The organism is Rhodoligotrophos appendicifer (genome assembly GCF_007474605.1).
Taxonomy (GTDB): domain Bacteria; phylum Pseudomonadota; class Alphaproteobacteria; order Rhizobiales; family Im1; genus Rhodoligotrophos; species Rhodoligotrophos appendicifer.
In genome coordinates this window covers 1-49,308 of the sequence record NZ_VHKL01000019.1, presented here as the reverse complement: position 1 = coordinate 49,308, position 49,308 = coordinate 1, and the positions used below count along the sequence as shown (strand labels likewise).

The window sequence follows — 49,308 nt, the reverse complement described above, 5'->3', positions numbered from 1 at the left end:
CAGCCTAGCCAATGGACGGCTTTTACTCCGCCCGCACCGCCATCACGTCGGCGCTCCATGGCCTAATTTGTCACCGCCCTGCACAATCGGCCTTCTATCGGCCTTCTATCGGCCTTCTATCGGCCTTCTATCGGCCTTCTATCGGCCTTCTATCGGCCTTCTATCGGCCTTCTATTGGCAATCCTTGACAGCCGCTGTTTTCCATCTGCTTCCTCGCTGGGGACTGGAGCCTTCAGTTCTACGATCGAGCGGTTGAACCGCTCCAGCGCTTAACGTAACCGTAGCACACCCGCATCGCCAGAAATCGGCCGTTTCGATCGCCGTAGCCAGATCCCGAAAGCCGCAAACCAAGCGATCAATGTTGACAGCCCGCGCTCAAAAGAAAGTGCAACCGCATTCAAGCAACCGCAATCTGATTTCGGCCCGCGGCCTTCGCTTCATAGAGAGCGCCGTCAGCCGCTTTGATCAGATCGCTAACTTGGGTAGTGGCAAACGGCACCCGAACAGCCAAGCCCAAGCTCGCAGTAACCACTCCAAACGGGCTCTTCGGGTGGTCAATGTTCAGCGCTTGGATACCCAGTCGAAACTTCTCTGCAATGACAAGTGCTCCTGTCGTATCGGTATCAGGAAGCAGGATAGAGAATTCCTCACCGCCGACCCGCGCGGGAAAATCAGTGGATCTCCGCGCTTCTCCGACAACCGCGCTGACCTGCCGCAAACACAAGTCGCCCGCTGGGTGCCCGAAGTGGTCATTGTATTGTTTGAAGAAGTCGAGATCGAGGGTGATGAGCGATAGAGATGTGGAGTGGCGCTGTGCCCGAGCCCATTCGTAGTCGAGACGGGCATCAAACGCTCGTCGATTGGCAATTCCGGTCAAGCTATCCGTCGCGGCCAGGTTTGCCAGCTGCTCGTTGGCGCGTTGCAGCAGAGTATTGAGTTCCCGGATCCGCTGCTGCTGCAGCACGAATGCGAGACGACGTCCAAAGCTCCTCAGCATTTCGACTTCTGCTGCGCGCCATGGCCTCGAGCGCCCTCGTACTGTTTTGCGCCAGGTCTCGAATGATTTTCGGGGGTTCAGCGTGCCGAGCCGTGCGTTGAGCTCCAATGGCTCACTAGGGTTTCCTGCCCAGCGGATCTCCTCGACCTGCTCGGCCTTGAACCACATCAGCACTGGGGCGTCGTCGCCTGTCAACAGGATCGACAGAAGACCGCTTCCCTCGCGCTCGAACTCAGCCGCTCCGGGATACTGCTCTTGCATGCTGTCGCTGACAAATATCTCGCCGGCTGCAAGTCGATCTCGCAGCCATTTGGCAAGGGCGCCTCGCGCGGAATGGGACGGAACACGGCCGGCCGTAGCCACGCTCCCCTTCCAGTCAATTGCGACCCCGCTCGCATCAAAGAGCTCTTGCAGGGCGGAGCAGCTGTTTATCAGGGTCTTATTAGGCTCATTGCTGTTGTGAAGCTCACGTAGCAGTCGTTCCGCAGCGGAGCCGAGATCGCGAGAAAGTAAATGATCGTCCGCTTCCGATAGTGCCCGGATCTTCTGTGATAGGTTCTGTGCGACGTGCTTGCACAACTCCCTGGCCACATAAGGTACCTGCATTGGTTGTCGATTATGGCAGGCGATCAACCCCCAGAGTTCTCCCCGAATAATCAGGGAGACCGACATCGACGCGCCCACACCCATGTTCTTCAAGTACTTGATGTGAACCGGGGACACGCTGCGGAGCGCGCAATGGCTCATGTCCAGGGGGGAATTGGTAGCCGGCAGAAGCAACGGCTCGAGAGGGGCGGCAACATATTCGACGTCTGGAATCACTCGGATCGGACTTCGTAGATAGAGCGAGCGTGCCTGCGCCGGTATGTCCGAGGCCGGGAACCTGTGGTTTAGGAATGACGACCGACCTTCGGCCCGGGACTCGGCCACCACCGACCCCGAACTGTCCGGCAGGAACTGGTAGACCATGATGTGATCATATCCACTTATCCGGCGCACTTCCGCGGCAGCGACCCTGACCGCTTCGAGTAGGCTGCAAGCCTCGCTGATCTGCTCGCTGATCGAGCTTATGCTTGCAAGCACGAAGGCTGCTGCCATGGGCTCAACGGCGGGTTCCAATTCGAGAACGGCAGCCCCGTCGACCAGATGGGCAGTCAGTGTTAGCGAGCCAATCCCACCATTGCACTCGGCAGTGCCCAGATAAGTTGGCTCGCGCTGCATCACCACCCCGGATTCGGCCCTTTGTGTGCTCAGAGATCGTCCCAGCACCTGTTTTACCGATTTGCCTAGCGGTGAACCTCGAATTCCGAGAAGACCCGCTACGTCGCCGGCGCTTTGGACAATTTCTTCGGAATTGGGATCGAGGACCAGTAGCACTCCGTGCGGCTGTATCGAACCAGGCACATGGATGGGCTCGCGTTCGCACCCCTCTTTCAGATCAAGCGTTTCGTCACCTTTCGTGGATGCGGCTTTCACAGCATTGCACACTGTCGCCCTGAGCCCCGCCACCTATCGTCAATGAAAACGCATGCGGCCGCTTCGACTGAAAATTCGGGCTTGATTGTCATAAAACAGCTCACAATGGTCGAGGACTCTTGGAACGTTCACCGCTCGGCATCAGCCTTTATGTATCGCAGAAGCTCTGGCGACCCAAATACTGAAACATCGTTGTATCGGAGTGGTTCCAGGGGTGTTGGATTGATAAAAGGCAGCTTACTGCTGATTGTTAACTTAAATCGGCAGACGCTACTGACCCGCCCAAGCCGAAAGCCGTATGCCATTTCGAATGGAGGGTCTCGGATCGCGGGGAAACCGCGCTGAAAGGCATTTGCCGGATGGCGTTATCGCGAGATTCGACTAACCGCAATCCGCCTCCATAGGCCGAAGTTCGAAATGGCATCGTCTGCTAGTCCTTCACCTTCACCGATGTGACCTCGATGCAAGGAATTCATGGCAATCGATAACTCACTTGTTCGCCCACCTAGCTCGGCGCTGTCCGAACCATCGGCCATGTGCACCATAACGCGCAGTATTGCATCGGTCGCGGTGATTGGGTCGCCTTGCAACGTGACCTCTACGGAGATGCTGATATTCTTGATTCTTAAACCTCTCTCGGCAGCAACGTAGCGCATCATTGGCGAAGCATCCGCCGATCGTAAGGCCCAACAGTTGGGCTGTATTGAAACCGAGCCCGAAGCCGCCTGCTCTGGCCAAGGCTCGATCGATTACGATCGTCTGCTACCCGCCCACCCTAAAGCGGCTTCCGTGCCCTCCAACTTCCTGATCTCGATCGTGTAGAATGCATCATGTGCCCCGTGACCCGAGCCCGAAAATGGCGGAGCTTCTCATCAAGGCTGGTTGAACTGCAATCCGTCATCTGTTCTTGCCGAAGCGCTAAGCGGCGATCGCCGAGGCACCGAGTGCCGCTGGCAGCAATCTGCTCCATGCCGATCGAGGATATGTCGCGGGTGCTGCAGGGCATCGTGCAGGGTATCGGGTTCCTGGGCGCAGGTGCCATTATTATCCGAACCGCGCAAAAACCCGTAGAGGGCTTACCACGGCTGCTAATATTTGGGCCACCGCCGGGATTGGAGTAATTGCTGGCCTGGGACTGGAAGCAACTGCTGTTTTGTCGGCAGCAATTATCCTTATAATCCTCGCAGTAGTTCCGCTCTTAATTCCAAACAAAGAGCAGTGACGAACTGGACCTTGCCCATCAACAACCGGTGAACACCTCACCTTTCTTTCAACGCGTCGGGAACGGGTGCCATGACTTCAGTGAGATGGCGGCCGATTGCCTCCGACGCACGGCGGACCGGGTCATCGGCGAGATGAGCATAGCGCTGAGTGGTGAGGGGTGAAGAGTGTCCCAGCAACTTACCCACGATCTGCAGCCCGAAGCCGGCGCTTGCTCCTATGCTGGCGTGTGTATGACGAAGATCGTGAAGCCGAACATCGTTCAGGTTGGCAGCCTCGCGGATGTGATCCCAGGGACGCTTGAGATCGCGCCTCGGCTTTCTCGGATCCTGACCGGCAACGACATAATCGCCAACTCGATCCAGGCCCTTCAATATCTCAATGGCAGCACCGTTCAGGATCACAGGCTTTCGCCCCGTCTTAGAATCTGCCAGGAACAGCAGCCCACGCCCGAAATCCACCTCATCCCAGCGCAGGTTTAGGATCTCGCGAAGGCGGCAACCCGTAACGATGAGCAGCCGGATGGCGGCAATTGTGTGGGCGGGGTAGACGATGTTCCGGTTATCCACCTTGGCGAGATGTTTACTTTTTGGACCCGTCACGTTGATGGACCACGGCAGGCCCTCTGTTTCGGCTTGTCGCAGTACGGCGCCAAGGCGTCCGAGTTCTTCTGAAGTGAGGAACCGCTCCCGTCCTTGCTCCCGGAAGCGCTCAATGTCAGCAACAGGATTGAAGTTCTTAGGAACGAATCCATGCTTTGCACCCCAGCCATACACACTGCCGAGGTAGGCGAGGACGCGGTTTGCCCGATATGGTCGATCACTTAGCTTGAGATGAAGCTTGTTGAGTTCCATGGCGGTAACTCCCTCGGCCTTCAGGCTGCCTAGCGTCGGGAGGACATGCTTCGTCAGGCCGCTCTCATAATCCGTGCGGGTTGAGGGCTTGAGCTTCGGTCCATGGCCTAGGAGATACGCACCAATCAGATCCGCGACGGTTGGAGAACCTCTTGCCTCGTGACGGACCTTGCCTGGATCCTTTCCGAGGACGGCCGATCCGAGAACACGCCTTGCTTCTTCTCTCGCCTGCTCAGGCGTAAGAGTACCATAGCGGCCTAGCGTGTACTGGCGCCGAACGGTGCCGGCTTGATACCGACAGATGAACGTTACTCGGCCCGAGGCTTCGACCCTTACGCCGAAGCCAACCAACGACTTATCCCAAACGAAATATCGAGTTGCACGGGGTGCCAACCCGTCAATGCTTCTCTTGCTCAGCTTCATGACAGACCACCGACTTCACCGAAATGGCGTCAACATGGCGTCAGGACAGCAGGCAATGTCAAGGGGCGTGATACGACAACAGAGGATATAACTATCTAGTATATAACGAAAAATGACATATCGTATAATCTTATCCAAAAGCATGAAACTCGAACATTCAGACTACGAATCTGGGGGTCAGGAGTTCGAATCTTCCCCGGCGCGCCACTTTAAAATCAGTGACTTAGCTCCTTTTTGGGATGCTCCTGGGCCGCATCACTTCGACCGGAGGTCACAAATAGGTCACAGCCGCAGCAAAAGCTCCTCCACATAAGTTTTAGAGTTTATGCGTGGGCACGTAGTTGGGAATGGTGTGTGTCAACGAAGTGAGCGCTTTCGCTCGCTCAAATACCTCCGCGACGCGGGAGGCGGTCCCCAGAAACTTTTCACAAATATCCTCTAATCGCTGGCCGTTCTGCCGAGGACATATATCGACAACTATTCGGACAACCGATAGCCTGCCGAAAATTTAGGGGGCAGAAATGTTGGGAGAAACAGTCAAGCTCGGGTGGACTGTTTCAGATTACCTCAGCATCGCATTCTATCAGAACTCGATTCCAGTTATCTACGAATTGACAGTCGAGAACCTGTCGGATCGTAGCCTAGACGATTTGGTTCTGAACCTCCGCAGCGAGCCTGCGTTTGCGGCCTCTCTGTCGATCAACATCGATCAGGTCGCCGCAGGCTCGACGCGGCACATCGCGCCTGTGGATCTCACGCTCGAAGCGGGATACCTCCGCCGTTTAAATGAAGGGATGAGAGGCACGCTCTCTCTTGTCCTTGAGCAGCGAGGAACCGTCCTGCTCGAGAACACGATCGAGCTCCAGCTTCATCCGCCATCTCACTGGGGCGGGTCGGGTGCGGCACCCGAGCTTCTCGCGGCCTTCGTGAGGCCGAACGAGCCGGTGATCGATACGATTCTGCACAATGCGTCGATCAAGCTAGCGTCTGCCGGAAAAAACTCTGCAATCGATGGTTATCAGGCGAGGAAGCGAGAGCGGACCTGGGAGCTGGCGAACGCCATCTGGGCGGCGATCGCCGATTGTGGCCTAACTTATGTGCTGCCGCCGGCAAGCTTTGAACGTTCGGGGCAGAAGGTCAGATCCCCGGGTGTAATTATTGAACGCAAGACAGGCACTTGCCTCGACCTCACGCTGCTCTATGCCGCCTGTCTAGAACAGGCCGGATTGAACGGATTGCTGGTTCTGACAAAGGGCCACGCATTCGTCGGCCTTTGGTTGAACGCTGAAGATTTTTCCACGGTCGCCGTGGATGACATGCAAGTCCTTCGCAAGCGCCGCGATGCGCAGGACCTGATTTTCGTCGAGACGACGCTTCTGACGCGTAGGCCTGCTGCCACATTCAGTGCCGCCATCAAAGCAGGATCCGCTCACGTTGATGAGAATGGCGAGACGCTCGAGATCGCGGTCGATGTCAAACGTTCCCGCTGCCGAGGGATAAAGCCTCTCGAGCTTGCGGAGCAACCCGCTGGCGGATCGATATTGACGCAATCTCAGTCGGCACCGCCACAGGAAATAGAGGAACCGCCACAGTTTGCAGAGAACATGTCAGTCGCCGAAGCCACCGATTTGCCGATCGACCGGTTGGAGCGATGGAAGCGAAAGCTGCTCGATCTCTCCCTTCGCAACAAGCTTCTGAACTTCAAGGATGCCAAGAAGTGCATTCCGATCGAGTGCCCGGATCCCGGCGCCCTCGAGGACCACTTGGCGAGGGGGATGGAATTCAAGCTGCACGCTCGCACCGACGTGCTCGGGGAGGGGGATCAAAGGGACGCTGCCCTTTACCGCGAGAGACATCATGACGATGGGCGCCAACGCTATCTGGTGGAGGCGTTGGCGAAGCAGGATCTGCACACCTTCTGTGGCGAAACAGAGCTCGCCTCGCGCCTGACGGACCTGTTCAGGGCGACGAACACCGCGTTTGAGGAGGGTGGATCAAATATCCTCTTCCTCGCTATGGGCTTCCTCAAATGGACCCAGAAGCCGAGTGGTCCGACACTCCGCGCGCCCTTGCTACTTATCCCTGTTGCACTTGCGCGCAAGAATGTCCGCGCTGGGTTTCGCCTGAAGCTCCATGAGGAAGAAGCAAGATTTAATCCGACGCTGCTGCAGCTACTCCGCCAGGATTTTAAGTTGGCGATCCCGGAGCTCGAACAAGGGCTTCCAACTGATGAGAGCGGGATCGATGTGGAGAAGGTTTGGCGCATTATGCGTGCCCATGTTCGGGACCTGAAAGGCTGGGAGGTGACGTCGGATGTCATCCTGTCGACCTTCTCCTTCACAAAGTTTCTCATGTGGAAGGACCTTGTAGAGCGGATGGAGACGCTCAAGCGAAGCGCAATCGTCCGCCACCTCATCGATACGCCGAAGCAGCAATACGGTGACGGAACCGATTTTCCTGATCCTGCAGCCCTCGACCGCACCTACCATCCAGCCGACATCCTGACGCCTCTGTCGTCGGATTCATCCCAGCTTGCGGCCGTCATGGCAGCTGCGGCGGGAAATGATTTCGTTTTGTTCGGCCCTCCTGGAACCGGCAAGAGCCAGACGATCGCCAACATGATCTCGCAATGCCTTGCGTCAGGCAAGACGGTGCTGTTCGTCGCTCAGAAGACCGCAGCGTTGGAAGTCGTCCAGCGCCGCTTGAAGGACATTGGGCTTGGCGAGTATTGCTTAGAAGTTCATTCCACTAAAGCCCAAAAATCTGCTGTCCTCGGTCAGCTGCGCCAGGCGTGGCACGAGCGCAGCGCCGTGTCAGTCGAGGAATGGGAAGGCGCTACGCACATTCTGGCGGCATTGCGGGATGATCTCAATGGCCTGGTCTCCAGTCTGCATCGTCGCCGAAGCAATGGGCTTTCTGCCCATGATGCCATGAGCAAGGTCATTCGTGCACGCGACGCCTTCAGGCAGGTCGACCTGCAGTGGCCGCCCATGGAGATCGACCGGGATCAACTCTCGGCAATGCAAAAGGTCTGCCGCGAGCTTAAAACCGTTCTTCGCGCGCTCGGCGACGTAAACGCTCATCCATTGCAGGGGCTTGCCATTACTGCTTGGAGCCCGAAATGGCGACAGGAGATGACGAATGCAATTGATGAGGCGCTCAACTCGATGAGCGCCCTGCGCGAGTCCGCCCAGGCGTTTTGCCAGTATGTTGGGCTGCCCCATATTCTGTCTTTGTCCGGCCTCCAGCACCTGGTCGCTTTTGGTGCCATGTTGATCGGCGCCGCCGGCCACGACGGCCACCTCTTTCTCACCGACCGATCAGCCGCCATCAAAGATGCGATTGGCGAACTGACGAGGCTTCAGAAGTCTGCAAGCAAGCTCCGAAAGTCCCTTTCGGCGGAGTATCGGAGCTCAGTCTTCAGCAGGGATCTAGGCCGCATTCTCGATGACTGGACTGAGGCGAGCCAGTCCAACATCGTCTTGAGGGGCTCCCGCCAAAGGAAGGTTCTTTTGGAGCTCGAGCCTTTTGCGGTGTCCCCACTTCCAAAAGACATATCCACCGATCTCGTGATCCTGATCGAGCTGGCGGATATTGAAGCCAATGTCGAAGATCTGGCTCCGGTCCTGTCCGCACTCGGAGACGCTTGGGAGGGTCTCGACACCAGGCTTTCAAGTTTGGCTGCCGGCAATGAATGGGCGAATCGCATGCGCCTCTCTATCCGCTCGGCCGCACCGGCGCTTAAGATCGACGAGTCCGACCTGCGGGAGCATGTCATCAGCCTGCGCCGTGATTACGCACATATGTTTCGGTCACGAAGCGAGGCTCTGGCAGGTTTCGAAGGGCTTCAACGGGCGTGGCGGGAGTTCGATACTGCCAACAAGACTCTGTTACGGCTTGCAGGCCACGAGGCTGTCAACGCTTTCTTTACTGATGAAAATTGGATGGAAGATACTGCTAGCCTGCTCAAAGGTTGGCAAGGTAGCCTCGGCCAGGCAAATGTCTGGTGCCAGTGGACGAGTGCGCGTCGTGAGGCGGAAGCCGTCGGCCTGCAGGGCGTTCTGGCGGCTCTCGACGAAGGCAGCATTGCGCCGCATGAGATCGATCAAGCATTCGAGATTGCACACGCCCGCTGGTGGGCCGACACCGTCATCTCAGGGGATCCACGCCTCTGTTCATTTTTGGCGACACGCCAAGAAGATACGATTGCCGCATTTCAGGCAGCCGATGAGCAAGTGCGGGAGCTATCCAAGAGGATTGTTCGATCGAGGCTGGTGGGCAACATCCCGGGGCCGAACGCATTCGGCAACAACGAGGAATGGGGGTTTCTTGCGCGCGAGCTGGCCAAGAAGACAAGGCATCAACCTCTGCGGCAACTCTTCGCGAAGATGCCAACCACCCTCACTCGGCTCACGCCTTGCGTAATGATGAGCCCTCTGTCGATCGCGCAATACCTGCCACCGGACAGCCAACCCTTCGACGTCGTGATCTTCGACGAGGCGTCGCAAATTCCGGTATGGGATGCTATCGGCGCCTTGGCACGAGGGCGACAGTCGATCATTGTCGGCGATCCCCAACAACTGCCACCGACCAATGTCGGAGAGCGCGGGGTGGATGACCAAGACGATAGCGAGATCGAGGACCAGGAAAGCATTCTCGACGAGGCGTTGGCGTCAAACATCACTGCACGCGATCTCAACTGGCACTACAGGAGCCGACACGAGAGCCTGATCGCATTCTCCAATCACACTTATTACAATGGCAAGTTGGTAACCTTCCCTTCGCCAGTCACGGACGACGTCGCCGTGCGTTACGTGCATGTCCCGGGTGGGGTGTATGAGCGCGGGGCGGGGCGCGTCAATCGCAAGGAAGCTGGAGCGGTCGTCGCGGAGATCGTGCGCCGCCTGAAAGATCCGGGATTTGTGCTCGCCAAATTGTCACTTGGTGTTGTCACCTTCAATGCGGCGCAGCAGAAACTTATCGAAGATCTGCTCGAGCAGGAGCGGCGCAGCCTCCCAGACATCGAGCTGTTCTTCGACGCGGCCCAATGGCATGAGCCCGTATTCGTCAAAAATCTGGAGAATGTGCAAGGCGACGAACGGGACATCATTTTCTTTTCGATCGCAGTCGGCCCCGACCAGGCAGGGCGTGTGACGAGCACGATCAGCTCATTGAACAAGGAGGGAGGGCATCGGCGCCTAAATGTCGCCATCACTCGGGCGCGTCAGGAGATGGTGATTTTCGCCACTCTGCGGCCGGAGCAGATCGACCTTTCGCGGACGCGGGCGCGGGGCGTGTTGGATTTCAAGCATTTCCTCGAGTTTGCTGAACATGGGCCCAAAGCCATCGCAGAAGCCTTCTCACCAACCGGCCTAGACCCTGATTCGGACTTTGAGATTGCTGTGAAGTCCGAGCTCGAGTCACTGGGCTGGCAGGTTCATCCGCAGGTCGGCGTTTCAGCCTTCCGGATCGATCTGGGCATCGTTGATCCCGATGCACCCGGGCGCTATCTCGCGGGCGTTGAATGCGATGGGGCAACCTATCACCGATCGGCCACAGCTAGGGACAGGGACCGTTTGCGCGAACAAGTGCTGATTGGCCTCGGTTGGCGCATTCGGCGCGTCTGGAGCACCGACTGGTGGATGGATGCCACTAAGGCCCTGCACCGACTGCACGGCCAATTGATAACAGATCTTGAGGAGGCTCGGAAGAAGCGAGCGGCTCGCGAAGTGGAAGCATTGCCGCCGATGTTCGCTGAGACGGGTGCTGTTGAGCCGCCAGTCGACGCCGAGGGAACCGACGCGCCACCCAATACCGTGGAAGATGTCATCGCCTCGTCCTCGAATCCAAGGTTTGAAGCGTCCTTGTTGTTTTCCGAGGCTGAAGGTGGGGTGATCCGAGCCGACCTGCATGCCAGAAGCGTTGGTTTTGCTGATAGCAAGCGGCGTGTCCTACGCGAGCTCAAACGTCCAGACTTTCCGCCCTATGTAGAGGCGGACCTGCTTGCGGACGGGATTTCTCCTAATCCCAATGTTTTTTATGATGCTGCGTATCGGCCTAAGATTCGGGCGATGGCAGCCCAGATATTGACTGTCGAAGCCCCTCTCTATGAAGACATCCTCTTTCAAAAAATTGCCAAGGCACATGGGTTCCTTGGAACTGGGGTTACCATCCGTCAGACGATCCGGAGTGCTTTGGGCTCAATGCTAGAGAGTCGAACGGAGAATGAGCGCCGGGTGGTTTGGCTTGCCGGCCCAGTCACACCCCATGTTGTTCCATTCCGCATGTCGGACGCTAACGTCCGAAGCCACGCCGACATCCCGATCTGCGAGCTCGCCTCTCTTGCAGCGGCTTTTTTGCAGGAAGGGGGCGACGAGGAGGAGGTCGTTAGAAGAATGACGGGTCTCTTCTCCCTAAGCAAACTTCACCCGACAACTCGAAGTCGTTTCCTAGCGGCGATTGCGGCCAACAGGATTGACGGATCCAAAGTTTCAGAATGAAAGCTCGAATATCTGCCTGCACAAACTGACGTCCCTTCATCCTCATATTGAGAAAAGGAATTTTTAATCTTTGACCCACCGGTCGCCGGCATCTCAAGCGCAAACGATCAATAATTCGGGACGACACGGTGGTGCAGCCAGGCGCAAGAAGCGGGCTGCATGTCAGATGGGCCCAGGATTGCAGCGGAGGAGAGGCCTGTTCAGTATTTCCTGAACGATGTGCAAGTAAGAATGCTGCTCTGCAAGCTAAGACACGTTTGGTTCGGAGCACGCTGATCTATCGACTAAACCACACCTTCGAGACGCTCACCTTTCCGGAAGTTAGGTGGCAGACTACGCATAACTGAACCCGAGGGAACGAATGAGTCCAGGCGAAGCGATAGATTAGCGATCCCATAGACATGACTGCGCCTCTCAGATCATCATTAACAGACAGAGAAGCAGATCTCGACAATCGGCTGTGCTCATGGAGTTACAGAAGCGCGTTGCCCGCGTGATCTCGGAACGTTTTGCCCCGACGGTCATGTACCTGAGTGTGCGAGCGCAAAGGCCGTTAAGGATTGGCCCAGCCCTTTCTAGTGCCAGAATGCGGGCATCGGGTCCTGATATACCGCTACAATTGCTACGCTTACAGCAACTGTGCCAGCACGCATTGGGAAGACTGCCAGTCTCCCACGTCTCAAAGGAACGGGCGAGGGTGCGGCCTTAGATCAACGCCGTCCATGACAAAAGCAAATCTGCTCATTCTCGATCCGTCGGATTACAGGTTGCCACCGCGGCGAACTTGTCATTATGGACACATCGGCAAATCGAAGCGAGCGCGGCATGCGCAGGCAGAATGCCAATAACAAACAAAAGGGACATTTCAACATTCCGAAAGCTACACCTCCACCAAGAAACAATAATATCAATCGAATCTACGAAAGCATCTTGACCGGTAATCTGGGGTAGAAGATGCTGAACAATAACAAAGATGCTGGGGACGCCACAATGACTGAACTTCCTTCAGTGCTCGCGCGCGGCGAGCGCGCTCGCCTTTTCCCTGTTTTAGCAGACACTTCTAAAGAGGGGCGGACGCTCTCTATTTTTCTGTCATGCCTACAAAATGTTGATGAATTTGGCCGTAGCATGCTTGCCGACCTCGGCAAACGTGTTGGCACTCGATCGAAAATTGAAACGTTTACTGAGGTGGGACTTTCAAAGAGCGGTGGCGATAAGGCTATGCGCCCAGATGGCCTCATACTGATCACTGCGGGATCCAGCCGGTGGACGGCACTTGTTGAGGCTAAAGTCGGCAACACTGATCTCACGGTTGAGCAAGTCTCCAGCTATGCCGAGCTTGCTCGACTCAACGGTGTTAACGCGCTCATTACCCTCTCAAATCAGTTTGCTCCGCTTCCGTCTCACCACCCAGTAAATGTTCCAAGCTCACTTCGAAAGAAAGTAGATCTGTACCATTGGTCATGGATGTATGTCATCACCATGGCAGACCTTCTTCTTAGTAATGATGAAGTTATTGACAGAGATCAAAGAATCATTTTGCAGGAAATGAAGAGATTTCTTCTTCATCAAAGCTCAGGTGTTAAGAGTTTTGAGCAGATGCCTTTGGCCTGGACTGAAATTCTTTCTCAGATAAATGCTGGAGCATCTATTCCAACAACTTCGTCAGAGGCTCGCGAAGTCGTAGGAGCATGGCACCAGGAAATTCGTAACCTAAGTCTCATTTTGAGCAGGCAGCTTGGTGTTGAAGTGGACCTGCGGGTACCCCGTAGTTTGAAAGATGATCCGGCAGCTCGGCAAAAGGCCGATTTGGAAGTTCTTGCTTTGTCTAAACGACTTGAGGCCGTTTTTGATGTCCCTTCAGCCGCTTCTCCAATAGAGCTCATCGCTGATCTGGCGAAGAAGTCGATCTCGGTTTCCATGAAGCTGAGGGCCCCAATTGAGAAAAAGAGTGCTAAGGGGCGAACGAGCTGGCTTCTTCGTCAACTGGCAAAAGCAGAACCTGAAGGAATACATGTTCGCTTCGGGTCGCCGGGAAGAACCATGAGCACTCAGCATTCACTGAAGGCTCTTAAAGAAAACTCGGAGATTGTGTCAAAGGACAGAGGGGACCAGGCTCCTCATACCTTTGAAGTTCTTTTGGTGAAAGATCTTGGCTCTCGTTTCTCACAACGGAAGAACTTCATTTCGGACCTCGAAAAGCTTGTACCAGATTTCTACAACCAGATTGGGCAACATCTTAGGGCGTGGCAGGCCCCCGCACCAAAGCTCAGTGACGAAAAGGCGTCGGCAGAAGCTGTGGCACCGGAAGCTCTTCGCGAAGAAGCGGAGATTAGCGCGTTAGAGCGTGAGGGATGAAGGACGGGCTGGAGGGATTCATTCTCAGTCGGTGTCAGTGTGCGTCCACCGTCACAGGCACGCGACCCATTTAATGTGCGGATCTTCCTTCGACGGGATCTCAAGGGTAGCACGACGCGGAACGGGGTGGAGTAGTCTAGTTTCAGAAATCCAGATTGTGCTCCACTGACCGTTGATCTTCATAGCGGATCACTTTGAAAGCGCTGGCGGTAGGTCAGCCCTCTGAAATTTAGAGACCAGAAAGCGGCAATCCCACTCACTCTAGAGAAATGCGTTGCCCGCATGGTCGCGGAACATCTTGCTTCGACGATCATAGGTCTTCAGCGTCCGGGCATCCGCATGCCGGCTGACAGCCATGACTGCGAACAGGTCCGCTCCTGCCTGAAGGGGCATGATTGAGAGACGTTGCGCTTAACCGCTTTGCTTCAATGCGCTACGCCGGTTCTCTGAGCAGTTCATAAAGCCGGCTGTCGTCGCCCAGATAAACTATGTGTTCCACGTTATCTGGTGTGACCCAGCTTGTCATCGGCGGAAGTCCGTCTGACGTCGGTCGGTAGCCGGTTGATGGAACGGTGTGATGCCATACGTCGTCGCCATCCACAGCAACATTGAAATAAGTCTCGTGGACCTGACGATCGTCACCTACATAAGCAATGTGCTGGGTGTGTTCAGGCGAGGTGTACCAGCTAGTTACGGCACTTCTGGGCGCGGCTTGCCCGGGAGTACAAACCTCGTGGCGCCATCCCCCATAGCCACCTCGAAAGTAGTACCTTTGATGGACCTCGTTCGTCAGGGCGTAGGCAAAATGCTGAACTTCAGTTCCAACCGTTGACCCCCAACTTGTCACAACGTCGCCAGACGGCTGTGACCCCTCTAATGATATATGTGGTTCGACCAATCGATGGTCCCAGCGGGGCGACGCAGCCACCACTCTATGATCGCTGTGGTGGAGCCGGCCGTCGGCACCAAAGTAGACTAAACTGGATAATTCCTTACTATGGCTGACCCATAGAGAGGGGATGGTGCCGTCTAAAATCTTCATGTGATTTTGGAGATTCACGTCGCTATGTTGCCATGGCTCGTTTGTACCTGCCCTCCGAAACCATTCGTGGATCTTTCCACCTTTACTCGCGTAAACGATATGGACGACGGTCCCGTAATCGATCCAGCCAATGGGGCCGGTCCGCCAATACAGGGACGATTGAGTAACCTCACTGCCCAAAGTGGCGACTAACTCCCAAGTAGTTGAGTCTGCAGGCTTTCTGCAGACGTAGAGTTGATCACCTAGAGTGGTTGGGCCATGGTAGGCAATGTAGTCGGAGTTTTCCTGTGGAACAAACCAACCCGACAAGCCCGTATAACGCTCTGCCGGTGCGAATTGAGGGGTTTCTCTGGACCAGATCCGGCTGCCCAAACGGCGGCGCAGGGCTGAAAGCCCCTCGTCATTCCAAGCGATGTGCTCTATCCTGTTTACTGTATCAACCCAACTTACCAACTTTGCGCCTAGACGCATTTCGGCACCGACACCCACAGGATCGCCGGCTACATTAAAGCGACGGTGCTCCCACGGCCGGTCTATGATTAAATGCTCGCCAATACGTTGCGGCCCATGCCAAGTTCGATTCTCATCTCTGTAATAAAAGTCAAAACCTCGCTGATGGCTACGCCGCGCGATCAGCTCTAAATTACCGTTCTCGCCTCCGAAGTTGCTCTGTATGAGCGACACTTCGTCATAGAATGGGCCAGGTATTCTCAGTGGAGGGCGCCAGCGGCTAGCCTCGCCAATTGAAAGAAAGCCATCCTGCCTATTGCCGCAATCGCGGCTCATATAAAGAATGCCGCCGTTCTTGCTCGGAGCCACTAACTCCAGATCACCAAAATGGCCAATATCAAATGGGAGATCACCTTCAGGCTCCCAACCGTTGTCACCTTGAACCAGACAAGGGCGTCCCCAGAACTCGCCATCGAGTTCAGGATAAACATCCTCTCCTAGCGTCGTTTGATCAATCCAGTCGACGTGGAGACCAGAGGCATCGGTGATCCATCTGACATGGAGCTCGAGTTGGCCACCTGCCGTCACTCCTGCAACGATTCGTTCTAGACCTGGTCCGACGTCTGCGTAACCAGTATCCGATATATCTCCGTGATGGGTGCTTCCCATCGACGGCGAAATAATGCCCACACCTACGAGTTTGCGAGAACCGGCACCGCCAAGATCGCCCCAAAAAATGTTATCACTGCCGTCGGGAAAACTCTGATTTGCGCGTTGCCAGTATTTAAAACCTCCGAAGAGATCTGGGGCCACCACAAGGAAGTTGCTGAAGTTGTGGCCAGTACCCGAAGCCCTAAAGAATGCTCCGGAATAGGCCATGCTAGGCACTCCACCTACCCCGGCAAATGCTTGACCTGATCTTGAGACGATGGGTGACGGACCATGCCACAGATAATTGAGGTTATCCCGCCAATAAGCTTCAACCACACCGTCTGCTCTTGACGCCAGTACCTCCCAACTTCCCAGGCGCTTTTCTGGATCAAGCCGAAAATCTGATTCAATAAGGGTCGCACCAGTGTACGTTCCTGTGCCGAATAAGCCGGGACCGTTCCATGCGCCATTATTGTCATTGTCCCGGAAGAAGTGTGCTAATCCACCACCTGGCCAAGGAATAACGACTTCGAAATCTCCTGTTTGACCGCCTCTACTCTGGATCAAGAATCCTCCAAGTGGAGACATCATTGGCCGCCTGGGCCAGTCAAAATCACCAATATCACTCATGGCTCCCCCCCAGTGCAAAGAGGCTTTAGCTAAAGGGATTGCTTTTGACTCTGAGAACCAACTTCATCACGGAAGATCACAACGGCCAATTGATACCGTGATTGATTATAAAAAGCCATTTCCGGCATGATCCCGAAACATTTTGTTCCGGCGATCATAGGTCTTGAGTGTTCGCGCATCTACGTGCCTGCTGACAGCCATTACGGCAAACAGGTCGGCGCCAGCTTGTAGAGCTGCGGTGACAAATCCGGCCCGCAGCGAATGTCCTGCAAACAAAGCTGGGTCAAAGCCAGCCTTCTTCACGAGCTCTTTGATCACTAACGCGACACTGCGGTCAGTTAGTCGCTCGGCGGCTACAAGCCCGCCTTTGGCTACTGGGCGGAATACCGGCCCTTCTTTGATGCCGGCGAGCAGCAACCAGTTCTTCAACGCTGCAGCAGGCTTCAGTAATGATCCTTGTGGGATCGCCACTTCGACGCCTTTTTCCCTCTTGGTCGCCTTTGGATCGCGGAATGAGAATGCGGTAGCCCTCAGCCATCTCCGTGAGATGCTCGACATCGATCGCCACTAACTCGCTGCGCCTCAATGCAGCGGCGAAACCGGTGAGAAGCAGTGCTCGATTGCGAACACCACGAATGTCGCTGCCGCAGACATTGAGCATCGCTGCAACAACATCGCTGGTCGCCGGTGCCTTCCCGACCTTCGCCGTTCCGATGACACGATGAATTCCACGCATGGTCGATCGGACAATTTCTGCATCGACGGGGTTGAGGTGGCCAATACGTTTGTGGGCAAACCGGATAGCCGCGGCGCGGCGGTCAATTGTTGAAGCGGATAGGCCCGCGTCAGCTTGCGAGGCAAGGAAGGCTGCCACCTTCTCTGGTGTCGCGGGAAGACTGGCCACGGAACGAGCAGAGCACCAGGCATCGAACACCCTTGCGTCGCTGCGATAGCTACGAAGGGTGTTCTCCGCCTTCTCACGAGCCCTGTAGTGCTGAGTGGGCTCGTCGGCGGTCTCGAATGGCGAGATCTCTGCACCAGAATCCCTCGGCATTGGAAGCAAGGCGTCCATTGTTCATCGGACCTTACTTGAGATTCAGAGAGCTCTCGAAGCCGCTGGCGTCGTTTTCATAGAGGAGAATGGCGGAGGACCAGGCGTACGGCTTAAGTATAACGGCAGAGATGTAAGTGCCGTCAATAGACTGGAAGGCGAAGGCGGCGTTGTCGGTGAAGATGATATATGAGGCCGGTTGTAGATAGATGGCGTCGAGTTCACGAACGGAGCTGCCCTGGGGTGAGGATGAAGACTAGCTTCGTTACCGCGACGGCGAATACTTGGAGACTTTAAGCATCTACCGTTCATCTTGCATTCAAGTTGCTAGGTCTAATGGGCAGCCTCTAAGGAGGAAGACCCATGAAAAAAGTATCATGGATGACTGTCGTCGGCGGCCTGCTCGCCGCCAGCACAACGGCAATTGCAGAGGATGCGGCGAGCAGGGGCAAATATCTCGCCGCAATCATGGACTGCACGGGCTGTCATACACCGGGAGCCCTCCTGGGAAAGCCCGACATGACCAAGGCACTCAGCGGAGCCGACGTCGGCTTTAACATCCCGGGCTTAGGAACCTTCTATCCACCGAATCTCACGCCGGATGATGAAACAGGACTTGGCCGGTGGAGCGAGAGCGAAATCATTGCTGCGGTGAGAACGGGTCATCGTCCTGACGGTCGCATCCTGGCTCCTGTCATGCCGTATCATTCTTACAGCAAGCTGATCGATTCAGATGCGAGGGCATTGGCCGCCTATCTGAAGAGCATGAAGCCTGTCAGGAACAAGGTTCCGGACCTGTTAGGGCCGAACGACAAGCCGCACACGCCGTATTTGGCGGTCGTTCTCCCTTGAGGCCACTGGTGCGATATTCATTGAAGTGGTCGAGAAGGACCTGGTGTGCGGTTGAGGAAAAAGCAGAAATGACCTTCAACGCGAGTGAGTGCTTGCAATCGAGCACGACGATTTCTCGCGAGGCCCACTGGCGACGGAATGGAACCGATCAGTTTGCCGTTAGGCTATCAGAAGATGAACACGTTCCACTATGAAGCTGGCAATCTCTGCCGCGTCGTGGTGACGGGAGTCGGCGTACCCGTCGTGCCCGAAGATACCTTCGACTTCACCGTCGTCCATCCGCACAAACATGATGCGGTCGTGCTCCCGCGCGTTGATGATCTCCCTCACCGCTCTGAACTCGACGCCACACCAATCCTTGAGTTGATAGTCGCCACCAGCGAACACCACGACCATCCGGGACCGTTCGCGGTAGATGGCCTGGAGAAACGTATCAAGAGAGGGGCGCGCAAGCTGCGCGGTATAGTTCCGATCATAGAAATATCGATCCGGACCTAGCAGCCGTTCTAAGTGCTTTGCAACCTGCTCAACATAAGCTCGCGCCTCGCCAGGGAAAGAGAGTGCGACGTCGAACTGATGGTCCCTGAGGTTGATCCTTGGCCCGGCACGTGCTGCAGCGCGGTAAGGCGATGCACTTGCGATTCAATTCCGCGGGAAGGTCCACGTCTTTTACCGCCCAACGTGTGCGATTCAGCTCCCACTTGCTGATCTCCAATTCGAACATCATGTCCTCAAGTTGCTTAGCAGTGAGGAACGTGTCCAGTTCATGTAACTCGTAGTCGACCCGAACTTCATCTTGCCGGACTGTGACGTCTCGGATCAGACCAAAGCGCGGATCGAGCTTGTTGAAGGCCTCGTACGCAAAGATGCAGGGGAAACGCCGGAGCTTGTCAATCTCCGCAGGACCCAACGCACCGTAGGAGTCCTGCATCGCATAGCTCGTGTATTCGCGAACGCAGCGACTTCGCTCTACCAGCCATGGCTCTCCATTCCAGGAGCCGTCATTCGAGGAAACGAGTAAGTTGTACACGTGCTCTCACTAGCATCGTCGCAGAATAGTTTTACACTTAAAAGAATAGCGTCCTGCCATCTTTATCTGCCCCTGGACCCCCCCCTGTGGAATTCTGCCTTTGGAACGTGAGGCAGAATTAACAGGAGAAGGTTGCATGGCTGACGACAAGAACAAGCGAGGACAGCAGGACCGTAGCAGGGTGGCTGGTGAAGAAGCCAACTAGGTCCGATACTTCGCTGAAAAGCACACCCTAATCAATGAATAAACCCAGAAGCTGATCGCCGAGGTGGGAAACAATCGAGATGAGCTAGACGCTGGATGAAAGTTGGTTCCGATAATCCCCCTTCTCGGAAATAAAGTGGCACGTGCGCCATCCATGGTCATGCCCATCCACAGCCGCAAGTTTGACGAAACCCTGTCAGAGTGAGCTAATGGCGGAATCGGGGGTAGTTAACTGAATCCTCAGCGGCCCGAGCCGGGGTATTGATCCGGAGGAAAAATGACGCCCGAAGAAAAAATCAAATCCATGGGGCTCACACTTCAAGACTTCGAGAAGATTGGCTATTACGGCGATGAATACGGCAAAATGAAAGCCTTTCACCTAGCGGGAAAAGTGCTGTTCTTGTCTGCCCACGTACCGATTTGGGAAGGCAAGATCATTCACCCTGGAAGGCTGGGTGAGCCGGTAACGATCCCGGAGGGCTATGAGGCGGGAAGACTGACCGCGCTCAATGTGCTCGCTGGCGTCAAGCAGGCGATTGGCCCGCTCTCTGGGATAAAGTCTCTTGTCCGCAGCGTAATCTATATTCCTTGTGCGCCCGACTTCACCCAGGTTCACAAAGTAGCTGACGGAATGACCGACCTTTTGGTGGAAATCCTGGGCGAGGAAAAAGGACGTGGGGGCCGAGCCGCAATTGGTGTCCAACGCCTGGCGAACGACATCTGTTTTGAGGCATGGTGCACGTTCGAGATAGAGTGAGAATGCTGCTGTTTAGCTCAAAGGCACCCTAAATCTGACCTGGTCGAGAGCGTTATCTTGCTCTTTGACCAGGGGCTTTAGCCGCCTTCAGACGAGAGGGCCTCCCAACACGGCATCAACCCCACCGTCTTTCTTCTGCCCCCGAGCGACAATCCGCAGCGACCCATCCGGCAGCGGGCGTTGCAATCCGGATGCCTCTGCCCACTCCCCCAGCATCCAGACGTCTATCTCTTCCTGGGTCGTCAGGATGACTGGCATGGCCTTGGGGTGGATCAGATCCACTTCGGCATTGGGCTCTGTCGTCAAGAAGCCATAGAGGTCGCAAGTCACTTCGCCCTCTCGGACCTTGCGGACACAGGTCCAGCTTGTCCACAACCCGGCGAAGCATGCCAGAGGCCTGCTCTCGTCGAACGCAAACCAGATATCGCCACCGGCCGCGGCATTGAATTCCGAGAAGCTGGTGAACGGGACCAGGCAACGGTTCTCCGGTCCAAGCCATCGCTTCCAATGCTGGCTTCGGACATTGCGGATGTTTGTGGTGCCCCTGTCTGGCTCCATGCGCATCAGCTCTCTGAAATCGACCGCCTTGCCTTTGGCTTCCAGCTTTGCGGCCCGCTTCTGGGTGGCATCCAAGAGCGCCTTCTGCGACGACGGCATGCCCCAGCGTGCCATCACCAGCTCGCGCCCTCCCATGGAATTGCGGACGATCGGCGCCGAGTAGTCAGGGAAGATGCCTGGCAGCGGAGGCAGGTTGCCGGTCCGATCCACCATGGCCCGGGTGAACTCGATGATGGCCTGCTGGCCCTTGGTCTGGGAGTAAAGGTTGCACATGGGACTGCAGGTTAAGTGAAGTAGTCATTGGTCGATGCCGCGATTTGTTTTGGCCGAACCGGTTATGGCATCCCTTAGCCTGCCGAGAGATGGTGGTGACGGTCATGCGGTCGAAAAAAGTGGGAGGGGATCGTGAATGATGTCGGCATTTCAGACGACCGGGACGTCTGGCTGAAACAGGTGGTTGAGGAAGCGATCGAGCGGGATCTGCCCATTGTTGATCCCCACTTCCATTTTTTTACCGGTCGTGGGCACGATTATCTTGCTGCAAATTTTCTCGCCGAACTCGACCAGGGGCATCGTGTCGTCGGAGCTATTCATGTCGAGGCAAATGCCGATTTTTTCGCCCATGGGGGCGCCGAGGGAGAGATGCGTTTCGCTGCGGAGCAGAGCGCAGAGCTGCTGGCCCTGCAACGCGGGCGTGCCTGGAGAACCGCGATCGGCGTGGTCGGCTATGCCGACCTTCGCAAGGCAAACCTTGAGGAAGAGTTGGACTCTCTCGTCGAGGCCTCGCAGGGCTCTCTGAAGGGCATCCGCAACTCGTCCGCCTGGGATCCTGATCCCTCAGTAAAAAACGGTCATACCAGCCCGCCGGCCGGCTTACTGTGCGATCCGGCATTTCGCCGGGGATTGCGCGGCATCGCTGCGCGCAATCTGACATTCGACTCCTATTGCTTCTTTCCCCAGCTTCCGGAAGTCGTAAAACTGGCTCGTGCGGTACCCGAGGCTAAGATCGTATGCGACCATATGGGCGGCATTATCGGTATCGGCCCGTATAAAGGCCGACACGATGAATTCTTCGATGAATGGGCGAGGAATCTCGCAGAACTTTCGAAATGTTCGAACGTATTCCTCAAGCTTGGCGGCATGGCAATGTCTGTATCCGGCTTCGGCTGGCACAAACGCACTAGGCCACTGAGCTCGGACGAGTATGCCGCCCACTATCAGCGCTGGTTCGACACTGCCATCGACCTGTTCGGTTGCGAGCGCTGCATGTTTGAAAGCAATTTCCCAGTAGACGGGGTGTCGATCTCGTATGGAATCCTGTGGAACGCTTTCAAGAAGATCGCAACGCGCTACAGCCCGGCGGAGAAGTCGGCACTGTTCCGCGACACGGCAATTAACGCATATCGACTCGAGTTGAACGGCTAAAGGGGCTCTTTGGATTTCCTCTCCCCTTTAACCATCTGCATCAGAAGACGATCTGATGCAGCGTGTCCCCATGCGGTGCCACGCTTCGCGTATGTTCCGTGACTGCTGCGTAGGCCTCGTGGACAGCGTCGCCGATCCGGCGGACATCGCGAGCATCGCCGACGACGACAGACGCTATTCCTTTGGCCTTCAACTCATCAGCGAGTCGGCTTTCGGGGACGCGGCCAACTGCGAGGAGCAGATGCCCCGCGTCCCAGACCAGTTCGCTGCCATTCCTCGTCATCGTGACACGCCCAGGCTGCACCGACTTCAGGAGGGTACCGAGCTCGATGCGGATGTTTGGGTAGGATTTAAGTGTCTTGACGAACTGTTCCCGGTAGATCCTTAGCCAATTTGAGCGGCTCAGGGCCTGATCGTCGCTTGACCTTGTCGAAAGGATGACATCGAAGCCCCTCTCGGCAGCGAACTTAGCTGCCTCGCAGCCGATCTCGCCTGCACCATAGATGACGATCGGGCCGTTCCGGAGCGAGGCTTTGCCGACGAGCACGTCATAAGCTGAGGAAACTATCTCCATGTCCAGCCCGCTTACGTCGCCGAGACGCCTGTCGCTCGAACCTGTGGCGACCACGGTGATCTCCGGTCCAAGCCCCACCACCATCTCGGCCGTTGCCATGGTGTTCAGCCGAAGGTCGATACCGGAATCATTGAGTTTGCGTATCAGATAGTCACGATACCAGAAAAACTTGTCCTTCTTGGGCGCTGCGCCCGACGCCAGGAGCCCCGGAGCCACGCTCTCGGATTGCTCGATCAGGGTCACCTGGTAGCCGGATTCTCGAAGGCTGAGCGCTGCGGCCGTTCCGGCTGGTCCCGATCCGATGACTACCGCTCGTCCCGCGCGATCCACCCGGACCGGCCGCAGATCGATCTCCCGTCCGGCGAGGGGATTCTCCGCGCAACCGACGGGCTTGTGGCCGGTGCCGATTTGTGCGACGCACCAGTTGCACGAGGTACAGGGCCTGATATCGGCGGTACGCCCGTCACGCGCCTTGTTGGGCCAGTCCGGATCCGCCAACAGCGCGCGACCCAAGGCAATGAAATCGGCCGAGCCATCCTCGAGAGCACGCTCCGCCACCTGCGGCTCCCGGATCACACCGACGGCAATGACTGGTGCACTCACAACCTCGCGTATCGCCCGCGCCAGCGGAATGCGCCACCCTTGCGGCTTCCAAACCGGGTCGACATTGCAGTCGATCCGTTCATGACAGCCCGTCGAGACATGCAATGCGTCAACCCCTTCGGCGACGAGGCGCCTTGCCGTGTCCTTCGCTTCCTCGGTGGTGGTGCCACCCTCGATAAACTCGTCCGCCGACAAGCGGAAGATCACCGGAATGTTCCTTGCCCCGTCACGGACCGCTTTTGCGATCATGATCGGAAAGCGCTGGCGATTCTCGAGGCTGCCGCCAAACTCGTCCTGCCGCCTGTTGGAGGCGGCGGAAAGAAAATTTGCGGGCAAGTATCCGTGCGCTCCGTGTATCTCGACGGCATCGTAGCCAGCCAGGCGGGCACGCTCAGCCGCCTCGCCGAACTTTGTCGCCACATGCTCCATGTCGCTTCGGGTCATCTCCCGCGGAATTTTGCGATACATCGGACATGGTATGGGAGAAGCCGCAATCGGCTGCTGTCCTGCAATGAACTTCGGATGGGTCTGGCGGCCTGCATGAAAGAGCTGAACACACGCCTTGGCACCCTCGGCATGAATGGCCTTTACCAGGCGTGCGTGGCTTACGATGAGATGATCCTCATCCAGTGCAAGTTGAGGCTCGCCGCCCAGCCCCAGAGGACGATCAACGCAGGTGTACTCCACGATGATCATGCCGACGCCGCCAGCGGCACGGACCCGGTAATACTCAAGCATCCGCTCAGACACCGAACCCTCGGGGGTGGCGAGATTGGACTCCATTGGTGCCATGATCACGCGGTTGGAAAGCTCAAGGTCGCGAATGCGACCGCGTGCGAACAGGTGCGGATAGGACCGGCTTTCCTCGGCCAACTTCGTCATCTGCGCGATTCCCCCTGTTGGTGACCGTCTCTCGACCCATGGGCCGGCCTTACTCACTCGTGGTGCATGCCGCTCTTGGTCAGCAGCCTACGAATGCGGGACGGTGCGTCGCCACGTTCCCAAATCTCACCGACCTTGCCCGCGACCCATCTCCTCGCTTCGTCCGGCTGGTGGTCTGCCAAGTGCTCTATGAGTTCTTTGGTCATCGCGATCGCAACCGGCGAGGCTTCAAGATGATCCTCGACGAGCTGTTCGATCCGGGCATCGAGGGCATCCTCGTCCGCGCAAACGCCGTCGAGCAGACCGAACTGATGCGCTCTCGCCGCTTCGAAGCGTTCGCCGGAGAGCATGACCGAACGGGCCCGTGCCGCACCGATCCTGCGGATGACATAGGGCGAGAAGGTCGCAGGGATGAGCCCTATCCGGGTTTCCGGGAATCCGAACTGGCATCGATCCAGCCCGATCGCGACGTCGCACACGGCCGCCAGGCCCACACCTGCCCCGAATGCCGGACCGTTTATACGTCCGATCAGAGGCTTGGGCAGGCCGTGCATCGCGGCGAAGAGATCGCCCAGCTGCTGGCTCCGCATCACACGGGCCTCCACGCTCTCATCGAGCGACTGGAGGAACCAGGTGAGGTCCCCCCCAGCACAAAAAGTTCGACCTCGTCCGGTAATTAGGACGAGGCGCACGGAACCGTCGGCAGCGAACCGCTCAAAGGCGCCACGCAGTTCGCTGGCCATGGTCTCGCAGATCGCGTTGTGCTTGCTCGGCCCGTTGAGTTCGAGTGTCGCGACGCCGCGTTCGTCCGTCGCAACATGAATTGTCTGGAACTCCATCAGCCGGCCTGTGGAGCGAAGCGCCGTACCGCATCGGCCCGCAAATCCATCTTCCGGATCTTTCCCGATGCCGTCATCGGAAAATCCTCCACGAAGACCACATGTCTGGGAATCTTGAAACTCGCCATACTGTGCCGGCACAACCCGATAATGTCCGCTTCGGCCGCCGGAACTCCTTTTCTCACCTGCACATAGGCGACCGGGACCTCAGATAGTTTCTTGTCCGGCAACCCTACCACCGAAACCTGCTGTATCTGCGAGCTCTTGAGCAGATGGGCTTCGATCTCGAGGGGGTCGACATTCTCCCCTCCGACTTTGAGCATGTCTTTAAAACGGCCGAAAAACCGCAGGAGGCCATCCTTGCGGAAGTAACCCATGTCGCCGGTCTTGAGCCAACCGTCATCAGTGAAAATGGCCTGCGTCTCCTTCGGCATGTTGTAATAGCCTTTTGTGACCGCAAACCCTCGGATTTGGATCTCGCCGGGCACCTCGGCGGGGACCTGTGCGCCGGTCGCCGGGTCAATGATGCGCACCTCGAAGCCGAGAGCAGGAACTCCCGACGCTTCACAGAGCTGTTCGTCCGTGTCGTCCAGAGACCCTATACAAGCTCCGGTCCAAGTCTCCGTCATGCCAAAGCCGGAGAAAGTTTTGAGCGGCGCCAGTATCCTCCGCGCCCGGTAGGCTATCGGAACGACATTCGATGGCCCGGCTGGAAGCCAGCCGAACCGAAGCGAGCTGATATCGCGTGGCTTCCGCTCCTGAGCATCCATCAGCATGGACATATGCGTGTCAAAGCCGTGTGTGATGGTTACTCGCTCACGCTCGATCAGATCGAGAGCCTCGTCAGGATCAAATGTTTCGGTGAGAATCTGTCGGGCGCCGGACACCATCGACATGAGCGAGCCCTCGGACAGGCCGAACGCATGCGAAAGCGGTAGATAGTTTATGATGACGTCCCGATCCGTCAGGTTGAATCGGAAGGCGCGCTGTTCGAGGCTTCTAAGCAGAATATGCGTGTGCATAACGCCTTTGGGAAAACCGGTTGACCCCGATGTGTAGAGAATCAAACACATATCGTCGGGATCGACGGATCGGGCTCGTTCTTCCAGGCTCTGCTGACTGACCCGAGTTGCGTCGGCTTTTGCCGCATTCCAAGAGACCGTGCCTTTGTGGACATCCTCGTCCAGGATCACAACCTTACGTAACCTCGGAAAGTTCTGATCGTCGACCTCGACCCCTTCATCCGGCAACTGGACGACTTGGCGCGTCACATCGAGATAGTCGATGGGTCCGGAGATTCGGTGGGTAATTAGGACGGTGCTGTCCGATTGACGAAGGAGATAGGCCAAATCGCCGGTTCGGAACCGCGGATTGACAGGGACAAGGACGGCGCCGATCTGCGCGATGGCGTACTGGATGAAAATCCAATCCGCTCGGTTGTTCAACCAGAGCGCCACATGATCGCCTTTCTCCACGCCCAAACCCATCAGCGCACGCGCCGCCAGTTCCACCTCCGCAGCCATTTCAGAAAAGCTGTAGCATCGATTCCCATAACGCAGCCCTTCTCGTCCGCCGAAACGACGGGCCATCTCCGCCGGCAGGTCACCGATCCTTTTCTTCGGATACCACTCGCCCATGATCACATCTCACTCATCGGTTGCCGTTCCGCAAAGCGGCGGCTGCCTCTATGGTTTGCACTGACCCTCGCGACGGCAAATGCCTTAACCCCTCATCTGCATGGGCAGCCAGGTCGCGATCGCCGGAAACAGGAAGAGGCAGGCCACGAACACGATATCCAACAGGACGAAAGGCAGAACGCCGGTGAATATCTGCCGCGCCGAAATTTCGCCCTCAGCGGAAGACAGCACGGCAAAGAGGTTGAGGCCGACGGGCGGGGTGATGGCAGCAATCTCCACGAGCTTGATGATCAGGACTGAAAACCAGATCGGGTCAATGTGGAGGGCCTGCGACATCGGAAACAAAAAGGGAATGGTGATGACCATTATCGAGATGGAATCCACGAACATCCCCAGCACCAGGTAAATGATAATGACCAGAAGCATGAAGACGCCGGGAGAGATACCGTAGAGGCCGATAAGACCATTCACATCATTAATGAAGCCCATGACCACGAGGGCGCGACTGAGCAGGAGCCCCCCGATGAATATGAAGAAAAGGACGGTCGTGATACGGGCTGCCTCTAATAAGGAATCCCACAGGTCCCTCAGTGACAGTCGACCGGATATCGCAGCTATCAACGTCGCTCCCGCTGCGCCGACAGCTCCGGCAGCAGATGGCGCGAAAAGGCCCGCATAAAGGCCGCCGATCACGACAATCGCCAGGAATGCGATCGCCCAGACCTGATTGAGAGACTGAAACTTCTCTCTCCAACTGAAGGTCTCGCCTGTCTCGGGCGCCCATTCAGGTTTCGCGGCGATGAAGACTCGAATACCGACGATATAGAAGAGAGCCGTCAGGATGCCCGGGATGACGCCCGCCATAAGGAGAGTGCCGATCGACTGATCAGTCAGAACGGCCAGGACCACCATGATAATGGAAGGCGGGATGAGCGCGGCGAGGGTGCCAGAAGCTGCAATACACCCTGCAGCGATTCCCAGATTGTAGTTGTACCGCTTCATTTCCGGCAGAGCGATCTTGGTGAACACGCTGGCGGAGACCACGGTCGAGCCCGACGCAGCGCCGAAACCGGCTGATGCTAGTATGGTCGACACGTAGAGCCCGCCGCGAAGTCCACTGGTGAAGCGGTGAGCGGCACGGTACAGGTCGGCGATAATGCCTGCCTTCGATGTTATCACACCCATGAGCACGAACATCGGTACGACGATATAGGTGTAATCCGAGGTTACCGCGAAGGGCAAAGTGCGGAAATTCGCAAAGGCAAAACTAGGGTTGACGGCCAAGTACATCGCGCCACCCGCCGCGACGATCATGGAGATCGCGACCGGCACGCCGATACTGAGTAGCGCCAGCACCGCGACGATCGTCAAGATTCCCTGTTCGAGCCCGGAAAGCTCCATGGTCCAACTCCGAATCTATTGTCCAACTCCGAATCGGTTGGTGCCTTAGGAGCGTTTGCGAAAGATGTCGGCGATCTGGGCGAAAGCGATAAGGGTGGCCACTGCCAACCCGAGGAATGCAAGGAATTTGATCGGATAGATCGGGAAGGTGAGGATGGAAAGCGATTGTTCGTTGACCCGCCAACTGGCCTGAAACAGATTCCACATCGCGTAGGCTAGGAAGAGGTAGACGGCGGCGCTCAAGACGACCGAAATTGCTTCAGCGATCTTCTTAATAAGGTCCGGGCAGACCCCGACGAACAAGTCGATCCTGATGTGCTCTTTCTTTCTGACTACAATCGGGAGCGCTAGGAATACGCTTGAGACAAACATCACCTGTGAAATGTCGATGGTGGCAGGGACACCAGATCCGATCGTGTTGTTGAGAATGACATCCGTTGCTCCCAGCACCATGATGACGAACAAGCCGATCGCGCAAAACTGGAACATGGCGCGATCAATGAAGGCGAGACCTGCGCCGAAGCGGTCTAAGATCATCCTCTGCACTCCTCCCCAAGGGCACGGCTGCGCGATCGCGTTGGTTGAACCGCTTCGAACCATGCTCTTCTTTGCCTAGCAATCATGAGGCGGAGGCTGAAATGACAAAATACCGGAATCAATCAATATGAAGCACATTTGGGACGTGACCCTGATACCAAGTCCGCAAATTTGCGGCCGCAGCCTTCCCGCCCCTGCCATAGCCGCATAGGCCGATGCAGCAGTGCCACAAAGGGAACAGGCGATTGTCGGAATCCGTAATTCTCAGTCCGTCGGAATTCTGAAACCTAGTCAAGCGTGCGGTCCCGCCACCAAAAAAAGGGCAGGCCGAGCGTGTATCGATGAACTGTCGGATCTTCAAATACCGTCATTTCACAAAAGGGGTCTCTGGGAGGAGCCGTGATGAGAATCTATAAAATAGTAGCTGCTTCGCTGGTTGCGCTGGTTGTATCGGCCGGCGCCACTGCAGCACAGGAAGAGTTTCCTGAGATGAAACTCAAGTATGCGCATTTCGTCGCGTCGAACAACGCTCTTGCGCTCTTCGACAAACGATGGGTCGAACTTGTAGAAGAAGGAAGCGGCGGCAAGATCGACATCGAGATATTTTGGGCGGGCTCGATGGGCGGACCAACCGAGATACCGGACCTCGTGGGCTCTGGAGCGGTCGAACTCGGCTCCACGGCCCTCGGCTATTTCCCGAGCGAGTTTCCCCTTACAGGCGTGGTTGGAAATATGCTGCGGACCTTCGACACACCAGCCGACGCGCATGAAGGTTCGATGGCGATCTTTGCTCTTCCCGAATCGCAGGAGGAACTGAAGCGAGCCAACCTGCAGATCATCAATACCACCACTGCCAATCCCTATAATCTGACCTGCACAAAGCCCATCCGCACTATGGCGGACCTCAAGGGGACTCGCATTCGTGCGAATGGTAAGTATCCGCCACTCTTCTTCAGCATGCTTGGCGCTAATCCGCAGACCATTGCTTTCTCGGAGATGTATCAGGCTCTCGAGAAGGGGATTATCGACTGTGCCTGGATGTCGCACGACGTCGCAATCTCTTCTAGGCTCCACGAGGTGGCCCGTTATGCGATCGATCTCAATTTGGGCTCGGTTCCGCTAACGCAACTACTCGTCAATCGGGAACTGTTCGATGGTTTGCCAGAGAACGTTCGTCAGTTGATGAAATCGGCAGCAGAGCAGGCATCGGCCGAAGAGGTGGAGTATCTGGCCAAAATATTCAAAAGCACGATCAAGGAAGACATGCCCACTCATAAAATGGAGTATGTCCACTTCGACGACATCGACGCTTTCCTCAAGGTGGAGCCAAATATGCCGCAGATTTGGGAGAAAGACATGGTTGAGGTCGGTCTTGCCAAACCTGCCCAAGAGATCGGCGAAATCCTGACGTCCTACAGGGAAAAGCTGGTAAAGTAGGCGTGTACCGACATGACAAAGAAAAGGTGCCGAGTTCCGGTGCCTTTTCTTTTCCGAAAACGCAGCGGGGTTCATGTTCTTAGTACGCGTGATCGTCCTCGAACTTTAGCACCACGAAAGCGCCGACATGCCCGCTATCAAGGTGAGAATGCGTGAAGTGCCGGACCCCTCGGCTTTCGTAAAGGACGCCAGGTAGAGCACTTCGATCGTTTGGGGTTACGACAATCCCCGTCACTTGCCGGTAAACTTCGGACTGCGGCGTTCGATGAGCGCCTGGACCGCCTCGGTATGGTCTGCTGTTTGGTGCGCGACACCCTGATAGATCGACGCCAGTTCCAGAACCGATTCAAAGCGGCTGTTCAGTCCCTCGCGCAGAAGGCGCTTGGACATGCGCAGTTGCCTTGGCGGATGCCGTGCAATTCGGGCAGCAAGTGCGTGTGCCTCCTTCATCAAACTGGCTTCCGAGACGACGGAAGACACCAGCCCCCATTTCAAGGCGGTTGCTGCGTTGATGGGATCTGCCGTAAACGTCATTTCGGCCGCGCGCGACAAGCCGATCTGGCGCGGAAGCAGCCATGAACCGCCGTCCCCGGGGATCAGACCAAGCTGGACAAAACTTTCAGCGAAACGCGCTTTCGAGGAGGCGATCCGGATATCGCACATCAGCGCCAGATCGCAGCCGGCACCGTAGGCGGGCCCATTGACGGCGGCGATGATCGGCAGCTCACTATCCCATATTGTGCGGGCCAACTTCTGGATTCCGGTGCGGTAGTTCTCCTTCACAGTCAGAGCATCTCCGCCGAACATCTCCGTTCGGTCTCGGATATGTTTGAGGTTGCCGCCGGAACAGAACGCGTCACCGGCTCCGGTCAGCACGATGCATCCCACCGACATATCGCCACCAAGCCGTTCGACCTGGTCCGTCAACTCCGAGCAGAAATCGCCATCGGAGAGCGCATTTCGGGTTTCAGGCATGTTGAGCGTCAGTGTGACGACGCTTCCCGATTTCTCGACGAGCAATCTGTCACGCATTCGGTTGCCCCAGCATGTTACGGTCGTTCAAGCGTATGGTGGCTTCGCCTGACATGACATGCCGCCCGTCCTGCCTCGTCACTGATATGGACAACTCGGCGTGTCGTTCGCCCCCCACGGGACGAATCTCGGATATCCGTCCCGAATAGGTGAGGATGTCACCAACCTGCACTATTTCCAGAAACCGCCCTTTCAGTCGGATCAGATCCTTTTGCGAACGCCATGCCGTCACCAGCCGCGCCATGTTTGCCATCACATACATGCCGTGCGCAAAGACATCGTCATGTCCTGCTGCGCGCGCGAAGTCGATGTCGATGTGAAGCGGCGTATGATCGTGCGAGGCGCCGGCGAAAAGTCCGAGCGTCGTTCGTGTGATAGGTCCGACGACCAGATCGGCGGGTGCCTGACCGGGGACATCTTCATCAAGCTTCACGGTCGTGCACCCTCCCGCGTGCGAATGATCAGCGTACTGGACATCTCGCCGACACGCTGGCCAAGTTGATTGGTCAGCCGGGTCAGCGTGACGAGGAACTGCATGGTGCCGTTGCGGCGCTCGTATATGTCCAGAATGTTTTCTTCGATGGTTATCCGGTCTCCGGCGCAGATAGGTTCACCATAGCTGAAGCTCTGTTCGCCATGGAGCGACCGTGCGACCTGATCCTCACTCAGCCCCATAGCAGTGACGAAGGGCATCTGCTCAGCTGATCCGCGAAGGCAGCTAAAGCCAAATGACGGCGGAGCGATGATGGAGCGATAACCGGCCCGTCGCGCTACTTCTTCGTCGAAATAGATCGGATCGGTCTCGCCCACCGTTTTCGAGAAGAACCGGAGCTGGCAACGTTCGACATCATAGTGAAGAAGCGGCAAAGTCAGGCCGATCTTGCTGCGATCAAGCTTCATCGGCAGCACCTCCATGTCGATACCGCTACGCGACGTTCGTAAGGACTGCGGTCCCCGCGGCAAAAAACATTCCGCCGACACCTTGCGCCACAGAAATCTCGACCCCCTCCACCTGCGCAGGGGCGATGCCGCGCAACTGCCGGATGCTTTCCTGCAGGGCAAACATGCCATAGCGACCGGGATGCGTGTAGCACATGCCGCCGCCATTCGTGTTGAGCGGCAGGCGACCTCCGGGTGCCGTATGGCCGTCCTTGATAAAGTCGCCCGCCTCGCCCCTTCCCACGAAGCCAAGTCCTTCCAGGCCATAGATCGGGAGATGAGCGAAGGCATCGTAGATCATCAGGTGATCCACATCGGAAGTGGAGATGCCGGCTTCCTGAAAGGCTTTGCGCGACGCCACCTCGAAGACATCAGCCCGCGTGAAATCGGGCATCTGGCTGATATTGTTTATCGAGACAGTTTCGCCGCCACCCATATAGTAGACGGGCTTCTGTTTCAGATCCCGCGCCCGCTCCGCGCTCGTAACCACAATCGCGCCCCCCGCGTCGGTCACGAGGCAGCACATCAGCTTGGTGATTGGATCGGCGATCATGGTCGAACTTAGGACATCGTCGACCGTGACAGGATCACGAAGCATCGCGCGCGGGTTCATGGCGGCCCATTCACGCTGGCGCACATGCACCCATGCAAGATGTTCCTCCGTCAGACCCGTCTCATACATGAAGCGGCGCACCGGCAGGGTGAACATGGTCGGCGGCATCGTCGCCCCATAAGGCAATTCGAACTGACGGTGATTGTCGGTATACATCATGTCGAGACCCTTGGTCCCGACCCGCGACCTGCCACTCTCGCCATGCGTGATCAGGATTGTGCTGGCATGGCCAGCCTCGATAGCCGCTACGGCGTGGCGCAGATGCAGCATGTAGGCGCAACCGCCGACGTCGGTTCCATCCACCCATGTCGGCTTGACGCCAAGCGCCATAGCGACGGTCCAGGGCAGTTCCTCCGCCGTGGCGATGCCGTCGATATCGCTCACTGTCAGGCCAGCGTCCTCTATCGCGCGTAGTGCTGCATTGCAATGCAGCTGGACTTGGCTCATATCCGGCACCTTGCCCAGGCGCTCGCTCTCCGCCGCGCCGACGATCGCCACCTTGTTCCGCGGCATCAGCGACCCTCCGCCGGCCTGAACTTCACGAGGTTGATCTCCTCCGTGAGCGGTTCGAACGTGGCCTCCACCGGCATTTCCATCTGGATCGCGCTGGAATTCTGCTCGCAGCCGATGATGTTGGTCAGCATTCGCGGCCCCTCTTCCAGTTCCACGACGGCTATGGAATAGGGCGGGGTGAATCCTGGAGACCTGAAACTGGAGATGATAAAGGTGTGAATCGTGCCGCGCCCCGAAGCTCGGAAAATCTCGACCTCAGTGGAACTGCAGGCAGGACAAAAAGGCCGAGGTGGAAAATATGCCTTGCTGCAGGATCTGCATCTTTGCAGCCGCAATTCGCCTGCCTTAGCTCCTTCCCAGAAATGTAACGTCTCCGGTGTCGGCACCGGAATGTGGATATGTTCGCTCAAGTCAGCCTCCGATCGGTCCAAACCCGCCTGATGAGCCAAACGAATGGACGTAGCGACGCCCCGTCCCCGTTGCTCGACTTCGCTCCACCCGGGCAAACGGGGTGTGTTTTCACGACGAATTATCTGCTGGATTGCGGCATCAGCAGAATGACGGAATTCGACAAACTGATGTGCATATGATCGAGACGTGATGGCGGGCGTCGAGGCGCAAGAACGACACGGTCTCCCTCGTGTCAGACGACCATGCCGCCGTTGACCTCCATTATGGATCCGCTCAGATAATCATTCTCGAGGATCTGCTCGATCGCGCTCGCGATGTTATCGATGCTGCCGATGCGGCGGAGAGGAATCTGTCTGGCTAAGGCATCGAGCGCCTCGGCGGACATCGAGCGAAGAAGTTCCGTTTCGATCGCCCCGGGGGCGATGATCATCGAGCGGATGTTGTATTTGCCGAGTTCTTTGGCCCAAACACGGCTCATCGCAACCAACCCCGCTTTCGCCGCAGAGTAATTCGTCTGGCCATAATTCCCTCTGAACGCGCCGGAGGAGATGTTGATGATTACGCCGCCGTCGCCATTGTGCTCGATCATAAGGGCCGAGGCCTCGCGGGCGCATAAGAATGCGCCCTTGAGGCATACGTCCAGCACCGTGTCAAACGCGTCGCTGCTGAGCTTCCTGACAATTCTCCCGTCCTTTTCCTTGACCAGAAGCCCATCTCGGATGATTCCTGCGTTGTTCACCAAGCAATCGATGCGTCCGAAGTCTGAGACGATCGCGGCGAAGCTCTTCTCGACCTCCGCTTCTTTAGTGATATCGCAACGGTAGGCCCGCGCAGACGATCCGCTTTCTTCGACCAGCCGGACCGTCCCTGCGATTCCATCGGCATCGATGTCTATGGCCGCGATACTGGCGCCGAGTTTTGCCAGATGCGTGCCGATGCCGCGCCCGATGCCGCGACCCGCGCCGGTAATGGCAATGACCTTGTTCTTGAATTTGTGGGACATCTCCGGCCATCTCCTCTCCACGATGAGCGGAGGAGACTATTGAAAAGCCTCCGGGCGGAAATGACGGGAACCTACATTGTAATGTGCAATTCGGAGCGCTTCGGGTGGCGCGATGCTGCGGGTTCTCGTTGCGGAGCTCCATAGGGTCAAACGGAGGGGCAAGGTTGTCCCTCATATTTCATCTGTTTGTACCCTGTCAGCGATGCCGATATTGTTCGGGCGAAACTCCGGTCCAGGTTTTGAATGCACGGCTGAATGCGCTCGGCGTGGAGAAGCCGAGACGCTCGGAGATTTCGGTTATCGTGTATTTCTCACCCATGAGGTGGAATATCGCGGTATCAAGGCGGAGGTTGTCCTTTATCTTCTGGAACGTATTACCCTCTGCGCGAAGACGGCGTCTAAGGGTCTGCTCCGTCATGGCCATGTCGCTGGCGACAGTCTTCGCATCCTGCGGCTCGTCTGGATGCTTTCCGCTCAGAACCACATAAACACGGTTGGTCAAGCTGTCATTCCCGATCAGCTTGTTCAGAAGGTCCAGCGGAGCCCGATCGTTGAAAGCACGCAAGTCGCCAGCCGTCTTGAGCACTGGAAGCCTGAGAAAATCGGCATCCATTGCGATGAAGTTGGGGCCGACGATGCCGAACTCGTGTGACGTGGGGAACAAGAATACATATTCGTCTTTATTGCGAACCGGATCGTAGGAGAACCCGCTTCCCGTCAGCCGCATCGCTTGACCGGCAAGCCAGGACGAAAAGCGATAACCGATGCACAGGAACGTCTCGACCATAAAATGGACGAAGTCCTGATCCGGACGAGCGAGTTCGACCTCGAAGCGCACCTCTTTTCCGAGCGGCCGCACCGCCAAGCTAACATCCGGAGTCACCACTGAGTAGAAGCGGCAGATCTTTTCCAGCGCCTCTCCGATCGTCGGCGAGTTCGCGGCATATTCGCAGGCGATGTTCAGCGTTTGCTGGCGGAGTGGATGAGGAAGAAACCCGAAGGACTCATCGTGAGTGACCGCAACGATGCGCCTGTAGAGGTTCACATAGCTCTCGATCGCGACTCGGGCTCGCGGCTGCGCTAGGACGACAGGCGGGATATTCACTTCCGCCAGCAACTGATCGACGAGCACCGACTGACCGCGGATGCAGTGGAGGATCGTTTCGGGATAGTGGTTGCTGACGGTCAGGGTCTTCATGGCGATGGATGTGTGGGGACGCGGTTTACGGGCTGGCGCGACTGGTTCGCTCTGAACCATTTATCGACTTTTGAATGTGCCATACCGGATATTCAATTGAATGCTTAGTCAAGGAGACAACAACCTGACGATCTTCACGAAAGCAGCCTCTATCCAGGCAGTGTCCTGACCGCGACTTGCGTAGCGCTGGAAGAACTCAACCCGTGCCACGGTGAGCATGAGGGCAACCGCCTCGAGTTCGCGATCGTCGAACGAGGTGAACGCTCCTTCCGCTTTGCGACGACGCAAGGTACGCGTATAGCGTCGGAGAACGTCATTCATGTACGCGTCATAGGTCTTCGCCGCGTAGACCTCTGATTCCTTGAACAGACGCATGATCGGGGAGCCCGAGTTCAGATACCTGAAATACGCCTTGATGGCTCGCTCCTCGCCTTCGATCGCGTCCTTCGCCTCATGTGTTTCCTGCGATAGGGCGGAGATGAGCAGTGCGCCCACGTCTGGCAGCAGCTGGTCGAACAAGTGCTCACGACTGTCGAAATGTTGGTAGAATGCCCCGAGCGAGATCCCCGCTCGCCGGGTGATCTCGGTGATCGTCGCACCCTCGAAGCCGCTCTCGCCGACGATTTCGGCAGCAGCTTTGATGAGCGCATTGCGGTTTTCCCGTGCCCGTTGCTCGCGCGACCTCCTCTTGCGCCGCGGCCGCAGCCCCTCAGGATCACCGGACTGTGCGTCAGAGTTCATATTCTGCAACGATCGACGGCATGGACTTGGCGATGATCTGACGCATGATCTCGTTCGTGCCACCGACGATGCGCTGGGATCGGGCGTCGGCAAATGCTCGCGCTATCGGATAATCCCACATGAACCCGTATCCGCCATGCAACTGCAGACACCCGTCGAGCACACGGCCTTCCATTTCCGTGATCCAGGCTTTCGCCATGGCAGCGGTCACTGGATCGAGCCGATTGTCCACAGACTTCGCTATGCAGTCATCGACGAAAACACGTCCGACCTTCGCTTCCATAGCGAATTCGGCAAGCTTGAACTGGGTGTTCTGATAGTCCCACACGTTTTTGCCGAACACCTCACGCTCGTTCGTATACACCAAAGTGTCAGCAATGGCTCGCTCCGCGACGGCCATAGCCTGAACGGCGATCAACAGTCTCTCCCAGGCAAGGTCCTGCATAAGATAGCGGAAACCCTGTCCTTCCTCGCCGATAAGGTTTTCCGCCGGAACACGGAGCTCTTCAAAGAAGAGTTCGGCAGTGTCTTGCGCCTTCATTCCCAGCTTGTTGAGAAGTTTGCCACGGTTGAACCCCTTCATATTCGACTCGACGATGAACAGCGAAAGACCTTTGGCGCCGGCCCCTGGATTCGTCTTGGCTACGACGATGACGACATCGGCCATCCAACCGTTCGATATGAAAGTTTTTGAGCCGGTGAGCACATATTCGTTGCCGTCGCGCACGGCCGTGGTGCGAATTCCCGCTAGGTTCGACCCTCCGCTTGGTTCGCTCATGGCGATTGCCATGATCTTTCTTCCGGCGATCAGTTCAGGCAACCACTTCTTCTTTTGCTCCTCGCTGCCATAGGCAGTGACGTAGGTCGAGGACATGTCGGAGTGAACCCAGAAGCCAGGCCCCGACTGGCCGGCATACGCAGCCTCTTCCAGCATGACGACTGGATAGAGCCGATCCGCTCCGGCACCACCATAGGCTTCGGGTGCGGTCATGCAGAGGAAACCCGCCTCGCCAGCCTTCTCCCATACACGGCGGTCAAGATGTCCTTGCTTCTCGAAGTCTTCACGATAGGGGACCACCTCTTCATTGTAAAATCGTCTCGCCGAGGCTCGAAACTGATCGTGTTCTTCTGAGAAGATGGTGCGAGTCATTGTTCGTTTCCTCCAAAACGGGAAGGCCAGTTCATGCTCATCGGTGTGACGCCATTATAAGCAGCCCAACATGCAATCACCATAAAATGAAAGTTGTTTCAATATTCATTTTATGTTTATGAGTTCATGCGTCTTAGGCCGGCGTCAGCCAAAGGGGGTAGACATGTCTGGACCGCTTGTCGGGCTTCGTGGGATCGAGTTTGCCGGAATTGGACCTGCGCCGTTGGCGGCTATGTTCCTGTCAGATCTCGGCGCAGACATTCTTCGCATAGATGCTCCCTTCTCACGGGAGCCCAGCGTCACGATCGATAGGGCAGCCGACGTAACGACGCGAGGGCGACCGGCCATTGTTCTCAATCTAAAATGCGAACAGGATCGCAACCGTCTCTTGGACCTCTGCGTCCATGTCGATTTTCTGATCGAGGGTTTCAGACCAGGCGTGATGGAACGTCTTGGCCTGGGTCCTGACGTTTTCGACCGGGTCAATCCGCGTCTTATCTACGGACGCATGACGGGTTGGGGGCAGACCGGACCACTTTCTCAACGGGCGGGGCATGATATCAACTATATTTCCGTAGGGGGTGCTCTTCATCCGCTCGGCCCAGCCGATCACGTGCCCCCTCCACCGCTCAATCTCGTGGGCGACAATGGAGGTGGTGGCCTGCTGCTGGCTTTCGGCATCCTCGCCGCCTGCATGGAAAGACAGAGGTCCGGGAGGGGACAGGTCGTGGATGCGGCCATCGTAGACGGGACCGCCGCGCTGATGGCCCCCTTTTTTGGCATGCTTGCCACCGGCAAGTGGTCCTTGGACCGGGAAAGTAACATAATCGACGGGGCCGCCCCCTGGTACAGGGCTTACCGGACATCCGACAACCGCTTCATCGCGATAGGTCCGATCGAGACCAAATTCTATCGTAAACTGATAGAGTTGCTGGAACTGGAGGAGGATGCACTGCCGGATCAGTTCGACCGATCACGATGGCCGGAATTGACGTCCTTGTTAGAGAGAACATTCGCAACGAGAACGCGCGACGACTGGTGTCGGATCTTGGAACAAGATGACACTTGCTTCTCCCCAGTGCTCGATATCGGAGAAATGATCGAGCATCCGCACATTGCCGCGCGCCGGACGATTGTCGTCAAAAACGGACTGGCGCAACCGGCCCCCGCACCGCGCTTCTCCCGCACGCCTGCAGAGCTGGCCGAGGCCGACTTGGCGCCGGACGCAAGTGTCGAAAGGCTGCTCGAGCGCTGGTCGTCTTCCGACGTGCAGTAGCCGATCTTGAGCTACGTTGCGAGGCTTCGATGCCTGGCCTGCTCGGAACGCACACCCATGCAGCCGACGCCCGCAGCGCCTCCTGCAGGGGCCTGGCTCGATCCGTAAGTTCGTGATCCACTCGCGTCGGGATGGTCGCAAAGGCGGTGCGCCTTACCAGAGGGAGCGTCTCGGCCGCTCCGGTCGAAGAGGATGCATGGCCGGGCCTAACACTTTCAGGGGGCCAACGGCCAGACAAGACCATAGCTAGCTTTCGCAAGCTCCTTGCTGAAGCTGTGGTGCTCGCCAGTCAGCGTTGCCCTGTCCAACGCCACGTAGAACAGCGCCTCGGCGTATTGCTGAGCTGCATTGGCAGACGTCCAGTCGATGCCTCGGTTGCCATTATGCACGAGGGCCGAGCGAAGATTGTAGAGCGCTTTCAGCCGCGAGGCGTGGCGTTCGCGCTCTGCGTTGTTGTTGCTCAGCATGACCGCGGCATGGCGCGCGATTGTCTGCACGACCGGAGCGCTTTTGTCCGTTCCCGAGAGCAGCGCCTCGATCGCGGTAAAGAAGTAGAGCAGGTGTTCGGCCCGATCCGCCGACTGACGGCCGCGGGTCAGCCAACCGAGACCTTGTGAGACGTGCGCGGCAAGGTGGCCTTAGTGGGCGCGAAGATCGCCGCGGCTTTGGCCTGGAATTCTGGCGTGGCGACCGTCGCTTCGCCCGAGTCGATTTCGTACCAGGGCAGCGTCGTGCCCCCACCCACGATCACCTTGGGGCCCTCTAGCTTGACGCCCTGGTTTTGCCAGATGGGCTTTTGCATCGGGTGAGGTTCGCGGCCACCGGTCGCCGGCGGTATGCCCTTCCAATCCGCGTGGCTCAGGCGCAGGAGGCTTACCGCCACGTCGATCAGCCATTTGGCTTCCTCCTAGACATTTTCAGCAATGGCGTCGACTGAAACCACCCAGCAGATCCCGTACAGCGTGATCGATGCCGTTCCGGCATGAAGAGTCATACTAAACTCGTCGCCAGGGATCAGCGTTACGTTGCCTTTCGGATAAGCCGTCTGACGCTCCGTCTGAAGCTCCGAGGTCAGCGTGGCGCGCACATTGCCGATCTGGATGCTCTTCGTCCCGCCGTTGAACCGGAAGAGCCGATTGGGGGCGACATACTCGTAGGTGACGAGACTCTGATCGAACACCGCGTCGATCAATACCGTCGCCATCGCATCGACGCTCTTCCCCTCAAGGACGGACTGATGCGCCGCCTTGAAGAGTATCTGATCCATGGCTCGTTCATGACCAGCCTTGCTGCGCAGGATTTTCATGGCTCGGGCGCGCAACACCGCCATCGTCTCTGCGACGTCGTCAGTAATCTCGACTACGCCCGCGGCGCCGAGCGACATACCGCTGCCCTTTGCAAATCCCGTTGGCGGCGTTTGGGCAGCCGCAGAGTCGCTGAATGCCTTGGCGAAGACCTTAGCTGCAGCGACCAGCCCGGCGTCCTTGCGGTTCGGAGTCCCAGGCTTGTTCATTAGGTGTCCTTCTCGCCGATCACCACCGCCTTGCGGGTCGAGTGAAACAGTTCGCCGGTACGGCGCGCTGCTTCGCCCTCCTCCTCGTCTTCCCGCCACGGCCAGACGAGCGGCAGAAGGCTGTCCACCGGGAGTTCCGTCTGGAGCGTATCGAGGATCACGTACCAATGGTCCGCCTTCGCCTGATACTTGTTCTTGCGGCCAATCGCGGCGGCGGCCGCCTGGCTCTTTGCCGAAAAATCTTTGGTCACAGCGTAGGTCAGACCGCCGCTTCCCGACGGCACCGAAAACGCCTTGACCGCCTTTTGCGTTGTGGCCACCTCCTCGCGCACGCTTTGAATCATCCTGGAGACCTCCTCGAGCGCCGTGCTTGAGAACTCGTAAAAGTCGATGACAACAGACGCAATCTCCGGCGGTGCCGTCTTCAGACTGGCAAGCAGATCGCTCACAAGCGGAATTTCGAGGGTTTCAAGAACGCCCTGCGGCGGCGCTGCTTCAATGCCCAGATCCGCTGCGATCATAAAGTCATCGACCAGGGTCGCAAAATCGCATTCGATCAGAAGAAACGTGTTCTCGTACAGCGCCAGCTTCGCCCGGATGTGGTAGCCAAGGTAGTTGTACTCGCTGTCCGAAACGGCCATGTCAAATACATCGCCGCGCGACTTCAGGTAGAACAGCATCTCGATCGACGTCGGCAACATACGTGCCACGCAGTCGAGGACGCCGATGTCCCAGATGACGGGTGCCGGTGCATTTTCCGGCCGCTCGAGAAGGCTGCGCGAAAGCGTTGTCACGGCGGGGAAAGCGGCTTTGTGAGCCCCGATGGAGAAGTGCGACAGATCAAGTCTCAAAAGGATAGGGCAGGACAGGTTCACCACCATGGTTGGACCTAATCCCGGCGACGAGCTCACTGCCTTGCATGCCCCCTTTCGTGATGGGAAAGCCTGCGTGCAGCCACTTCAAGCGAGCGAAGGTCCCTAATGCTACCCCACTGCTGTGCCACCACCGCATCGGATCGGGCATATGAGAAGGCTGAGTTAGAAGACAATCCTGCCAATACGCGGAAGCCTCGGTTATTGGCGTCCCTGGCTCACCCCCTCAGGCTGTTAGCCTCGCCCACGCCGCGCCAATTCAGGCAAACTCGCGAAGGCCTTCCCGCAGTTCCGTCTCGAAGAAACTCATGAATCTCTCCTGGTCGGGGCCGGGACAGGTGAGCACGACATGATCATAGCCGGCCTCCACATACTTCCGGATCAAGCTCATATGCGTCTCCAGATCCGGGCCAGCCGCGACTGTGCCGGCGAGGTCTTCTGGTTCAACGAACCGCGTCGCCGCCTCGAAACCCTCCACCGAAGGCAGTTCGCTGTTGACGGCCCAGCCCAGCGCTGAAAAGCGGAAGCGCTCATGGGCGATCTTCAGCCCCTCCGCCTCGGTCGGCGCATAGGCCAGAACCGCCTCGGCATAGCAGGGCCCCTTTGCTTTTCCCTTCGCGCGAAAGCCGCTCACCAGCTCCGGGTTCGGCTCGGTCGTCATGATGCCGTCGGCCTTCTCGGCTGCCAGCGCCACGGATTTCTCCCCACTCACGCCGAGCACGATGTCGATCGGGGCATCCGGCAGATCATAAAGCTGCGCGTGATCGACGACGAAATGTTGGCCCTGCCAGCTGTGGACGCCGCCCTTCCAGAGGGTCCGGCAAATCTCGATCGCCTCGCCCAGCATGTCGTGGCGCTCCGGCACGGAGGGCCAGCGCACGCCGGTTACATGTTCATTGAGACGCTCGCCGGCACCCAGCGCCAGGGTGAAGCGGCCCTCGCTCATGACGGCGATCGTGGCTGCGGCCTGCGCGATGATCGCGGGATGATAGCGCAGGATGGGACACGTCAAGCCGGTGGCGATGCCAATCCGCGATGTGGCATGGGCGATCGCGCCCAGCACGCTCCAGGCGAACGGCGCATGTCCTTGCGCCTCGAGCCACGGATGGAAATGATCGGAGATCGAGAGGAAGTCGAACCCGGCGGCCTCTGCGCGGCAGGCATTCTTGACGAGGGCAGCAGGACCGTGCTCCTCAGTCATCAACTTATATCCGAACTTGACCATCTCGTCCTCCGACGCTGCCTCGAACTCCTCTCTCTAAATGCGGGAGGCACCGCAACGATCCCTTCTGTCCCATCTCCCCGTCACTGGCGATAGAGGATCATTCCGGCGTGATGCAGAACGTCGTCGATGAAGTCTCCGTCGGCGGTGAAGCCGGTATCGTCCCAATACTCGATATGCGTGCCGGTCACTTCATAGCGTCCCTCATAGGCACGCTCTCGTGTCCCGCGCGCCTCGACATAGCGGCCGGTGGGCAGAAGTTCGTGACGGATGCGACCGTCTTGCGTGACCCAAAGGCCGGCATAGGGGTGGTTGTCTTGCACTGTCTTTTCCTCGCTGTGCACGGGCTGCGCCAGAAGCGCTGCGGCGATGAGGGCGGCGGCGATACGCTGCATGGGAAGCTCCTCGTTTCCTGTGAACCTTGTCTGTGGGGATGGGTCGGCGCGCGTGGTGCCGCCGCTCCATGTCCGCCTCACCGGGTGGACGGCGGGAAGCCGCCGATCCGTTGAGGCGTGTCGTGACGGCTACGGCTGGCGCGGCTCGTTGTTGTCGACGACCTCCTGATAGGCGACGAGGTCGAGGAAAGCCTCTGCCTCGACGACAGAGCCGTCCTTCATCCGGAAGATCCAGACGAACTGGTTGGTGTAGGGCGTTCCGGAGGTCGTGGTGGCGGAGGCGTCGAAGCGGATGATGACCGTGTCGCCTGCAGCCCAGATGTGGCGCACCTCCGGTGTCAGCGGGCTCGCAAGGCGGCTCACGAGCGGAGCCGATGCGCGCTGCACGAAGTCCTTGACGCCGTTGTAGACGCCGGCGACCGGGCCGGAACCATGGATGGTCCAGCGGACGTCGGGGGAAAGCAGATCGAAGACGCTGCCGCGTCCGGCGCCCCATCCTTCGAAGGCTTCCCGCACGATGGCTTCGTTCCGGATCTTGGCTTCGGAAGCCGGCGCGGCTTCGGTGCTGGCCTGTGCTGGCGTGACGGCGGCGACGAAAGCCAGGGCGACCAGCAGCGGGCGTAGGGCTGCCGTCGCCTTCACGGTCGGTAGGAGAAAGGTCATGAGATCACTCCATTGGTTTGGGGGTCTGTCGTGATTGGGGGTGCCATCGCAGCACCGGCGAAGGCAGCCATCGACTGCCGGTCGGTGACATCGAGCACCCGGGCCATGGCGGTTCCGCCCGCAGCGCGAATTTCGGCGGCGATGGCTTCGATGCGGTCCAGTCGGCGTGCGCCGAGCAACACCGTCGCGCCAGCGCCGCCGAGCTCCTTGGCGATACCTTCACCGATTCCGCTGGAGGCGCCGGTGATCAGGATAATCTTGTCCATGCTGGTCTCCATTCATGCGTTCAGGGAAAAGATGGACCCTCGCGACTGGTGCTGGTATCGGTCATCTTCTTGACTGGATGGTTAGCCACGCTGGACAATGAACATCGACCTGAACCTCCTGCCTTTGTTTCTCGCCGTCGCTGAGGAGCATAATTTCCGCGCCGCTGCCGATCGTCTGGGCGTGACGCGCTCCGCCGTCAGCCAGGGGATGCGGCGGCTCGAGGATGCTTTCGGCACGGCGCTTGTGATGCGAACCACGCGGTCCGTACGGTTGACGGAAGAAGGCGAGCGTCTGCATGACGCCCTGTCGGGGCCGCTCTCCGATGTCCGCACGGCGCTTGAGGGCGTGGCGGCCGAGAACGCACCACGCGGCCTGCTCAGGATTGCCGCAACCTCGATTGCCGAGAAATTTCTGTCGGGGCCGCTCATCGCTTCCTTCGCGGCGGCCCAGCCCGGCGTGACGATCGATGTCACGGTCACGGACGAGGAGTTCGACATTGTTGCCGCGGGCTATGATGCCGGCGTCAGGCTGGGCGAGGTCATTGAGCAGGACATGATCGCGATTCCCCTGACCGGCGATCAGCGGGAAACGGCGGTGGCAGCCCCCGCCTATCTTGCCACTTACGGCGTGCCGCTGCATCCCCGCGACCTTGTCAATCATCGCTGCATCGGCTGGCGGCCGGCGCCCAACGTCGCACCGCATCGCTGGGAATTCGTAGAGAACGGCATTCCCTTCGACGTGGCGGTCGAACCCCAGATCACCACCAATGATCTGCGGCTGATGCTGCGCACCGCCCTCGCCGGGGGCGGCATCACCTTTGCGCTGGAAGAGAATTTCCGGCCATTCGTGGACTCAGGCGAACTCATACCCCTGCTAGGCGAATTCCTGCCGCCATTCCCGGGCTTTTTCCTCTATTACCCCCAGCGTCGCAATATGGCGCCCAAGATGCGCGCTTTGATCGACCATATCGGGCGGTCGAGAGAGTGAGCGGGCAGGCTTCTTTTGTTGACCTGAGGGGATCATGGCTTCGAAACTTGAGACCCAGGGCAGAAGGCACGTTCCACGATGACTGCAGCCGACGTGACGTTCGCGGCCGCAGTGATCGCTGCGGTCTTTTTCACCGGCATATCGAAGGGCGGCTTCGCGGGCGTTGGCATGATCGCGACCCCGCTGATGGCTCTGGTCATGCAGCCGGTGCAAGCCGCCTCGGTCCTGCTGCCGGTGCTCCTGATCCAGGACGTTTATAGCGTCATCGCCTACAGGAAGAATTTTGACGGGCGCAATTTGGCGTTCCTCCTTCCCGGCGCACTCGTCGGGATCGGCCTGGGCTATATGCTGGCCGCCTATCTCTCCCAGGGGATGGTCAGTTTCGCCATCGGATTGATTGCGATCCTGTTCTCCCTGCGCAGCCTGTTGCGCAGGCCGAATCCGTTGCGACGGCCGGCAAGTGCAGACGTCGCACCCGGCCTGTTCTGGGGGGCGGTGGCGGGGTTCACCAGCATGATCACCCATGCCGGCGGCCCTCCCTTTCAGATCTACGTCATGCCGCAGCGCCTGAGCCGCGACGTCTTTGTCGGAACGGGAGCGGTGTTCTTCGCCGTGATCAATTGGATGAAGGTGCCGCCATACCTGATGCTCGGACAGATCACGGGCCAGACCCTGACCCTGTCCCTGATCCTCGCGCCCTTGGCGCTTGTCTTCACCTGGGTGGGCATCCGCTTGGTGCGCCTCGTCGACACCGAGCGCTTCTACCTCATCGCATATTCGGTGCTGTTCTGCGTCGGCGTGAAACTTTGCTACGACGGATTGGCCTTTTTCTTCTAAGAGATACTGCGGCCGGAGCGGGTGAACGTCGTTGAAGAAGGGGCACATGTCGGACAACTCCATCCTCGGGGACTGCCTCGTGCCGGGCACAGCTGCCGGCGCGGTGCTCTATTCCAGCGTGGGACTGAGTTTCATGGGCGGCGTAAGCCCGACGACGGGGATCATCACCGACACCCACCATCCGCTGCGCGGCGAAAGCGTCTGCGGCAGGATCCTCGCCATCCCCAGCGGACGCGGGTCCTGCGGCGGCAGCGTGGTCATCTTCGAGCTGCTCATGAACGGCCATGCTCCAGGCGCACTCATCATTCAGCACCGGGAGACGATCCTCACGCTGGGCGTCATCATCGCGCTGGAGCTGTTCGCGAAGGGGATCCCGATCATCCGCCTGGATGCCGCGGGTTTCGCGGCGCTCGCCGAGGCGGAGCACGCCGAGGTGCGTGACGGAACGGTGACCCTGTCCGGCAAGGCGTCGCCGACATCCGAGGCCTGCGCACATTTGCCGGAACTCGATCTCAGCCGTTTCCACCTCAGTCCTGGCGACCTCCGCTTTTTGGCGGGTGACTTCGGCGAAGCGCAGCGGATCGCCATGCAGATCATTATTCGAACCGCCCAGCTCGAAGGCGCTGACCGCCTCGTCGATGTGGACATGGCACACATCGATGGCTGTTTTTATCAGGGCCCTGCAAGTCTCCAATTTGCACGGAAGCTGTGCCAGCTTGGCGGCCGTGCGCGCGTGCCCTCCACGATGAATGCCCTCTGTGTCGATCGACGGCAATGGCGTGATCTGGGCGTGTCCGACGCGATCGGTACGCCATCGGACGATCTCGCGGATGCCTATGTGGAGATGGGAGTAAGGCCCACCTACACCTGCGCACCCTATCTCCTCGACAGCCCGCCTGTCTTCGGCCAGCAGATCGCCTGGGGGGAATCAAACGCTGTGGTTTTCGCCAACTCCGTGATCGGAGCGCGGACCATGAAATATCCCGACTATCTCGATATTCTGGTCGCCATGACGGGTCGGGCGCCCGACGCGGATTGCCATCGCGATGGGCCGCGCCTGGCTACGGTGAGAATTGACGTGATCTGTCCACGGCAGCCGGACGATGCCTTCTACCCCGCCCTAGGCTATCTCATTGGGAAAATTGCCACCAACGAGGTTCCGGTGGTCTGCGGCCTGGAGCATCTGCCGGTGACCCATGATGATCTCAAGGCGTTCGGGGCCGCCTTTGCGACCACCTCCGCCGCCCCCATGTTCCACGTCCTGGCCATCACCCCCGAAGCGAATTCACTTGAACAAGCTGTAGGGCCGGACGGCCCAACCCGCAGCGTGACTGTCACCCTGCACGACCTGGGCGAAACTTGGCTCGAGCTCAACACCGCGGAAACCCCTGAGGTCGGTCTCGTATCATTGGGCAATCCACACTTTTCGCTGACGGAGTGTGAGCGTCTTGCCCATCTCTGCGACGGCCGGGCGAAGTCCGATCAGGTCAGCGTGATCGTCACCTGCGGTCGCGACGTCTACGCGAAGGCCGACGCTGCCGGCTATGTCGAGCGCATCACCGCATTCGGCGGAAGATTCATGACCGATACCTGTTGGTGTCTCATCGGCGAACCCATCGTTGCTCCGGACATCACAAACATCATGACCAATTCCGGAAAATACGCTCACTACGGGCCGGCCGCGGTCAATAAGGGATTCCACTTTGGCTCCCTCGAAACCTGCGTCGACGCAGCCTGCAGCGGCGGGGTGAAGAGCGGGCTTCCGGGGTGGCTTACAGTGTGAACGCGACGGGCAATCAATCGGGAGACCGGAGAACTCATGTCTGAAAAGATCGGTGTAACGCCATACGATGTCGCCGTGCTGGGCGCCGGCATAGTCGGCATCTCGACGGCGCTCGCTGCGGTTCGCCGCGGCAGGCGGGTCGTCGTGATCGACCGCCGCGAACCGGGCCGCGAGACGTCCTATGGAAATGCAGGCGTCATCAGCTCCGGCAGCTCTCTACCGGAAAATCAGCCCGCGCTTCTGAAAAATCTCTTCGGATATATGAGGAATCAGAACCCTGGATTGCGCTATGACATGGGCCACGTACTCCGCAGCCTGAGATGGACCCTGGGGTTCCTGGCGCACGCGACGGAGGCCAGCACTCAACGGCGCACGGCCGCCCTCCATGCTCTGATCCAGCCCTCCTGCAAGCTGCATCGTAAATGGCTCGTTGAGGCCGGCATGTCCCATCGTCTGCGCGAGACGGGATGGCTGAAATTGTGGCGCACGGGGGGCTCGGAGGATCTGCGCTTTGAGCAGGCTCTGCTCACCAGCCTCGGCGTGCGAACGGAAGTTCTGGATCGCCAGTCGATCTCCGCCCTCGAGCCCGACATCACGCCCATCTTCGCGGAGGGCCTTCTGCACGCGGACACGGGCTCCGTCGATTCCCCCGGCAAGGTGGTGGCCGCCTATGCCGCAATGCTGGCCGCCGAAGGGGGCGAGATCCGCAGCGCTTCTGTCGACCGGCTCGAGCACCGGGGCGATCAGTGGCGCATTCACACCGATGCCGGCACCCTCTCCTCGACGCATGTGGTCGTCGCCTTGGGCCCCTGGTCCGCAGACCTTCTCGCCACCCTCGGCTATCGACTGCCGTTGAACTTCGAACGCGGCTATCATCGCGAATTCCGCATGGACCAGGGCCGAAAACTACGCCGCCCGATCCTGGATGTGTCCGGCGGCTACGTGGCCACCCCCATGGAGAATGGCGTCCGCATCACCAGCGGCGTGGAGCTGGCGCACCGGGATTCGGTCTCGAATTTCGGTCAGCTGGAGAACGCGATCGCCAAGGCCGAGACCTTTCTTCCGCTTGGCCAGCCGGTGGACATCGCGTGGCGCGGGGCGCGGCCGACCTTCCCCGACAGCATGCCGGCGATAGGTCGCGCCCCAAGGCATTCCGGCCTCTGGATGGCGTTCGGACACCAGCATATCGGGTTCACCACGGGTCCGGCGACCGGCGAGGCGATCGCCGCCATGATTGCGGCCGACACCCCGCCCTTTGACGTTAAGCCGTTCGACCCTGCGCGCTTTTGAGCGAACCGGAGACGCTGGGAAACCACCCGAGAAAACGCCGAGGATCTGCCCTCCGACCGCACCAATTGGATCGATCGGTGGGCAGCATCTTACCGCTCTCTACTGGCTCCCCCCGGTGGCGGGCGCTGTTGGCGCGGGTGCGGGCTCGGCGGGCGCAGCGGGTGCCGCAGGGACGGGCGCAGCGGGCGCGGCGGGCGCAGGCTCGGCAGGGGCC

The 49,308-nt window shown here is 58.1% G+C and carries 41 protein-coding genes and 3 pseudogenes; 12 read left to right on the top strand and 32 right to left on the bottom strand.

The genetic code is table 11. The features are described 5' to 3' along the window. Nucleotides 1-397 precede the first annotated feature (397 nt). Together FKM97_RS25445 and FKM97_RS25440 are read right to left on the bottom strand one after the other, a co-directional pair. A complete protein-coding gene (locus FKM97_RS25445) occupies nucleotides 398-2,473 on the bottom strand; it encodes a sensor domain-containing diguanylate cyclase (RefSeq protein WP_205015307.1) in 2,076 nt (691 codons plus the stop codon). A gap of 365 nt (nucleotides 2,474-2,838) precedes the next feature. After that, nucleotides 2,839-3,132, bottom strand: coding sequence for a hypothetical protein (locus tag FKM97_RS25440; RefSeq protein ID WP_144295270.1), 294 nt, complete (start codon nucleotides 3,130-3,132; stop codon nucleotides 2,839-2,841). Between the two features lie 269 nt (nucleotides 3,133-3,401). Between FKM97_RS25440 and FKM97_RS27120 the strand changes: the two genes are divergently transcribed. Continuing rightward, a complete protein-coding gene (locus FKM97_RS27120; RefSeq protein ID WP_342783579.1) occupies nucleotides 3,402-3,695 on the top strand; it encodes an MgtC/SapB family protein in 294 nt (97 codons plus the stop codon). Nucleotides 3,696-3,732: 37 nt separating this feature from the next. Here FKM97_RS27120 and FKM97_RS25430 read toward each other — a convergent pair whose 3' ends face one another. After that, nucleotides 3,733-4,548, bottom strand: coding sequence for a site-specific integrase (locus FKM97_RS25430; RefSeq protein ID WP_246105266.1), 816 nt, complete (start codon nucleotides 4,546-4,548; stop codon nucleotides 3,733-3,735). Nucleotides 4,549-4,716: 168 nt separating this feature from the next. Continuing rightward, a pseudogene (locus FKM97_RS27305) lies at nucleotides 4,717-4,971 on the bottom strand (Arm DNA-binding domain-containing protein); the annotation flags it as partial. A gap of 521 nt (nucleotides 4,972-5,492) precedes the next feature. On the opposite strand from FKM97_RS27305, the gene proA reads away from it, so the two are divergent. Then, complete coding sequence (proA, locus tag FKM97_RS25425) at nucleotides 5,493-11,471, top strand: anti-phage protein ProA (RefSeq protein WP_246105265.1); 5,979 nt, start codon at nucleotides 5,493-5,495, stop codon at nucleotides 11,469-11,471. 954 nt (nucleotides 11,472-12,425) lie between these two features. Beyond that, entirely contained in the window at nucleotides 12,426-13,829 is a 1,404-nt protein-coding gene (locus FKM97_RS25420) for a phosphate/phosphite/phosphonate ABC transporter substrate-binding protein (protein ID WP_144295268.1), read from the top strand. Between the two features lie 433 nt (nucleotides 13,830-14,262). Here the strand turns inward: FKM97_RS25420 and FKM97_RS25415 are convergent, their stop codons facing one another. The 3 genes and pseudogenes from FKM97_RS25415 to FKM97_RS26850 form a co-directional block, all read right to left on the bottom strand. Beyond that, the gene (locus FKM97_RS25415) at nucleotides 14,263-16,602 is read right to left on the bottom strand and encodes a hypothetical protein (RefSeq protein ID WP_144295267.1); all 2,340 of its coding nucleotides are present in this window, start codon (nucleotides 16,600-16,602) and stop codon (nucleotides 14,263-14,265) included. A gap of 105 nt (nucleotides 16,603-16,707) precedes the next feature. Beyond that, nucleotides 16,708-17,160, bottom strand: coding sequence for a tyrosine-type recombinase/integrase (locus FKM97_RS26615; protein WP_205015306.1), 453 nt, complete (start codon nucleotides 17,158-17,160; stop codon nucleotides 16,708-16,710). Nucleotides 17,161-17,458: 298 nt separating this feature from the next. Beyond that, a pseudogene (locus tag FKM97_RS26850) lies at nucleotides 17,459-17,656 on the bottom strand (hypothetical protein); the annotation flags it as partial. Between the two features lie 360 nt (nucleotides 17,657-18,016). Between FKM97_RS26850 and FKM97_RS25400 the strand changes: the two are divergent. Beyond that, complete coding sequence (locus FKM97_RS25400) at nucleotides 18,017-18,505, top strand: c-type cytochrome (RefSeq protein WP_144295266.1); 489 nt, start codon at nucleotides 18,017-18,019, stop codon at nucleotides 18,503-18,505. Nucleotides 18,506-18,664: 159 nt separating this feature from the next. On the opposite strand, the gene FKM97_RS27020 is transcribed toward FKM97_RS25400, so the two are convergent. Both FKM97_RS27020 and FKM97_RS27015 read right to left on the bottom strand, forming a co-directional pair. Then, nucleotides 18,665-19,099, bottom strand: a complete 435-nt coding sequence (locus FKM97_RS27020) for a TIR domain-containing protein (RefSeq protein WP_281290148.1) — start codon at nucleotides 19,097-19,099, stop codon at nucleotides 18,665-18,667. Then, nucleotides 19,032-19,436, bottom strand: a complete 405-nt coding sequence (locus FKM97_RS27015; RefSeq protein WP_281290147.1) for a hypothetical protein — start codon at nucleotides 19,434-19,436, stop codon at nucleotides 19,032-19,034. The genes FKM97_RS27020 and FKM97_RS27015 overlap by 68 nt, the downstream gene beginning before the upstream one ends. 580 nt (nucleotides 19,437-20,016) lie before the next feature. On the opposite strand from FKM97_RS27015, the gene FKM97_RS25390 reads away from it, so the two are divergent. Next, entirely contained in the window at nucleotides 20,017-20,496 is a 480-nt protein-coding gene (locus tag FKM97_RS25390) for a RidA family protein (protein WP_144295265.1), read from the top strand. A gap of 87 nt (nucleotides 20,497-20,583) precedes the next feature. On the opposite strand, the gene FKM97_RS25385 is transcribed toward FKM97_RS25390, so the two are convergent. Then, nucleotides 20,584-21,327, bottom strand: coding sequence for an SOS response-associated peptidase (locus FKM97_RS25385; RefSeq protein ID WP_144295264.1), 744 nt, complete (start codon nucleotides 21,325-21,327; stop codon nucleotides 20,584-20,586). Between the two features lie 132 nt (nucleotides 21,328-21,459). Between FKM97_RS25385 and FKM97_RS25380 the strand changes: the two genes are divergently transcribed. Then, nucleotides 21,460-22,479 (top strand): amidohydrolase family protein, encoded by a 1,020-nt coding sequence (locus FKM97_RS25380; protein WP_144295263.1) that lies wholly within the window; start codon nucleotides 21,460-21,462, stop codon nucleotides 22,477-22,479. A gap of 40 nt (nucleotides 22,480-22,519) precedes the next feature. On the opposite strand, the gene FKM97_RS25375 is transcribed toward FKM97_RS25380, so the two are convergent. The 5 genes from FKM97_RS25375 to FKM97_RS25355 all read right to left on the bottom strand — a co-directional run bounded on the left by FKM97_RS25375 (nucleotide 22,520) and on the right by FKM97_RS25355 (nucleotide 28,952). Then, nucleotides 22,520-24,538 carry an oxidoreductase gene (locus FKM97_RS25375; RefSeq protein WP_144295262.1) on the bottom strand — a complete coding sequence of 673 codons (2,019 nt, stop codon included), beginning with the start codon at nucleotides 24,536-24,538 and terminating at the stop codon, nucleotides 22,520-22,522. A 53-nt stretch (nucleotides 24,539-24,591) separates the two neighbouring features. Next, entirely contained in the window at nucleotides 24,592-25,377 is a 786-nt protein-coding gene (locus tag FKM97_RS25370) for an enoyl-CoA hydratase-related protein (protein ID WP_144295261.1), read from the bottom strand. Further along, nucleotides 25,377-27,014, bottom strand: coding sequence for a class I adenylate-forming enzyme family protein (locus FKM97_RS25365; RefSeq protein ID WP_144295260.1), 1,638 nt, complete (start codon nucleotides 27,012-27,014; stop codon nucleotides 25,377-25,379). Before FKM97_RS25365 ends, FKM97_RS25370 begins: the two co-directional genes overlap by 1 nt. Nucleotides 27,015-27,098: 84 nt before the next feature. Next, nucleotides 27,099-28,415: a TRAP transporter large permease gene (locus FKM97_RS25360; RefSeq protein WP_144295259.1), complete on the bottom strand. Its 1,317-nt coding sequence runs from the start codon at nucleotides 28,413-28,415 to the stop codon at nucleotides 27,099-27,101. Between the two features lie 45 nt (nucleotides 28,416-28,460). After that, complete coding sequence (locus tag FKM97_RS25355; protein ID WP_170241142.1) at nucleotides 28,461-28,952, bottom strand: TRAP transporter small permease subunit; 492 nt, start codon at nucleotides 28,950-28,952, stop codon at nucleotides 28,461-28,463. 402 nt (nucleotides 28,953-29,354) lie between these two features. Between FKM97_RS25355 and FKM97_RS25350 the strand changes: the two genes are divergently transcribed. After that, nucleotides 29,355-30,389, top strand: coding sequence for a TRAP transporter substrate-binding protein (locus FKM97_RS25350; protein ID WP_144295257.1), 1,035 nt, complete (start codon nucleotides 29,355-29,357; stop codon nucleotides 30,387-30,389). 231 nt (nucleotides 30,390-30,620) lie between these two features. On the opposite strand, the gene FKM97_RS25345 is transcribed toward FKM97_RS25350, so the two are convergent. The 9 genes from FKM97_RS25345 to FKM97_RS25305 form a co-directional block, all read right to left on the bottom strand. Next, complete coding sequence (locus FKM97_RS25345) at nucleotides 30,621-31,421, bottom strand: crotonase/enoyl-CoA hydratase family protein (RefSeq protein ID WP_144295256.1); 801 nt, start codon at nucleotides 31,419-31,421, stop codon at nucleotides 30,621-30,623. After that, nucleotides 31,414-31,854: a MaoC/PaaZ C-terminal domain-containing protein gene (locus FKM97_RS25340; RefSeq protein WP_144295255.1), complete on the bottom strand. Its 441-nt coding sequence runs from the start codon at nucleotides 31,852-31,854 to the stop codon at nucleotides 31,414-31,416. The genes FKM97_RS25345 and FKM97_RS25340 overlap by 8 nt, the downstream gene beginning before the upstream one ends. Then, nucleotides 31,851-32,321, bottom strand: coding sequence for a MaoC family dehydratase N-terminal domain-containing protein (locus FKM97_RS25335; RefSeq protein ID WP_170241141.1), 471 nt, complete (start codon nucleotides 32,319-32,321; stop codon nucleotides 31,851-31,853). The genes FKM97_RS25340 and FKM97_RS25335 overlap by 4 nt, the downstream gene beginning before the upstream one ends. Nucleotides 32,322-32,346: 25 nt before the next feature. Beyond that, complete coding sequence (locus tag FKM97_RS25330) at nucleotides 32,347-33,486, bottom strand: thiolase C-terminal domain-containing protein (protein ID WP_144295253.1); 1,140 nt, start codon at nucleotides 33,484-33,486, stop codon at nucleotides 32,347-32,349. Continuing rightward, a complete protein-coding gene (locus FKM97_RS25325; RefSeq protein ID WP_144295252.1) occupies nucleotides 33,486-33,896 on the bottom strand; it encodes a Zn-ribbon domain-containing OB-fold protein in 411 nt (136 codons plus the stop codon). Before FKM97_RS25325 ends, FKM97_RS25330 begins: the two co-directional genes overlap by 1 nt. Nucleotides 33,897-34,129: 233 nt before the next feature. Beyond that, a complete protein-coding gene (locus FKM97_RS25320) occupies nucleotides 34,130-34,900 on the bottom strand; it encodes an SDR family oxidoreductase (RefSeq protein ID WP_144295251.1) in 771 nt (256 codons plus the stop codon). A 196-nt stretch (nucleotides 34,901-35,096) separates the two neighbouring features. Continuing rightward, nucleotides 35,097-36,158 carry an AraC family transcriptional regulator gene (locus FKM97_RS25315; RefSeq protein ID WP_144295250.1) on the bottom strand — a complete coding sequence of 354 codons (1,062 nt, stop codon included), beginning with the start codon at nucleotides 36,156-36,158 and terminating at the stop codon, nucleotides 35,097-35,099. A gap of 48 nt (nucleotides 36,159-36,206) precedes the next feature. Further along, the gene (locus FKM97_RS25310; RefSeq protein ID WP_144295249.1) at nucleotides 36,207-36,839 is read right to left on the bottom strand and encodes a TetR/AcrR family transcriptional regulator; all 633 of its coding nucleotides are present in this window, start codon (nucleotides 36,837-36,839) and stop codon (nucleotides 36,207-36,209) included. After that, nucleotides 36,829-37,989, bottom strand: coding sequence for an acyl-CoA dehydrogenase family protein (locus FKM97_RS25305; protein ID WP_144295248.1), 1,161 nt, complete (start codon nucleotides 37,987-37,989; stop codon nucleotides 36,829-36,831). Before FKM97_RS25305 ends, FKM97_RS25310 begins: the two co-directional genes overlap by 11 nt. Before the next feature lie 163 nt (nucleotides 37,990-38,152). On the opposite strand from FKM97_RS25305, the gene FKM97_RS25300 reads away from it, so the two are divergent. Then, complete coding sequence (locus FKM97_RS25300; RefSeq protein WP_170241140.1) at nucleotides 38,153-39,265, top strand: CaiB/BaiF CoA transferase family protein; 1,113 nt, start codon at nucleotides 38,153-38,155, stop codon at nucleotides 39,263-39,265. Nucleotides 39,266-39,480: 215 nt separating this feature from the next. Here FKM97_RS25300 and FKM97_RS25295 read toward each other — a convergent pair whose 3' ends face one another. The 8 genes and pseudogenes from FKM97_RS25295 to FKM97_RS25260 form a co-directional block, all read right to left on the bottom strand. Beyond that, a complete protein-coding gene (locus FKM97_RS25295; RefSeq protein ID WP_144295246.1) occupies nucleotides 39,481-39,762 on the bottom strand; it encodes a hypothetical protein in 282 nt (93 codons plus the stop codon). A 98-nt stretch (nucleotides 39,763-39,860) separates the two neighbouring features. After that, nucleotides 39,861-40,148, bottom strand: a complete 288-nt coding sequence (locus FKM97_RS25290; RefSeq protein ID WP_144295245.1) for a hypothetical protein — start codon at nucleotides 40,146-40,148, stop codon at nucleotides 39,861-39,863. 24 nt (nucleotides 40,149-40,172) lie between these two features. Beyond that, nucleotides 40,173-40,778: a hypothetical protein gene (locus tag FKM97_RS25285; RefSeq protein WP_144295244.1), complete on the bottom strand. Its 606-nt coding sequence runs from the start codon at nucleotides 40,776-40,778 to the stop codon at nucleotides 40,173-40,175. After that, nucleotides 40,778-41,659 (bottom strand): hypothetical protein, encoded by an 882-nt coding sequence (locus FKM97_RS25280; protein ID WP_144295243.1) that lies wholly within the window; start codon nucleotides 41,657-41,659, stop codon nucleotides 40,778-40,780. Before FKM97_RS25280 ends, FKM97_RS25285 begins: the two co-directional genes overlap by 1 nt. Nucleotides 41,660-41,909: 250 nt before the next feature. Next, a complete protein-coding gene (locus FKM97_RS25275; RefSeq protein ID WP_144295242.1) occupies nucleotides 41,910-42,875 on the bottom strand; it encodes a TIGR03557 family F420-dependent LLM class oxidoreductase in 966 nt (321 codons plus the stop codon). Nucleotides 42,876-42,955: 80 nt separating this feature from the next. Then, nucleotides 42,956-43,267, bottom strand: coding sequence for an Atu4866 domain-containing protein (locus FKM97_RS25270; protein ID WP_144295241.1), 312 nt, complete (start codon nucleotides 43,265-43,267; stop codon nucleotides 42,956-42,958). 129 nt (nucleotides 43,268-43,396) lie between these two features. After that, a complete protein-coding gene (locus FKM97_RS25265; RefSeq protein ID WP_144295240.1) occupies nucleotides 43,397-43,930 on the bottom strand; it encodes a nuclear transport factor 2 family protein in 534 nt (177 codons plus the stop codon). 44 nt (nucleotides 43,931-43,974) lie between these two features. Further along, nucleotides 43,975-44,196, bottom strand: a pseudogene (locus tag FKM97_RS25260) (SDR family NAD(P)-dependent oxidoreductase); the annotation flags it as partial. A gap of 97 nt (nucleotides 44,197-44,293) precedes the next feature. On the opposite strand from FKM97_RS25260, the gene FKM97_RS25255 reads away from it, so the two are divergent. The 4 genes from FKM97_RS25255 to FKM97_RS25240 all read left to right on the top strand — a co-directional run bounded on the left by FKM97_RS25255 (nucleotide 44,294) and on the right by FKM97_RS25240 (nucleotide 49,094). Next, entirely contained in the window at nucleotides 44,294-45,184 is an 891-nt protein-coding gene (locus FKM97_RS25255; RefSeq protein WP_144295239.1) for a LysR family transcriptional regulator, read from the top strand. Between the two features lie 78 nt (nucleotides 45,185-45,262). Next, nucleotides 45,263-46,021: a sulfite exporter TauE/SafE family protein gene (locus FKM97_RS25250; protein WP_144295238.1), complete on the top strand. Its 759-nt coding sequence runs from the start codon at nucleotides 45,263-45,265 to the stop codon at nucleotides 46,019-46,021. 46 nt (nucleotides 46,022-46,067) lie between these two features. After that, complete coding sequence (lhpI, locus tag FKM97_RS25245) at nucleotides 46,068-47,804, top strand: cis-3-hydroxy-L-proline dehydratase (RefSeq protein WP_205015305.1); 1,737 nt, start codon at nucleotides 46,068-46,070, stop codon at nucleotides 47,802-47,804. 36 nt (nucleotides 47,805-47,840) lie between these two features. After that, nucleotides 47,841-49,094 carry an NAD(P)/FAD-dependent oxidoreductase gene (locus FKM97_RS25240; protein WP_144295237.1) on the top strand — a complete coding sequence of 418 codons (1,254 nt, stop codon included), beginning with the start codon at nucleotides 47,841-47,843 and terminating at the stop codon, nucleotides 49,092-49,094. Nucleotides 49,095-49,308 lie beyond the last annotated feature (214 nt).

Coding starts and splice junctions, on each gene's coding strand:
- FKM97_RS25255 (WP_144295239.1), top strand. CDS start 44,294: ATGAACATCGACCTGAACCTCCTGCCTTTGTTTCTCGCCGTCGCTGAG.
- FKM97_RS25365 (WP_144295260.1), bottom strand. CDS start 27,014: ATGGGCGAGTGGTATCCGAAGAAAAGGATCGGTGACCTGCCGGCGGAG.
- FKM97_RS27015 (WP_281290147.1), bottom strand. CDS start 19,436: ATGCAGGACTCCTACGGTGCGTTGGGTCCTGCGGAGATTGACAAGCTC.
- FKM97_RS25320 (WP_144295251.1), bottom strand. CDS start 34,900: ATGTCCCACAAATTCAAGAACAAGGTCATTGCCATTACCGGCGCGGGT.
- lhpI (WP_205015305.1), top strand. CDS start 46,068: ATGTCGGACAACTCCATCCTCGGGGACTGCCTCGTGCCGGGCACAGCT.
- FKM97_RS25420 (WP_144295268.1), top strand. CDS start 12,426: ATGCTGAACAATAACAAAGATGCTGGGGACGCCACAATGACTGAACTT.
- FKM97_RS25335 (WP_170241141.1), bottom strand. CDS start 32,321: ATGAAGCTTGATCGCAGCAAGATCGGCCTGACTTTGCCGCTTCTTCAC.
- FKM97_RS25430 (WP_246105266.1), bottom strand. CDS start 4,548: ATGGAACTCAACAAGCTTCATCTCAAGCTAAGTGATCGACCATATCGG.
- FKM97_RS25240 (WP_144295237.1), top strand. CDS start 47,841: ATGTCTGAAAAGATCGGTGTAACGCCATACGATGTCGCCGTGCTGGGC.
- FKM97_RS25285 (WP_144295244.1), bottom strand. CDS start 40,778: ATGAACAAGCCTGGGACTCCGAACCGCAAGGACGCCGGGCTGGTCGCT.
- FKM97_RS25440 (WP_144295270.1), bottom strand. CDS start 3,132: ATGATGCGCTACGTTGCTGCCGAGAGAGGTTTAAGAATCAAGAATATC.
- FKM97_RS25345 (WP_144295256.1), bottom strand. CDS start 31,421: ATGCGTGACAGATTGCTCGTCGAGAAATCGGGAAGCGTCGTCACACTG.
- FKM97_RS25370 (WP_144295261.1), bottom strand. CDS start 25,377: ATGGAGTTCCAGACAATTCATGTTGCGACGGACGAACGCGGCGTCGCG.
- FKM97_RS25305 (WP_144295248.1), bottom strand. CDS start 37,989: ATGACTCGCACCATCTTCTCAGAAGAACACGATCAGTTTCGAGCCTCG.
- FKM97_RS25350 (WP_144295257.1), top strand. CDS start 29,355: ATGAGAATCTATAAAATAGTAGCTGCTTCGCTGGTTGCGCTGGTTGTA.
- FKM97_RS25400 (WP_144295266.1), top strand. CDS start 18,017: ATGAAAAAAGTATCATGGATGACTGTCGTCGGCGGCCTGCTCGCCGCC.
- FKM97_RS25355 (WP_170241142.1), bottom strand. CDS start 28,952: ATGATCTTAGACCGCTTCGGCGCAGGTCTCGCCTTCATTGATCGCGCC.
- FKM97_RS25330 (WP_144295253.1), bottom strand. CDS start 33,486: ATGCCGCGGAACAAGGTGGCGATCGTCGGCGCGGCGGAGAGCGAGCGC.
- FKM97_RS25360 (WP_144295259.1), bottom strand. CDS start 28,415: ATGGAGCTTTCCGGGCTCGAACAGGGAATCTTGACGATCGTCGCGGTG.
- FKM97_RS25280 (WP_144295243.1), bottom strand. CDS start 41,659: ATGGTGGTGAACCTGTCCTGCCCTATCCTTTTGAGACTTGATCTGTCG.
- FKM97_RS25300 (WP_170241140.1), top strand. CDS start 38,153: ATGTCTGGACCGCTTGTCGGGCTTCGTGGGATCGAGTTTGCCGGAATT.
- FKM97_RS25385 (WP_144295264.1), bottom strand. CDS start 21,327: ATGTGCAACCTTTACTCCCAGACCAAGGGCCAGCAGGCCATCATCGAG.
- FKM97_RS26615 (WP_205015306.1), bottom strand. CDS start 17,160: ATGTCGAGCATCTCACGGAGATGGCTGAGGGCTACCGCATTCTCATTC.
- FKM97_RS25270 (WP_144295241.1), bottom strand. CDS start 43,267: ATGCAGCGTATCGCCGCCGCCCTCATCGCCGCAGCGCTTCTGGCGCAG.
- FKM97_RS25415 (WP_144295267.1), bottom strand. CDS start 16,602: ATGAGTGATATTGGTGATTTTGACTGGCCCAGGCGGCCAATGATGTCT.
- FKM97_RS25275 (WP_144295242.1), bottom strand. CDS start 42,875: ATGGTCAAGTTCGGATATAAGTTGATGACTGAGGAGCACGGTCCTGCT.
- FKM97_RS25390 (WP_144295265.1), top strand. CDS start 20,017: ATGACGCCCGAAGAAAAAATCAAATCCATGGGGCTCACACTTCAAGAC.
- FKM97_RS25310 (WP_144295249.1), bottom strand. CDS start 36,839: ATGAACTCTGACGCACAGTCCGGTGATCCTGAGGGGCTGCGGCCGCGG.
- FKM97_RS25315 (WP_144295250.1), bottom strand. CDS start 36,158: ATGGTTCAGAGCGAACCAGTCGCGCCAGCCCGTAAACCGCGTCCCCAC.
- FKM97_RS25265 (WP_144295240.1), bottom strand. CDS start 43,930: ATGACCTTTCTCCTACCGACCGTGAAGGCGACGGCAGCCCTACGCCCG.
- FKM97_RS25250 (WP_144295238.1), top strand. CDS start 45,263: ATGACTGCAGCCGACGTGACGTTCGCGGCCGCAGTGATCGCTGCGGTC.
- proA (WP_246105265.1), top strand. CDS start 5,493: ATGTTGGGAGAAACAGTCAAGCTCGGGTGGACTGTTTCAGATTACCTC.
- FKM97_RS25375 (WP_144295262.1), bottom strand. CDS start 24,538: ATGACGAAGTTGGCCGAGGAAAGCCGGTCCTATCCGCACCTGTTCGCA.